55 protein-coding genes, 1 tRNA gene, 2 pseudogenes and 1 riboswitch (1 of these 59 only partly in view) are annotated in these 57120 nt (G+C 60.2%); of the genes and pseudogenes, 34 read left to right on the forward strand and 24 right to left on the reverse strand.

The features are described 5' to 3' along the window. Positions 1–115 precede the first annotated feature (115 nt). Both ACJD00_RS04340 and ACJD00_RS04345 read left to right on the forward strand, forming a co-directional pair. Positions 116–706: an isochorismatase family protein gene (locus ACJD00_RS04340; RefSeq protein WP_418908642.1), complete on the forward strand. Its 591-nt coding sequence runs from the start codon at positions 116–118 to the stop codon at positions 704–706. 9 nt (positions 707–715) lie between these two features. Continuing rightward, entirely contained in the window at positions 716–1612 is an 897-nt protein-coding gene (locus tag ACJD00_RS04345; protein ID WP_418908643.1) for an aminoglycoside phosphotransferase family protein, read from the forward strand. 118 nt (positions 1613–1730) lie between these two features. Here the strand turns inward: ACJD00_RS04345 and ACJD00_RS04350 are convergent, their stop codons facing one another. Further along, the gene (locus ACJD00_RS04350; protein ID WP_418908644.1) at positions 1731–2177 is read right to left on the reverse strand and encodes a MarR family winged helix-turn-helix transcriptional regulator; all 447 of its coding nucleotides are present in this window, start codon (positions 2175–2177) and stop codon (positions 1731–1733) included. Positions 2178–2290: 113 nt separating this feature from the next. Here ACJD00_RS04350 and ACJD00_RS04355 point away from each other — a divergent pair, with 113 nt between their 5' ends. Next, complete coding sequence (locus tag ACJD00_RS04355) at positions 2291–3475, forward strand: MFS transporter (RefSeq protein ID WP_418908645.1); 1185 nt, start codon at positions 2291–2293, stop codon at positions 3473–3475. A gap of 85 nt (positions 3476–3560) precedes the next feature. Beyond that, positions 3561–4388, forward strand: a complete 828-nt coding sequence (locus ACJD00_RS04360; protein WP_418908646.1) for an aldo/keto reductase — start codon at positions 3561–3563, stop codon at positions 4386–4388. A 109-nt stretch (positions 4389–4497) separates the two neighbouring features. Here ACJD00_RS04360 and ACJD00_RS04365 read toward each other — a convergent pair whose 3' ends face one another. The 3 genes from ACJD00_RS04365 to ACJD00_RS04375 all read right to left on the reverse strand — a co-directional run bounded on the left by ACJD00_RS04365 (position 4498) and on the right by ACJD00_RS04375 (position 7376). Next, positions 4498–5541: a hypothetical protein gene (locus ACJD00_RS04365; RefSeq protein ID WP_418908647.1), complete on the reverse strand. Its 1044-nt coding sequence runs from the start codon at positions 5539–5541 to the stop codon at positions 4498–4500. Between the two features lie 251 nt (positions 5542–5792). Next, on the reverse strand, positions 5793–6401 hold the full coding sequence (locus ACJD00_RS04370) for a GNAT family N-acetyltransferase (RefSeq protein WP_418908648.1): 609 nt from the start codon (positions 6399–6401) through the stop codon (positions 5793–5795). 9 nt (positions 6402–6410) lie between these two features. Continuing rightward, positions 6411–7376: a LysR family transcriptional regulator gene (locus tag ACJD00_RS04375; RefSeq protein WP_418908649.1), complete on the reverse strand. Its 966-nt coding sequence runs from the start codon at positions 7374–7376 to the stop codon at positions 6411–6413. A gap of 138 nt (positions 7377–7514) precedes the next feature. Between ACJD00_RS04375 and tdh the strand changes: the two genes are divergently transcribed. From tdh to ACJD00_RS04440, 13 genes are all read left to right on the forward strand, one after another. Continuing rightward, entirely contained in the window at positions 7515–8561 is a 1047-nt protein-coding gene (gene tdh / locus ACJD00_RS04380; RefSeq protein ID WP_418908650.1) for an L-threonine 3-dehydrogenase, read from the forward strand. 16 nt (positions 8562–8577) lie between these two features. Next, a complete protein-coding gene (locus ACJD00_RS04385) occupies positions 8578–9792 on the forward strand; it encodes a glycine C-acetyltransferase (protein WP_418908651.1) in 1215 nt (404 codons plus the stop codon). 954 nt (positions 9793–10746) lie between these two features. Then, positions 10747–11937, forward strand: a complete 1191-nt coding sequence (hutI, locus tag ACJD00_RS04390) for an imidazolonepropionase (RefSeq protein WP_418908652.1) — start codon at positions 10747–10749, stop codon at positions 11935–11937. A 74-nt stretch (positions 11938–12011) separates the two neighbouring features. Further along, positions 12012–12509: a thiol peroxidase gene (tpx, locus tag ACJD00_RS04395; protein WP_418908653.1), complete on the forward strand. Its 498-nt coding sequence runs from the start codon at positions 12012–12014 to the stop codon at positions 12507–12509. Between the two features lie 231 nt (positions 12510–12740). Continuing rightward, the gene (locus tag ACJD00_RS04400) at positions 12741–13613 is read left to right on the forward strand and encodes an SIS domain-containing protein (protein ID WP_418909302.1); all 873 of its coding nucleotides are present in this window, start codon (positions 12741–12743) and stop codon (positions 13611–13613) included. Positions 13614–13713: 100 nt separating this feature from the next. Continuing rightward, entirely contained in the window at positions 13714–14556 is an 843-nt protein-coding gene (locus ACJD00_RS04405) for an ROK family protein (RefSeq protein ID WP_418908654.1), read from the forward strand. After that, the gene (locus ACJD00_RS04410) at positions 14553–15482 is read left to right on the forward strand and encodes a 1-phosphofructokinase family hexose kinase (protein WP_418908655.1); all 930 of its coding nucleotides are present in this window, start codon (positions 14553–14555) and stop codon (positions 15480–15482) included. The genes ACJD00_RS04405 and ACJD00_RS04410 overlap by 4 nt, the downstream gene beginning before the upstream one ends. Before the next feature lie 16 nt (positions 15483–15498). Continuing rightward, positions 15499–16335, forward strand: coding sequence for a class II fructose-bisphosphate aldolase (locus ACJD00_RS04415; RefSeq protein ID WP_418908656.1), 837 nt, complete (start codon positions 15499–15501; stop codon positions 16333–16335). A 270-nt stretch (positions 16336–16605) separates the two neighbouring features. Beyond that, positions 16606–17859 (forward strand): extracellular solute-binding protein, encoded by a 1254-nt coding sequence (locus ACJD00_RS04420; protein WP_418908657.1) that lies wholly within the window; start codon positions 16606–16608, stop codon positions 17857–17859. A gap of 95 nt (positions 17860–17954) precedes the next feature. Further along, positions 17955–18878 carry a carbohydrate ABC transporter permease gene (locus tag ACJD00_RS04425; protein ID WP_418908658.1) on the forward strand — a complete coding sequence of 308 codons (924 nt, stop codon included), beginning with the start codon at positions 17955–17957 and terminating at the stop codon, positions 18876–18878. Positions 18879–18881: 3 nt separating this feature from the next. After that, positions 18882–19739 (forward strand): carbohydrate ABC transporter permease, encoded by an 858-nt coding sequence (locus ACJD00_RS04430; RefSeq protein ID WP_309408312.1) that lies wholly within the window; start codon positions 18882–18884, stop codon positions 19737–19739. 1 nt (position 19740) lies between these two features. Then, the gene (locus ACJD00_RS04435; RefSeq protein ID WP_418908659.1) at positions 19741–20478 is read left to right on the forward strand and encodes a copper homeostasis protein CutC; all 738 of its coding nucleotides are present in this window, start codon (positions 19741–19743) and stop codon (positions 20476–20478) included. Next, positions 20475–21260, forward strand: coding sequence for a DeoR/GlpR family DNA-binding transcription regulator (locus ACJD00_RS04440; RefSeq protein ID WP_418908660.1), 786 nt, complete (start codon positions 20475–20477; stop codon positions 21258–21260). The genes ACJD00_RS04435 and ACJD00_RS04440 overlap by 4 nt, the downstream gene beginning before the upstream one ends. Here the strand turns inward: ACJD00_RS04440 and ACJD00_RS04445 are convergent. Then, positions 21257–22096: an aminoglycoside phosphotransferase family protein gene (locus ACJD00_RS04445; RefSeq protein WP_418908661.1), complete on the reverse strand. Its 840-nt coding sequence runs from the start codon at positions 22094–22096 to the stop codon at positions 21257–21259. The two genes, ACJD00_RS04440 and ACJD00_RS04445, sit on opposite strands and share 4 nt — an antisense overlap. Positions 22097–22187: 91 nt before the next feature. Here ACJD00_RS04445 and ACJD00_RS04450 point away from each other — a divergent pair, with 91 nt between their 5' ends. Further along, the gene (locus tag ACJD00_RS04450; RefSeq protein WP_418908662.1) at positions 22188–22961 is read left to right on the forward strand and encodes a CPBP family intramembrane glutamic endopeptidase; all 774 of its coding nucleotides are present in this window, start codon (positions 22188–22190) and stop codon (positions 22959–22961) included. A gap of 10 nt (positions 22962–22971) precedes the next feature. Beyond that, positions 22972–23409 carry a GNAT family acetyltransferase gene (locus tag ACJD00_RS04455; RefSeq protein WP_418908663.1) on the forward strand — a complete coding sequence of 146 codons (438 nt, stop codon included), beginning with the start codon at positions 22972–22974 and terminating at the stop codon, positions 23407–23409. Positions 23410–23463: 54 nt separating this feature from the next. On the opposite strand, the gene ACJD00_RS04460 is transcribed toward ACJD00_RS04455, so the two are convergent. Continuing rightward, on the reverse strand, positions 23464–24108 hold the full coding sequence (locus ACJD00_RS04460) for a VOC family protein (RefSeq protein WP_418908664.1): 645 nt from the start codon (positions 24106–24108) through the stop codon (positions 23464–23466). A gap of 354 nt (positions 24109–24462) precedes the next feature. Continuing rightward, positions 24463–24582: riboswitch (SAM riboswitch) on the forward strand. Positions 24583–24674: 92 nt separating this feature from the next. Between ACJD00_RS04460 and ACJD00_RS04465 the strand changes: the two genes are divergently transcribed. Next, positions 24675–26018, forward strand: a complete 1344-nt coding sequence (locus ACJD00_RS04465; protein ID WP_418908665.1) for a bifunctional o-acetylhomoserine/o-acetylserine sulfhydrylase — start codon at positions 24675–24677, stop codon at positions 26016–26018. A 5-nt stretch (positions 26019–26023) separates the two neighbouring features. After that, entirely contained in the window at positions 26024–27175 is a 1152-nt protein-coding gene (metX, locus tag ACJD00_RS04470) for a homoserine O-acetyltransferase MetX (RefSeq protein ID WP_418908666.1), read from the forward strand. A 242-nt stretch (positions 27176–27417) separates the two neighbouring features. Here the strand turns inward: metX and ACJD00_RS04475 are convergent, their stop codons facing one another. Beyond that, entirely contained in the window at positions 27418–28155 is a 738-nt protein-coding gene (locus ACJD00_RS04475) for a class I SAM-dependent methyltransferase (protein ID WP_418908667.1), read from the reverse strand. A 15-nt stretch (positions 28156–28170) separates the two neighbouring features. Next, the gene (locus ACJD00_RS04480; protein ID WP_418908668.1) at positions 28171–29016 is read right to left on the reverse strand and encodes an SGNH/GDSL hydrolase family protein; all 846 of its coding nucleotides are present in this window, start codon (positions 29014–29016) and stop codon (positions 28171–28173) included. Positions 29017–29070: 54 nt separating this feature from the next. On the opposite strand from ACJD00_RS04480, the gene ACJD00_RS04485 reads away from it, so the two are divergent. Then, a complete protein-coding gene (locus ACJD00_RS04485; protein WP_418908669.1) occupies positions 29071–29730 on the forward strand; it encodes an alpha/beta hydrolase in 660 nt (219 codons plus the stop codon). On the opposite strand, the gene ACJD00_RS04490 is transcribed toward ACJD00_RS04485, so the two are convergent. Beyond that, entirely contained in the window at positions 29727–29951 is a 225-nt protein-coding gene (locus tag ACJD00_RS04490; RefSeq protein ID WP_418908670.1) for an RNA-binding S4 domain-containing protein, read from the reverse strand. The genes ACJD00_RS04485 and ACJD00_RS04490 overlap by 4 nt on opposite strands. Before the next feature lie 163 nt (positions 29952–30114). Between ACJD00_RS04490 and ACJD00_RS04495 the strand changes: the two genes are divergently transcribed. From ACJD00_RS04495 to ACJD00_RS04510, 4 genes are all read left to right on the forward strand, one after another. Further along, positions 30115–31500, forward strand: a complete 1386-nt coding sequence (locus ACJD00_RS04495) for a glycine--tRNA ligase (RefSeq protein ID WP_309408289.1) — start codon at positions 30115–30117, stop codon at positions 31498–31500. Between the two features lie 3 nt (positions 31501–31503). Beyond that, positions 31504–32424 (forward strand): GNAT family N-acetyltransferase, encoded by a 921-nt coding sequence (locus tag ACJD00_RS04500; RefSeq protein WP_418908671.1) that lies wholly within the window; start codon positions 31504–31506, stop codon positions 32422–32424. A gap of 94 nt (positions 32425–32518) precedes the next feature. After that, entirely contained in the window at positions 32519–32875 is a 357-nt protein-coding gene (locus tag ACJD00_RS04505; protein WP_418908672.1) for a DMT family transporter, read from the forward strand. Next, on the forward strand, positions 32812–33504 hold the full coding sequence (locus tag ACJD00_RS04510) for a DMT family transporter (protein ID WP_418908673.1): 693 nt from the start codon (positions 32812–32814) through the stop codon (positions 33502–33504). Before ACJD00_RS04505 ends, ACJD00_RS04510 begins: the two co-directional genes overlap by 64 nt. A 101-nt stretch (positions 33505–33605) precedes the next feature. Here the strand turns inward: ACJD00_RS04510 and ACJD00_RS04515 are convergent, their stop codons facing one another. From ACJD00_RS04515 to ACJD00_RS04530, 4 genes are all read right to left on the reverse strand, one after another. Next, positions 33606–33956 (reverse strand): hypothetical protein, encoded by a 351-nt coding sequence (locus tag ACJD00_RS04515; protein ID WP_418908674.1) that lies wholly within the window; start codon positions 33954–33956, stop codon positions 33606–33608. 347 nt (positions 33957–34303) lie between these two features. After that, the gene (locus tag ACJD00_RS04520) at positions 34304–36100 is read right to left on the reverse strand and encodes an ATP-binding cassette domain-containing protein (RefSeq protein ID WP_418908675.1); all 1797 of its coding nucleotides are present in this window, start codon (positions 36098–36100) and stop codon (positions 34304–34306) included. A 241-nt stretch (positions 36101–36341) separates the two neighbouring features. Next, positions 36342–36905 (reverse strand): dihydrofolate reductase family protein, encoded by a 564-nt coding sequence (locus ACJD00_RS04525; RefSeq protein WP_418908676.1) that lies wholly within the window; start codon positions 36903–36905, stop codon positions 36342–36344. A gap of 88 nt (positions 36906–36993) precedes the next feature. Then, positions 36994–38001 (reverse strand): LacI family DNA-binding transcriptional regulator, encoded by a 1008-nt coding sequence (locus ACJD00_RS04530; RefSeq protein ID WP_418908677.1) that lies wholly within the window; start codon positions 37999–38001, stop codon positions 36994–36996. A 131-nt stretch (positions 38002–38132) separates the two neighbouring features. Between ACJD00_RS04530 and ACJD00_RS04535 the strand changes: the two genes are divergently transcribed. Then, the gene (locus ACJD00_RS04535; protein WP_418908678.1) at positions 38133–39542 is read left to right on the forward strand and encodes an APC family permease; all 1410 of its coding nucleotides are present in this window, start codon (positions 38133–38135) and stop codon (positions 39540–39542) included. A 46-nt stretch (positions 39543–39588) separates the two neighbouring features. Then, positions 39589–41211 (forward strand): amidohydrolase, encoded by a 1623-nt coding sequence (locus ACJD00_RS04540; RefSeq protein ID WP_418908679.1) that lies wholly within the window; start codon positions 39589–39591, stop codon positions 41209–41211. Here ACJD00_RS04540 and ACJD00_RS04545 read toward each other — a convergent pair. The 4 genes from ACJD00_RS04545 to ACJD00_RS04560 form a co-directional block, all read right to left on the reverse strand. Continuing rightward, positions 41208–41636 (reverse strand): hypothetical protein, encoded by a 429-nt coding sequence (locus ACJD00_RS04545; RefSeq protein WP_418908680.1) that lies wholly within the window; start codon positions 41634–41636, stop codon positions 41208–41210. The genes ACJD00_RS04540 and ACJD00_RS04545 overlap by 4 nt on opposite strands. 413 nt (positions 41637–42049) lie before the next feature. Then, positions 42050–42493, reverse strand: a complete 444-nt coding sequence (locus tag ACJD00_RS04550; RefSeq protein ID WP_418908681.1) for a ribosomal protein L7/L12 — start codon at positions 42491–42493, stop codon at positions 42050–42052. 160 nt (positions 42494–42653) lie between these two features. Continuing rightward, a complete protein-coding gene (locus tag ACJD00_RS04555; protein WP_418908682.1) occupies positions 42654–44276 on the reverse strand; it encodes a DUF5671 domain-containing protein in 1623 nt (540 codons plus the stop codon). Next, on the reverse strand, positions 44276–44737 hold the full coding sequence (locus ACJD00_RS04560; RefSeq protein ID WP_418908683.1) for a hypothetical protein: 462 nt from the start codon (positions 44735–44737) through the stop codon (positions 44276–44278). The genes ACJD00_RS04555 and ACJD00_RS04560 overlap by 1 nt, the downstream gene beginning before the upstream one ends. 108 nt (positions 44738–44845) lie before the next feature. Between ACJD00_RS04560 and dusB the strand changes: the two genes are divergently transcribed. From dusB to ACJD00_RS04585, 5 genes and pseudogenes are all read left to right on the forward strand, one after another. Continuing rightward, positions 44846–46036 (forward strand): tRNA dihydrouridine synthase DusB, encoded by a 1191-nt coding sequence (dusB, locus tag ACJD00_RS04565; RefSeq protein ID WP_418909303.1) that lies wholly within the window; start codon positions 44846–44848, stop codon positions 46034–46036. 38 nt (positions 46037–46074) lie between these two features. Continuing rightward, positions 46075–47358, forward strand: a complete 1284-nt coding sequence (locus ACJD00_RS04570; RefSeq protein ID WP_418908684.1) for a deoxyguanosinetriphosphate triphosphohydrolase — start codon at positions 46075–46077, stop codon at positions 47356–47358. A gap of 83 nt (positions 47359–47441) precedes the next feature. Continuing rightward, positions 47442–49322, forward strand: a complete 1881-nt coding sequence (dnaG, locus tag ACJD00_RS04575; RefSeq protein ID WP_418908685.1) for a DNA primase — start codon at positions 47442–47444, stop codon at positions 49320–49322. A gap of 53 nt (positions 49323–49375) precedes the next feature. After that, a tRNA-Asn gene (locus tag ACJD00_RS04580) sits at positions 49376–49448 on the forward strand. Positions 49449–49655: 207 nt separating this feature from the next. Next, a pseudogene (locus tag ACJD00_RS04585) lies at positions 49656–51020 on the forward strand (DDE-type integrase/transposase/recombinase). 62 nt (positions 51021–51082) lie between these two features. Here ACJD00_RS04585 and ACJD00_RS04590 read toward each other — a convergent pair. From ACJD00_RS04590 to ACJD00_RS04610, 5 genes and pseudogenes are all read right to left on the reverse strand, one after another. Next, positions 51083–51358: pseudogene (locus ACJD00_RS04590) on the reverse strand (transposase); the annotation flags it as partial. 204 nt (positions 51359–51562) lie between these two features. Beyond that, entirely contained in the window at positions 51563–52327 is a 765-nt protein-coding gene (locus ACJD00_RS04595) for an ABC transporter permease (protein WP_418908686.1), read from the reverse strand. A gap of 2 nt (positions 52328–52329) precedes the next feature. Then, on the reverse strand, positions 52330–53115 hold the full coding sequence (locus ACJD00_RS04600) for an ABC transporter ATP-binding protein (RefSeq protein WP_418908687.1): 786 nt from the start codon (positions 53113–53115) through the stop codon (positions 52330–52332). Positions 53116–53117: 2 nt separating this feature from the next. Next, a complete protein-coding gene (locus tag ACJD00_RS04605; RefSeq protein WP_418908688.1) occupies positions 53118–53489 on the reverse strand; it encodes a DUF1048 domain-containing protein in 372 nt (123 codons plus the stop codon). Positions 53490–53491: 2 nt separating this feature from the next. Further along, entirely contained in the window at positions 53492–53836 is a 345-nt protein-coding gene (locus ACJD00_RS04610; protein WP_418908689.1) for a PadR family transcriptional regulator, read from the reverse strand. A 317-nt stretch (positions 53837–54153) separates the two neighbouring features. On the opposite strand from ACJD00_RS04610, the gene ACJD00_RS04615 reads away from it, so the two are divergent. Further along, positions 54154–55119 carry a squalene cyclase gene (locus tag ACJD00_RS04615; protein WP_418908690.1) on the forward strand — a complete coding sequence of 322 codons (966 nt, stop codon included), beginning with the start codon at positions 54154–54156 and terminating at the stop codon, positions 55117–55119. A 138-nt stretch (positions 55120–55257) separates the two neighbouring features. Here the strand turns inward: ACJD00_RS04615 and bioB are convergent, their stop codons facing one another. Next, a complete protein-coding gene (gene bioB, locus ACJD00_RS04620; RefSeq protein ID WP_418908691.1) occupies positions 55258–56445 on the reverse strand; it encodes a biotin synthase BioB in 1188 nt (395 codons plus the stop codon). Between the two features lie 217 nt (positions 56446–56662). Beyond that, positions 56663–57120: the 3' end of a GNAT family N-acetyltransferase gene (locus ACJD00_RS04625; RefSeq protein ID WP_418908692.1), read on the reverse strand. The gene runs 1894 nt beyond the window's last position; the window shows 458 of its 2352 coding nt (coding positions 1895–2352); the start codon falls outside the window, past its right edge — the gene reads right to left on this strand; the stop codon is at positions 56663–56665.

Consider the following 57120-nt stretch of genomic DNA (forward strand, 5'->3'; position numbering starts at 1 on the left):
TATGTCCTCGCGGGCCCAGGTGGTTTCCGGGGGAGAGCGTCAGCATCCGCCAGCGCCTTAGCGGGCGAGTAGATTGATAGGTGAACAGCAGGTCGTGGGCCGAAGGGACAAATGGATGAGAGTCACGGATACGGAGCACGAGGGATCGACGGTGTTGCTCGTCATCGATATGCAGCAAGGTGTGGTGCCCGGTTGCCTGGCCGAAGATGAAGTGACGATGCGTGTGGCCGCACTGGTGGAGCGGGCACGTGAACAAGGGGTACCGGTCGTGTGGGTGTTTCATGATCCGGTGGGTGTCGGCACACCGAAGTGGGAACTCGTGCATCCACTGGCCACTATGAGGGATGAGGCAGTGATCCGGAAGAGCTACCGTGATTCCTTCACGGACACCGCACTTAGCCAAACCCTGGAGAGATTGGGTGCCCGGCACCTTGTGATTAGTGGTGCCCAGAGTGATTTCTGCGTCCGAACCACCGTGCAACGGGCCGCGATTGAAGGTTATGACGTAACCCTGGTGGCCGATGCCCACACAACTTGCGACAGCACCTGGGGCGGAGTGGACATCAGCGCCGAGCAGATCATTGCGCACACCAACATGTATGTCTCCGGCCTTCGTTACCCGGGTCAGCGTTTTGCCGTCACCAACCACGACGCCATCGAGTTTCCCGGCGGCGTTGATAGCTTGGCGACCGGGTTCCTGACATAGCATGAGCAGATGAAGCCTACCCCGCCCGCCGTGACTCGGATGCCTGCCGCTACGGTCCAGATCGATCACCATCTGGCCAGCCGATTACTTCAAGAACAAGCAGCGCACTTTGCCGCCTACGAGCTCCGCTACGTCGCCACCGGCTGGGATAACGTGGTTTATCGCTTGGGCGAGCAATTTCTGCTTCGGTTACCGCGGCGGGAACTCGGGGAGGAGATCGGGCGCAAAGAACGGACGTGGTTGCCCGTTCTCGCACAAGACACCGGCCTGGCCGTGGGGGAGGTCTTGTTCGAAGGTCGCCCGACCGACTACTACCCCTTCACCATGAGCATCACCCGGTACGTTCCGGGTAGGAGTGCCGCCACGCTCAGCCGCGAGGAGCGGGATTGCTATGCCCCAGAGTTTTCATCGCAACTCTCCCGTCTGCATGTGCCGGCCTCACAAGGGCCGCGAAGTGCGTTTCGGGGTTGCGCCCTAGCGAGTCTCGACGAGCGCACCACTGAGCAGATCGCGCAGTTGAACGGACGTGAGCAGGCCAAGGCACGAGAAATCTGGGAGGCGGGCCGGGGCGCGGAACCCTTTGACGCGGCACCACGTTGGCTCCACGGCGATCCGCACCCACACAACACTATTGCCACCGTTGCGGCGCACGGCGGGCACTTCGTAGGACTGGTCGATTTCGGAGACCTATGCATCGGAGATCCTGCCTCAGATCTCGGGATGCTCTGGCTGCATTTCAGTCCGGCGGTGCGAGACGTAGCGCTCGCCGCATTGGGCTACGAGCACGGTGGAAATACATGGCTACGAGCACGAGCCTGGGCACTGCGGTACACCTTGCTGATTCGGGGCCTGCCCGCCGATGACCTGCTGGGTGCGGTGGGGCGTGAGAGCTTTTCGTTGCTCTGATCGATCGCTAGTCCATACACAGGCGACCGCGGGATGCATATTGAATTCCTGAGTGCATAGGCCGGTGTCTCTGAACTCCCGTGGCGACGCGGAGCGTCATCCGGCTAATCGTGAGGGTTCAAGCCGACGGAAGGCGCTGAAGCAGGTGAACGACAGGTGCTAATTCTTCACGTTGTTCCGCCTCGGAAAGTACCCGCTTGAGGGTTTCGTCGTGGACCGGGGTGGCGCGCTCATATAGCTCGCGTCCTGAGGCGGTCAATTCTGTGTAGATTCCGCGCCGATCATCGTCGCACAAGACCCGGGAGAGCAGCCCACGATCTTCCAGCCGGTTCACCAAGCGTGTGGTGGCGCTGGGACTTAGAGCGGTAGCTCGAGCTAGTTGGGCCATGCGCATGTGCCAACCGTCCTGACGGCTGAGGGCATCAAGCAATGTGTACTCCACCACAGAAAGTCCCACTTGGGCACCTAGGTCTTTTTCTAGAGCGGCCTCGATAATGCCATGTAAAGCCGCCAATGTTCGCCACCCTCGGGCGCGGATTTCGACGGCGTCGTCTGCAATTCCCATACCTACCTCCAAGGTTATTGCTTGCGCGCACTAATTGCGTGTGCAACTATTATCTGCATCGACGCAATAACACGCGTCTGCAACTATTCTTCAAGTTTAGCAGGAGTGATGATATGCCATTGGGTCTCATTGCCTTGGCCCTAGGGGCATTCGGCATCGGGTTGACCGAGTTCGTGATCATGGGGCTACTGCCTGAGGTGGCTGGCGACTTTGGTATTAGTGAAGCGACGGCCGGATCGTTGATTTCGGGGTACGCGCTTAGTGTTGTCTTTGGAGCACTCGGACTCACTGCAGCTTCAGTGCGTTTGCCGCGCAAGCCGGTGCTGTTGGGCCTCTTGGTTCTCTTTATTGTTGGCAATACCCTCACGGCTATTGCACCAAGCTACGGCGTGGCCATGCTCGGTCGCGTGGTGGCTGCCTTGTGCCACGGTGCATTCTTCGGCATCGGTTCGGTGGTGGCCGCCGATCTCGTGTCGGAGGACAAAAAGTCCCGTGCCATCGCCATAATGTTCACTGGCTTGACCGCGGCCAATGTGCTGGGCGTTCCCTTTGGTACGTTCCTCGGACAGCAGGCCGGGTGGCGGGCGACCTTCTGGGTAATTTCCGGAATCGGAATCATCTCACTGCTCGGCATCATGTGGCTCGTCCCCGTACTACGGCACGAACCTGAATCCGTCTCCCTGCGCAGGGAGCTTGGCGCATTTGCTTCGCTGCAGGTGTGGCTGTCGCTGAGTATGACGATTTTGGCCTATGGCGGGATGTTCGGGGCTTTCTCCTATATTGCTTACACGTTGACGGAGGTTTCGGGGTTTTCCTCGGAGATGGTGCCGTGGCTCTTGGTTCTGTTTGGCGTAGGACTCTTCGCAGGTAATTGGATCGGTGGTCGTTTGGCCGACCGCAGTATTGACCGCACTTTGTCGATCTTTACCGGTGCCTTGCTAATTGTCATGGTCGGCTTCGGTGCCTTAGCTTCCAGCCAGACCGCTACGGTGATCGCGCTCTTCCTCATGGGGGGCTTTGGTTTCGGTAACGTAGCAGGACTGCAAAGCCGAATCATGCAATATGCCGGCAACGCTCCGACGCTCGCCTCGGGCGCCAATATTGGGGCTTTCAACGTGGGTAATGCCCTCGGAGCTTGGGCTGGTGGGGTAGGCATTGCCCTAGGGCTTGGTTACGTCTCGCCGATTTGGATCGGTGCCGGGATCACCGGTCTTGCCTTGCTCGTGGTGCTCTTCGCGGCGACGCTAGCACGGCGCAACAAGCAAACGCGTCAATCAGGTTTGATGCCGGTAGGTTAGCTCGATTCAGCGAGTTTCCGTAAACCTGACTTTCTCTTTTCACTTTTCAATTAAGCGATCCATCCGATCTCTAGGAGCCTCACCAATGACAAACACACCACGAATCACACTGAACAACGGCGTCGAGATGCCGCAAGTAGGATTCGGCGTTTTCCAAGTGTCCGATGCAGAAACTACCGCCGCGGTGACTACTGCGCTCGACGCCGGTTATCGGAGCATTGACACCGCCTCAATCTACGGCAATGAATGCGGCGTGGGGAACGCGTTGGCCAGGTCTGGCATCCGCCGCGAGGAACTGTTCGTCACCTCGAAGCTTTGGATCGAAGATATGGGCTATGACCAAACCTTGAAGGCCTTCGAGCAGTCACTGCAACTATTGGGGCTTGAGTACTTGGATTTGTATTTGATCCACTGGCCCGCTCCAGCCAATGACCTTTATGCGGCTTCTTGGAAGGCCATGGAGACGCTGTATAGAGAGGGGAAAATCCGAGCCATCGGTGTTTCAAACTTCCAGCCTGTGCACTTGGAGGCTTTGATCGAACGTGCGGATGTAGTCCCGGCGATTAACCAGGTGGAACTACACCCGGCGTTACAAAATCGTTCAGTCATCGACGTGAACAGCCGCTATGGCGTAACTACCGAGGCGTGGAGTCCATTGGCTCAAGGGGCGATGCTAACGGAGCCAACGATTCTCCAGATCGCTCATAAGCATGGTGTAAGTGCTGCTCAGGTGATTTTACGTTGGCACGTGCAGCAGGGGCGGGTGGTCATCCCGAAATCGGTGACACCTACGCGCATTGCATCGAATTTGGACCTGTTTGGATTTGAACTGAGTCAAGGGGAGCTGGTGTCCATAGACATGCTAGATCGCGACGAGCGCACCGGACCACATCCGGATTTCTTCATGGGCTAACCCAGCGTTGGAGGTGAGTTGGACGTTGCGTGAATTCACGAAATTTTTGGGCAGCGCCCGACTCCCAACATGTGAGTTTTATCAGGCGCCGCCCGGTACCTGGGGCGGGTTAGGTTAGATCGCGATCCTTCGTGGCCAGGCGGCGTCCTGTTTTGACTAGCATCAGGATGAGTAGAGCGACCCCGACGTAGCCGTTGATGACATACACGACATTAACCATCTGGCTAAACGGTACGGCTAAACCGATCAGCGTACCGAGCGCCGCTAAGGCTACGGTGGCGGACTTGAACTGTCTGGTGCCTTCGGTGAAGAACCGCGAGGAGACTGTCCAAAGCAAGGGCACCGCCGTGGTGTAGATGCCCGTCAGGATCATGACCGAGATGCCCGAGGCTAGAAGCGGACTCACGTCCTGCGCCAGTACGAGCATGGGTATCTCAGTTCCTGCAACCCGCGTGATATTGGCCAGTAGGCTCAGTGCGACGATGATGCAGGCGGCCGAGAAGGCCAAGGCGCCGAGCGAACCGCCAGCGACGGCTTCGCGCTTAGAGCGTGCTGTTTTACCCAGGGCGGCAAGGAAGGCGGCGAGCCACAGCATGCAGAAACCTACGTACGATAACGCCGACATGAACCAGGTGCTCGAGGCCTGAGTTACTTCTAATGATGGCAAGAGAATGGCGCCTTCGGAGATCCCCTGCGGATTGCGTAGGATCCCCAGCACGCCCAGGCCCACTGCAATGATCACGATCAGCGGCCCGATTTTGCCGATAATGTCGACAAGTGACTTCAGGCCGAACCACACGCTGGCGGCCACCAGTAGCGCCAGGCCAATGCCGCCGATGTATTTTGAGAGTCCGTAGTGTTCCTCGAAGACGGCGCCAGCACCTGCCACCATAACGGTGAAGCTCAAGAAGACAAAGAGGATCGAGAAGTAGTCGAAAAAGGTGCCGCCAATCTTGCCGCAGTAATAGTGGTAGATCTGTGACGGCTTGTCGAATCGATAGCGCTGACCCGCCGTGAAGAATTCGACAATTACATACGTCATTAGTGCTGCGACCAGCAGGCCCGTACCAACAATGCCCTGATAGCCGTAGGAGGTGAAGTATTGCAGGATTTCCTGTCCGGTCGCGAAACCTGAACCGATGAGAAATGCCATGATCGCTCCGGCGTAGGTCAGAACCCGACCGAGACGAACCTTCCCCGCGGCACGTCGGGTGTGCGGGACTGAGCTTTGTTCTACCATTTGCGTACTGATTCTCCCTGAGACCTAACTAGGCCCATCATTGATCAACTATTGATATATCTGATGTGGCTCACATTAGATTTAATCAACTGTGCTGGTCAATGAATTGCGGGAATATTTAGCGGATCACGCCCGGGGGGTGAAACCGGGCATGATCCGCTAGGCTAGCGCCGCTTTTGGATTCGAAGATCCAGTCCACTACGCACTTGCGGCCACTCCGAAGCGAGGATCGAGAAGACGACGGTATCGCGTAATGAGCCGTCGGGCATCCGCCGATCCGCGCGTAGCACGCCATCTTGCTTGGCACCGAGCCGTGCAATGGCAGTTCGCGATTGCATGTTCATCCAGTGCGTGCGGAACTCAACTGCCACGCAACCTAGAGTTTCAAAGGCGTGTCCCAAGAGCAGTCGCTTGCTATCCGGGTTGCTGCCCGTGCCGTGACTACTAGCAGCATTCCAGGTATAGCCAATTTCCAGTCGCGGCAGTTCATGATTGATATCGCAATACGTAGTCATCCCGATGATTTTGCCTGGCTCGCCGGTGACTGGGTCATTTAGACGTGTCGTAAAGGGCACCATGCTGCCCTCTTCTTGCATCGCTAAGCGACGTTCGATCTCCGCGTGCATATGCTCTGGGCGCGGTACCGAGGTGTACCAGAGGTTCCAGAGCTCTCCATCGCTGGCGGCCGCGACGAGTCCGTCGTGGTGTTCAAGGCTCAGTGGTTCGAGCGTTACGTACTTTCCACGCAGGACGACGGGGGCAATATTTGTCATGGGAAAAGTCTAAGCGTCGGTCGGTGGCCCGGGAAACGCGTGGCTGGAGGCCGTGCCTTCGCGGGTGTGCTCGGTGCCCACCAAGCGCCGAACGGTACGGCGGATGGCATGAATGACTTCGTTGATAGGGCGTCGATGCAAGTGCTCGGCGCGAACCAGAAGATCGATTTGTCGACCAGAATTGAGTCCGTGAATTGGTCGTAAAGTCACCGAGTCGTCCAAGGACTTTCGGGCGGTGAAACGCGGCAAGATGCCCAAGCAGTTACTTGCTTGAACTAGCGCGCCGGCCGTGGCGTAGTCGTTGACCCGGTGTTCGACCTGCGGGGCGCTGCCAGCCAGCGCGGCGATAGTTTCAAGTACGTCAGCAGGGGAGTAGCCACCCTTCGAGACGACCCAGGGTTCATCGATGACCTGAGCCGGGGTGAGTTTCTCGAAGCGGGCAAGTGGATGGTCGCGATGCAGGGCGATGTCGAGCGGCTCAAAGGCCAACGGTACGACGCTCACGCGGTCCGAGGGCCATGGGGCGGTGTGCGGCATCCGGTGCGCCAGCACCAAATCGTAGCTCGAGGTGAGCGAGGGAAAGTCTTGCTGGGAAACATCTTCATCGAAGAACCGTAGCGGTGGAAGCTGGCCGTCGGAAGTAGTCAGTAGCGGGGCGAAGATCGTCTGACCGATCGAGTGGAATCCGGCGACGCGAATGGGGGTGTCCACCGCTTGCTCGTGGGCATGAATCTTCGAGGTGGCTTCGGCCAGAGTCGAGGCTACCGCGGCTGCCGCGGTAGCTAATAACTGCCCCTGCGTGGTTAAAACCAGCGAGCGGCCTTCTTTACGCGTCAACGGGGCATCGAATCCACGTTGTAGCGCGGCTAGATGTTGCGACACCGCGGAGGGCGAGACGTAGAGCGCCTTGGCTACGGCATTAACGCTCCCCAGGTCCCCAAGTTCCCGCAGTATCCGAAGCTGGTGCAGTTCCATGAAGTAAACACTAAATCATCAGATCAGAGATTCGCTGGCAAACTTAGGTGTTTTACGGGTTGGCCCGGTGTCAGACTGGAAGAAACCATGGCTTGGGACACGGCACCCTGTGCCACACACCGCAAAGGACGCGACGCAATGAAAGCACTATATAAATCTGGACCGCATGCCGGACTGGAACTTGTCGACCGCCCGGAACCGAGCACCGGTGCGTCGGAGGTCAAAATCAAGGTGATGACCGCCGGTATTTGCGGTACCGACCTGCACATTGAGGCCTATGATGACGCGGCCAAGGCGATGATCAACACTCCGCTTGTGCCTGGCCACGAATTCTACGGAGAGGTCGTCGAGGTCGGCGCCGATGTGCAGGGCGTCAAGGTGGGCGATCGTGTCTCCGGTGAAGGCCACGTGGTCTGCGGGCTGTGCCGAAACTGCCGTGCGGGGCGGAAGCAGATGTGCATCAACGTCAATTCCGTGGGTGTACAGCGTGACGGCGCCTTCGCCGAATTCGTGGTGATCCCGGAGGCCAATGTCTGGGTCCACCACGATGAACGTATCACCCCAATGCTCGGAGCGATTTTCGACCCCTTCGGCAATGCGGTGCATACCGCACTACAGTTCCCGATGGTGGGTGAAGACGTCCTGATCACCGGCGCCGGGCCCATTGGCTTGATGGCCGTGGCTATCGCCCGCCATGTCGGTGCACGCAAGGTAGCTATCACCGACGTCGCTGAGGAACGCCTAGCACTGGCTCGCGATATGGGCGCGGATCTAGCCATTAACGTGGCGAACTCGCGAATCCGCGACGCACAACGCGAACTGGGAATGCGCGAAGGCTTCGACTTCGGCATGGAAATGTCCGGGCACCGCACCGCGCTGCCGGAAATGATCGACAATATGAACCACGGCGGCAAGATCTGCATGCTCGGCTTGCCTAGTGAGTCCATCGATATCGACTGGGGCAAGGTGGTCACCCATATGCTCACCCTCAAGGGCATCTATGGCCGCGAAATGTTTGAAACCTGGTACGCCATGAGCGCCATGCTGACCTCCTCCGATGTGCTTCGCGAACGCGTGGCCTCGGTGGTCACCGACTTTATCCCGGCCACCGAATGGGAACAGGGATTTGCCGCGGCGCGCAACGGCGTCGGCGGCAAGGTTGTGCTCGACTGGACCGTCTTCTAAGCAAAGGGAGTTTTAGATGTATACCGATCTCAAGGATCAGCTCGCCAGCGAGCTGGCCGAACTGGAAACCGCAGGGCTCTACAAGCACGAGCGTCACATCGACTCGCCACAGTCGGCTGCCATCAAGGCCGGTGAGCTGGGTCAGCAGGCCGGCGATGTGCTGAACTTCTGTGCCAACAACTACCTCGGCCTGGCCGATGACGCCCGCATTATTGACGCGGCCAAGCAAGCGATGGATCAGCGTGGCTTCGGCATGGCCTCGGTGCGCTTTATCTGCGGCACCCAGGACCTGCACCTGGAGCTTGAGCGCAAGGTCTCCGAGTTCCTCGGTACAGAGGACACCATTTTGTTCTCCAGCTGCTTCGACGCAAACGGCGGAGTCTTTGAATCGCTCTTCGGCAAGGAAGATGCGATCATTTCCGACGCTCTCAATCACGCCTCAATTATCGATGGCATCCGGTTGTCCAAGGCGGCCCGATTCCGCTACGCCAACCGGGATATGCAGGACCTGGAGCGTCAGCTGCAGGCCGCTGCGCAACACAATGACGGTGCCGGGGCACGCCGCACCATCATCGTGACCGATGGTGTGTTCTCCATGGACGGTTACCTGGCGCCGCTGCAAGAGATCTGCGATTTGGCAGAACGCTACGGCGCGCTGGTGATGGTCGATGACTCGCACGCGGTGGGCTTCATGGGAGCTACCGGAGCCGGTACCCCAGAACACGCTGGCGTTTCGGACCGCGTAGATATCTACACCGGTACCTTCGGCAAGGCGCTGGGCGGCGCCTCGGGCGGTTACGTCTCGGGACGTGGCGAAATCGTTGCGATGTTGCGCCAGAAGGCCCGTCCTTACCTGTTCTCCAACTCGCTGGCCCCGGCCATCGTCGCGGCAACCTTGAAGGCCTTGGAACTTGTAGTTGGTTCGGGAGAACTGCGCGAAAGGTTGCAGGCCAACGCCGAGCTCTTCCGCAACAAGATGACCGACGCCGGGTTTGAACTGCTCGACGGGGAACACGCCATCGTGCCAGTGATGTTTGGCGATGCGGTGCTGGCCGGAAAGATCGCCGCCGCCATGCTTGAGCGCGGCGTCTACGTCACCGCGTTTTCATTCCCCGTGGTCCCGCGTGGTGAAGCTCGTATTCGCGTCCAGCTTTCGGCGGCGCATTCGCCCGAGGATATTGATGCATGTGTGCGCGCATTTAGCGAGGCACGCGCTGCCGTGAACGCATAGTTACCGGCACACTGTTCAGTGGGTGCTCCCGTCGATGACGGGGGCACCCACTCGTGTTAACGGGGTAATCTTGCCGGCGGGATGGGTAACGCGCGCAATTCATTCGATGGCGGTGTGCCTGAAACGGTCAACTCATCGAGCAGGCTATGGCTCTGGACTATCGAAATGGAGCGGTCGCCGTTGGCAAAGAACTTTCGCCAGCCATGTCCAACTCACCACCAGAACGCGCCGGGCGCTAAAGGCCAGGTATTAAGAGGCAGGATCTTTCGGTAGGTTCCACACCAAACGAGCGCCGCACTGATCTGTGGGATGAAGATTTCCCATGCCACGGTTGGGTGACCCTAGTTCCGTGACCGCTTGCCGGTGCACGCCACAGGAGCGGTCACGGAATCAGCCCAGGCCCGTCGCGAATAGGCGCGGCCCGTCCTAACGTGATGGTCCGTCGTGTCCAAGAACCCGAAAATAGTCCAACGCCGGTGTTGGCGAGGAAGTGCTTGCGCTCGCCCGGCTTCCTATTCCGGAAGTGCGGATCCTGCAGGGTATCGAGGAGCAAGTTCGCGGCATGTATAGGGACTCTCAGGCTGGGCAGAGTCAGCACACGTGGTAACGACGGTAGCTAGCTTGCTGGTTCCGTACCTGCCGACGTGGGGTGCCACTTCTACGCGCGCACGACGCGGCGGCAGCGCGTCCGGATCGATGGTTGCCGGTGGCGTCGCGGATCTGTGCCTCGCCCTTAGCCGGTGAATCAACTAGGAGTCGCTGGCCCGTGGTTGGCGACGGGTTCGTCGTCACGGGGTGCTGTTCAGGCCTTGCCCGTGCAATAACTGTCGCTGCTTCGTGGCATTGTCCGAAATCCCGGATTCAACGTGCCAAGGAGGCGCGCGACGCGATGGTGACAAGGCTAGGGTGGAGCGCAGATGCATCTGACTTCCCACTAACGCACTTGGAGGGGCCGTGGCCACCGAACTCTTAACTAATATCGCCCAATTGACCACCGTAGACGCCCAGGGCACTGTGCTCAGCGACGCGGCGGTGCTTATCGACGGTGAGACGATTGCATGGATCGGTGCGGCCACCGACGCCCCGAGTGCCGACATCGTCACCGATCTGGGTGGGCGTGCGGTGCTTCCTGGCTGGGTCGATTCGCACAGTCACCTGATCTTCGCGGGCGACCGATCCGAGGAGTTTGTCGCACGCATGTCTGGCCAAGCCTACGCGGCCGGCGGCATCGCGGTGACTACCGGTGCCACCCGCGAGGCCAGCGAACAACAACTACGCCAAATGGTCGCCGAACGTCGCGCCGCGGCCCTCGCCACCGGCACCACATGGATGGAAACGAAAACCGGATACGGGCTCTCGCTGACCGAAGAAGTGCGCCACGCAAAGCTCGGCCGCGATCTTGTGGATTCCCTGACCTTCCTCGGAGCTCACCTAGTGCCCGCTGGAAGCGACGCGGATGAATACACCGATCTGGTGGCTGGCCCGATGCTGGAGGCGGTGGCCGATCAGGTCGACTTCGTGGATATCTTCTGCGAGCGCGGTGCATTTGATGAGGCGCAGACCCGCCGAGTTCTGGATGCTGCGAAGGCTCGCGGGCTTGCCACCAAGGTACACGGCAATCAGCTCGGGGAGGGCCCGGGTGTGGCACTGGCTGTGGAGTATGGCAGCCACTCGGTGGACCACGTGAACTTCCTCAACGAGCACGATGTGGAGGCACTCGCCGGAAGCTGGACCGCGTGGGACGCCTCCTCACGCTCTGGCACCCCAGGTGTTGTGGCAACCTGCCTGCCAGCATGCGATCTATCCACGCGGATGCCGTTCGCGCCGGGAGCCGAGCTGCTCGAACGCGGCGTGCGCATTGCGCTGGCCAGTAACTGCAACCCCGGCACCAGCTACACCAGCAACATGAATTTCTGTGTGGCAACCGCCGTGCTGCAGATGAAGCTGAGTCTCGAGCAGGCCATCGAGGCAGCGACCTTTGGGGGCGCTTTGGCTCTGGGTGTGCAGGACCGCGTAGGTTCGCTCGAGGTGGGCAAACGCGCGGACCTGCACGTACTCGATGCCCCCAGTGCGGCCCATCTGGCGTACCGTCCGGGCATGGCGCTGACTCATGCCGTCTACCGGGCCGGGCGTCGCGAACTCTAGGGTCGGCCTCTCGATTCTGAGTGCCCGGTGTCACAGATGGAAGCGGCCGCGCAGTTCGTGATAGACAGTGGAGTATGGCAACTACTGCATTTCAAGGAACTCCTGTCTCCACCGTTGGCGAACTGCCGGCCGTAGGCACCAAGGCTCCCGAATTCACCCTGACCGGTGGCGACCTGTCCGACGTCACCAGCGCATCGCTGGCCGGCCGCCGCGTTGTTTTGAACATCTTCCCGTCGGTGGACACCGGCGTCTGCGCCGCCTCGGTGCGCCGCTTCAATGAATTGGCAGCCGGCCTGGAGAACACCACCGTGGTGTGCGCCTCCGCCGACCTGCCCTTCGCACTGGGCCGCTTCTGCGGTGCTGAAGGTCTGGAAAACGTGGTTCCGGCCTCGACTTTCCGCTCGAGCTTCGGGACCGACTTTGGTGTGGCTCAGGCCGACGGCCCGCTGCGTGGTCTGATGGCCCGCGCTGTTATCATCCTCGATGAGCAGGGCAAAGTGACCTACACCCAGGTGGTCCCGGAGATCACCACCGAACCAGATTACGATGCCGTGATGGCCGAGCTGAGCTAAGCTCCGCCAAAGGCGAAATGGCCGGGATGCCCCACTGGGGCATCCCGGCCATTGGTATTTAAGGCACCCGTTTCCTTTTCAACGTTCCCCGCCTATACTCGAGTATGGATTGATTGTGATCGTAACTTAGGCAAAACAATCACAAAGCATCATTTATGTGGATGGCTGTCAGGCTATTGGCAAGGCGAGAGGACAATAATCGTGAGCGAAGCGGCTGCACTGGGTAGCAAGATGGAAGCCGAGCTGCACTCGCAGCCGAGCATGTGGCAACGTGCTATCGCCCAGCAAGCGGAGGAAGAACTGCTGCCGGCCCCGGGGCAGAAGGTGGCTGTCGTCGGTTGTGGCACCTCATGGTTCATGGCGGAGTCATATGCCGCCGCCCGCGAGGCGGCTGGACATGGCCTCACCGATGCCTTCGCGGCTTCCGAGGCCCGCATCGCGGGCCGCGGGTACGATGCGGTGGTGGCGATTACTCGTTCGGGCACGACCTCCGAAGTTCTGGAACTGCTCGATGGATTGGAGCCCGGGCTACGTACCGTGGTCCTAGTCGGCGACACGTCCTCGCCGGTGCGCGAGAAGGTCGATGCGGTAATCGAGCTGCCTTATGCCGATGAACAGTCCGTGGTGCAGACACGCTTCGCCACCAGCGCACTGGCATACCTGCTCTCCAGCGTCGGCATGGATCTTAGCCCGGCCATCGCGCAGGCCAGCGAGCTACTCGCCGAGGAAACCGATCAGGCCCTCTTGCAGGCTGAGCAGTTCACCTTTCTGGGACGTGGTTACAGCGTAGGCTTGGCCCATGAAGCGGCCCTGAAAATGCGTGAAGCCGTCCAGGGATGGACCGAAGCCTACCCGGCCATGGACTATCGCCATGGACCAATTTCCATCGCCGCACCCAACCGAGTGACCTGGATGTTGGGCGAGGAGCCGGAAGGGCTGAGCCGCGATATGGCCGCGACCGGAGCGCTGTATCTGAACCGGGATCTGCACCCGTTGGCCGAATTAGCCCACATCCATAAGGTGACGTTGGATCGAGCCCGGGCCCGCGGGCTTGACCCGGACACCCCACGCAATTTGACCCGCTCCGTGATCCTGGAAGGCTAACCCTCGAGCATGGGTGAGTTTTACCTGCTCTTCGACGTTGGCGGAACCGACGTGAAGGCTGCACTGGCTACCGCAGACGGAGAACTGTTACATATTCTGCGTGAGCCGACCGCACGCCCGGAGCCGGGCGGCGACGGTGCTACGGCCGTGCTCGAACAGCTCAGCGACTTGGCGGACCGGCTGGGGGGCGCTGTCGGCACAACCGCCCATCGGGGTTGGGCTGCTCGTCTGTGGACTGGTCGATGCCGAGGCCGGAGTGGGGTTGTATTCGGTCAATCTCGGATGGCGTGATGTGCCGCTCCGCGCCATGGCCGAACAGCGTTTAGCTATGCCCGTGGGATTCGGTCACGATGTCACGTGCGCGGCTCGTGCCGAACTAGAGTTTGGCGCCGGTGCCCACGTGCCCGGTGGTGTACAGAATGCTGCCGTACTGATTATCGGGACCGGCATCGCCTCGGCACTGGTCGTCGATGGTCGTCTGGTGCTCTCCGGCGGCTACGCCGGAGAGTTGGGCCATGCCCAGGTCCCCGGCGGGTTAGCTTGCCCTTGCGGCGCCACCGGATGTTTGGAGACGTTGGGGTCGGCTGGGGCGATTGCGCGACGCTATCAAGAGGCTACAGGTGCAAGCGGTGGGGCCCGTGAGGTGTTCGTCGCCCGGGCGCAGGGGGATCACGTGGCGCAACGCATTATCGATGAAGCGCTCGATGCCCTGAGCTTCACGCTGGCGCAGCTGGCAGCGTCAGTAGCCCCCGAGGCGGTCATTATCGGCGGCGGACTTGCCCAAGCCGGGCCCTCATTCTTCGATGGTCTTCGGGCACGGCTGGCCGCGCGGCTGTCCTACCACCGCTTACCTCAGGTACTGCCCGCACGGCTTGGCGCCGACGCGGGGCTCAGGGGAGCTTGGCTAGCCATTCGAGATCGGATGCGGGAGGAAAGCTCGTGATTCTCTGCCTTACACCGAACCCCGCACTGGATTTGAGCTACACGCTACAACGCATCGATCTTGACGCCTCCCACCGGGTGGACACCGGGCACGCCCAGGCTGGCGGCAAGGGATTGAACGTGGCGCGGGTTTTACTTCACCAAGGCTATGCCACGCGTTCGGTACTGACCGCCGGCGGGAGCAGCGGCGCCGAGTTGTTGGAAGAGCTGGAGAGTGCGGGCCTGCCGTTTAGCGCCATTGCGGTCTCCGGCGCTACGCGCCGTTCGATGGCTTTTCACGCTCTCAGCCAGCAGCAGAGCACGATCTTTAATGAAGCGGGACATCCGCTGAGCTCGGACGAAGGCGAAGCGTTGTTAGAGTCCTTTAGCGCGGAGCTTGCCGCGGCGCAGGCGGTCGCCATCTGTGGTTCGTGGCCCCCTGAGACCACGCCGGAATTTTTTACACAGTTCGTACGTCGTGCGGTAAAAAGTGCGTGGACCGTGGTGGACACCAGCGGCGCGTTGCTTCTCGAGGCAGCGCGCGCTGGGGCTGTGCTCAAACCAAATCACCACGAGCTCCGCCAAGCCACTGGTACAACGGATGTGGCCCAGGGCGTTGCGCAACTGCTACGACTCGGTGCTCCCGAGGTTTACCTCAGTGCGGGGGAACAGGGGCTATTCCACTTCTCCGCTTCAGCCACCGGAATTGCTCATGCGGTCTTGCCAACAGTGCTTCCCGGGAATCCCACGGGGGCAGGTGATTCAGCCGTCGCAGCCTTGACGGCTAGTGCGTTAGATGGTGCGGACCGGGAGCAGAGCTTGCGGCGAGCGGTGTCGTGGTCGGCCTCGACGGTACTGATGCCCACCGCAGGGGCCACTCACCCGTCCCATACCGAACTTTTCGAGCAGGTCAACTACACCCTGCTCGAGAGCGTGCCCGACTTCTAAAGAAAGCTGGATATTCATGCCATTGGTACCAACCCGCGACATTATGACTCAGGCCGTCACCGGTGGTTACGGCCAGGGGGCTTTCAACGTTATTCATCTGGAGACCGCGCAGGCGCTGATTGCCGGCGCGGAACAGACCCAACGACCGGTGATTCTGCAGATCAGCGAAAATTGCGTGGCCTATCACGGGGCTCTGGAGCCGATCGCCCTTGCCACTATGGCTAGTGCGCGGGCAGCACAGGTGCCGGTGGCCGTCCATCTGGATCACGCCCAAGACGAGCATCTGGTGTATCAGGCGATCGAGCTTGGGTTCGGATCGGTGATGTATGACGGGGCGCACCTAGATTATGCACAGAACCTAGCAAGTACTCGCCGGGTGGTCGAGGCTGCGGCACGCCAGAACATTTACGTGGAAGCCGAATTGGGCGAGATCGGTGGGAAAGATGGGGCACACGCGCCGGGGGTTCGAACCGACCCGGAACAAGCTCTGGAGTTCGTGGCCCGTACCGGAATCGATGCTCTCGCTGTGGCAGTGGGATCGTCGCACGCGATGCTTGAACGGCGCGCCGAACTCGATACCGAGCTGATCTCGCGCCTTGCGCAGAGGCTCGACGTTCCGTTAGTTCTACACGGTTCCTCCGGAGTTTCCGACGAGAACCTACGCGCGGGTATTGCCGCAGGCATGCGCAAGATTAATGTCTCCACGCACCTGAATGGATTCTTCACCCGCGCGGTCCGTGACTGGCTCGCAGCACATCCCGAGGCGGTGGATTCGCGTAATTATGTGGCGGCCGGGCGCACCGCAATGGCCGCGGAGACGGCTCGCTTATTGCAGCTGTTCACGACAACCTAGGCCTGCATCCCTGCGTCGGCGTGCCGCCGATGGCACTCCTGCATGTTGCGCTCACCAACGAGGCAAGATGTTAGGACTCCTTTAGATTGATTTTGATTGATTCTTGATTGTTTCGCTGAAAAAAGATCGAAAATCTCTTGACGAGTGATTCAGGGCACACCATAATCGTAGAGAAGTGATCGTTTGGTGAATGCAAAGTGCTAAAAACAAGCACAAACGTTCACCTGCGATTCCATCACCGGCACGCACGACATTCCATGGGGAGCAATAATGAAACGCACGGCACGCACATCCATCCTGGCCCTCTCGGCCGCCTCAGCACTGCTGCTGACCTCCTGCGGTTTCTCCGGCGGTGGTGGCTCTCAGGGTGGTGAAGACGGTGTCACCACGTTGAACATGCTGGTTCCGACCTATTCGCCCGGGACCAAGGCCCTGTGGGAAGGCGTGATCAAGGACTTCGAAGCCGAGCACGAAGATATCGACATCAACCTCGAGGTGCAGTCTTGGGACAATCTCGAAGGCGTGCTGAAAACGAAGTTGCAAGGCAACCAGGCTCCGGATATCTACAACGGTGGTGCCTTCGCCGAGTACGCCGCCGAAGGATTGCTCGCCCCGGCCTCTGACATTGCTTCGGCCGAAACCTTCGCCGACTTTCAACAGTCTTTCGCCGACGCGGAGACCTATGAGGGCACCCAGTACGCCCTGCCGTTGATCGCTTCGGCTCGTGCACTGTTCTACAACGAGACGCTCATGAAAGAAGCCGGCGTTGAACAGGTGCCAACCACGTGGGACGAACTCTACGAGGCCTCGAAAAAGATCAGCGAGAAGACCAAGGCCGCGGGTTACGGAATGCCATTGGCCAGTGAAGAAGCCCAGGGCGAATCGCTGATCTGGTTCGCCGGTAATGGGGGTAACTTCGGGGACGCGGAGAAGATCAGCGTGGACACTCCGGCCAATATCGAGGCGGCGAAGTTCATGCAGAAGATGATCGAGGACGGCGTCACGCAAAACGATCCCGGCGCCACCCAGCGAACCCCGATGCTCAATACTTTCATTCAGGGTAAGGTCGGCTTTGCTTACGGCTTGCCGCAGACCGCGGTGCAGATTGAGAAGGAAAACCCGGACTTGAAGTACGGCATTGCGCCGGTTGCTACCAAGGACGGCTCCGCAGCCACCCTCGGTGTGGCCGATCGCTTGATGTCCTTCAAGAACGACGGTTCGAAGAGCGAGGCAGTGAAGGAGTTTATGGACTACTTCTACTCCGCACCGGTCTACACCAAATGGGTGAGTGCCGAGGGCTTCCTGCCGACCACCAAGTCCGGCTCCGAGCAGTTGGACGGAGACGAGACCCTGAAGCCATTCCTAGATTTGCTGCCGAATGCCGTTTTCTACCCAACGACCAACCCGGCATGGAACGCGACCGACGGTGCTTTCAAGTCGATGATGGGTGAAATCGCCACCGGTAAGTCCGCTGAGGATGTACTGGGCGGCATTCAAGCCAAGGCCGACGCCGCGAGCAACTAGTCGGCAACCACCCACCCAGGTCAACGGGCCCGGCGAAAGCCTTCGCCGGGCCCGTGCCATGAGTAGGTTTCCGGCATCATGAAAGAGAGAACATCATGAGTACCGCAGTGCGCGACGCAACCGCCCCGAAATACCGGGTTCGCAAACATGATCAAAGCTGGTGGGCCTCACTGCCTTGGATCGGCCCCGCGCTGGCCCTGATTCTAGCCATCGTCGTTTTCCCGGCCGGCTACATGATCTATAACTCCACCCGGAAGATTTCGCAGGTGGGCACCGATCTCGAATCGGTAGGGTTCAAGAATTTCGCGACCGTCTTCGCCGACCCAGCCCTACCTCGTATCTTGATCAACACCTTTTTCTGGGTGATCATCGTGGTACTGCTGACCGTGGTGATTTCGCTGGCCCTAGCGCAATTCTTGAACAAGCCCTTTCCCGGACGCACCTTGGTGCGCATGGCCGTCATCGTGCCGTGGGCAGCCAGCGTGGTGATGACCACGACCCTGTTTTACTACGCCATGGATCCCAACTACGGGCTGTTTAACAAGTTCCTCGTTGACCTAGGCGTGTTGGAGGAGGGGTTCGGGTGGACCAAGAACGCGGTACCGGCCATTGCGGTGTCCATCGTGGTGGCGGTCTTCGTATCCATTCCCTTCACGACCTATACGATCCTAGCCGGGCTCCAGGCCGTGCCGGACGAGACCCTTGAAGCGGCCAAAATGGATGGGGCAGGACGGTGGCGCACCTACTTCTCCGTGATCCTGCCGCAACTGCGAAGTGCGTTGGCGGTGTCGGTCCTCATCAACATCATCAACGTATTCAACAACCTGCCGATTCTCCGTGTGATGACCGGTTCAATTCCGGGCAACGACGCCGACACCCTCATGACCTACATTTTCAAGGTGCTGCAGTTCGATCGCCGGCTCGACTTGTCTTCGGCACTGTCCGTGGTCAACTTCGCCATCGTTCTCGTGATCGTCGCGATCTACGTGAAAACCGTCAAGCCGATGCAGGAGGTCTAAGCCATGGCGCTGCTAACTACTGAGGACCGGGCCCCGCGTAAGGTCGTCATCTCCCGAATGGCCGTCGGACTGATTGTGGCCGCCGTTTTCTTGATTCCCTATGTCACGATGTTCATCGGGTCGCTGAAAACCCAGTCTGAGATCCTCTCGATTCCGCCGTCCTATATGCCTCGCGACGGATTTCAATTCTCGAACTATGCCAGCATGTGGGATACACCGGAAACGCCTGTCCCATATAACCTGATCTCCACGATCGTCATCTCCGTCTGCGCCACACTACTCGTGTTGTTGGTCGCGACCCCGGCTGCGTACTTCACCGCACGCTTCCGCTTCCCCGGCAAGATGGTCTTCATGTTCTTGGTGATCGTCACGCAGATGCTACAGCCTGCGGTACTGACCGCCGGTCTGTTCAAACAGATGTTGGCCTGGAACCTGCATGACACCTGGGTGGCCATGATCCTGATTAACGCCGCCTTCAATCTAGCCTTTGCGGTCTGGATCATGCATTCATTCTTTGCCGGTGTACCCAAGTCGATCGACGAGGCCGCGCAAATCGACGGTGCAGGTAAGCTACGAGTGCTGTTTACGATCAACCTGCCACTAGTCTGGCCGGGCATCGTGACTGCGGTGATCTTCACCTTCGTCACCTGCTGGAACGAATTTGCCGCCTCGCTGGTGATCCTCTCCACCGCCGAGAACCAGCCGCTTTCGGTCGCGCTAACGAAGTTCGTGGGACAGTACGCCACTGCGTGGCAGTACGTGTTTGGTGTCTCCATCGTGGCGATCGTCCCGGTGATTATCCTCTTCGCCCTGATCGAGAAGCGTCTGATCGGCGGTCTGTCGGCCGGTGCGGTGAAGTAGCGTGGCTCCGCTTTGCTTGGAGATCGTTGCGACCAGCGGCCGTTGCGCAGAACGTGCAACGGCCGCCGGGGCCGATCGGGTTGAGGCTTGCCAAGCTCTGGAACTGGGCGGACTGACGCCCAGCCTTGAAGTTCTTGAATTGATCTTGGAGCACGCGCCAGCGCGCGGCGTTCACGCTCTGTTACGGCACCGGCCTGGTAATTTTCACTACGACGCCGAGGACCGCGCTGTGTTAGTCGCTCAGGCCCGATCCTTGGCGCGCTCCGGTGTGCACGGCTTGGTGCTCGGCGCCCTGGACGCTTCGGGAGCAGTGGATTCGCACTGCCTGCAGGAAGTGACCGCGGCCGCTTTTGAGGTAAACCCCGAACTGGAGATTACCTTCCATCGGGCCATCGATGAGGCCACCGACCCACTTGCGATTTTGGACTCATTGTTTGCTCTGCCCGTCGATCGCGTGTTGACTAGTGGAGGGAAAGAATCCGCGGTTGATGGCCTGGCGATGATTGGGCGGCTGGCCACGCGATCCGCGGGACAGATCCAGATTATGGCTGGAGGCGGGATGACCGCCGAAGCCATTGCCCAGGCCGCGGCCTATGGAGCTAGTGCGGTGCATTTTTCGGCCAAACAACCTTGGGCCGGAACCATCGGTGTCGATGCTGAGATGGTCGGCTTACTACGACAAAGTGTGGATCGGACCATGTCCGCTGCGGCTCAACTAACGAGCGAGGAAACATCATGAAGCGCGAGGAACGTCTCAACCAGATCTTGGATCTTTTGGGAGCCCGAGGACAACTCGATGTTGACGAAATCGTGCAACGGCTCGAAGTATCTCCAGCCACTGCCCGCCGCGATTTGGATTCGCTGGCCGCAGCGTCCTTGCTGACTCGCACCCATGGCGGTGCTGTCTCCAATACGGTGGCCTATGAATTGCCGGCTCGATTTCAAAAAGACACCAACGATGGGCTAAAGGCGCAGATCGCCAAGCGCGCAAGCTCGATGGTGCGACAAGACATGGTGGTCGGGCTTTCCGGCGGCACGACTACCAAGGCAATTGCCACCGAACTTGGGATGCGCGAGGATCTGGTGGGCGAACCGGGGCGAACTACCTTGACCGTGGTAACCAATGCGGTGAATATTGCTGCGCTACTGGCGGTGCGACCTCATATTCGTGTGATGGTTACCGGAGGGGTGCTCAACGCCCGTTCCTACGAATTGGTCGGCCCGTTGGCCCAGAGCGCTTTAGCGAAGATCACTCTGGATCTGGCTTTCGTGGGAGTCAATGGGCTCGATCCGACGATCGGACCCATGGTTGGCGATGAGATGGAGGCAGCCATTAACGAACAGATGATTCAGCAAGCCGAACACAGCTACCTAGTGGTTGATTCCACGAAAATTGGGTCCCGGTCGTTCATTATCTTGGACCGTGAAGAAGTTGACGGCGTCATCACCGATGATCAGCTCAGCGGACCGCAGCGCGCCGAGCTTGAAGCCTCCGGGTTACCGGTGATCAACGCGGACTAAAGTACCGCCGCGGCGTCCATTACGCGCGGGGCGACCTTGGCCAGGAGCTTATCCATCCGTGGGTTGTCGTCGCGCGAGAGCGTATCGCTTACCCGTTCGAGGGCCATGAGTCCCAACCAGATTTTGGCGCGGTGGGCGGTGGCCGGATCGGGTGCAATCTTTTCGATCAACTCGCGCCCATGCCATAACCCAAGGTACGCGCTGTTGAGCGCCGGATCCCATCCGGCGGCTAAGTCCCAGTCGAGTAGCCCAACGAGTTCTCCATCGACCCAATGCATGTTATGACCCGCTAGATCGCCGTGAACGAGGCCCGCGGGAACCTGAGCCAGCAGCGGAAGCTGGGCCCACAACGCTTGGGCGGGGGCGCGGAGCTCAACGGGCAACCCGTTGTAGGTTTCGGCGATCCGTGTTTCGGTCCATGGACCTCGGAATGCGAAAGGTTCGGCTAGTAATCCCTCAAGCTCACCGAGGGGAATCCGAGCCAGCTCGGTCACCACGCGGCGTAATACCTGAGGATCGCCTTGATGCGGCGGGTGAGCGGTACCCGGAACATAACTCATCACGACCGCGTTGAGATCTTGAAACCGTCCAACGCCACTCAACGGCCGAGGGACTTGATAGTCCAGTAGTTCATTCATGCGTGCGTGCAACTGCACCGACCGCGGCATGTCGTCACTTGCCTGCTTAGTACGGGCCATTCGGATCACGGCCTGCCCTTCGGCAATGAGCACCCGGTGAAATTGCCCGCCGGTATTGATAGTGGCCTGCTCCCAGTCGACGGACGGATAAAAGTCGCGGGCAAATTCTCGTTCGGCAGTTAAAGCTAACGACGTCATCAGGATCCTCGGATTGACATGTGGGTTCAGAACCAACCTTAGCCGCTACTCGCTCAGTGCAAACACAGCAGTCACTGCCTATGATCATGGGGTGAGACCTCAACTGCCTGTCGTTACGTCCCGCGCCGATCGTTCACCACGTCTCGAAGTGCTACTGGTACTGGCCCTATCACTGGGACAAAGCGCCGTGTATTCGCTGGTCAGTTTCCTCGACAAGCTCACGCGTGCGCCGCTGGGGGAGCAAACCACGTCGCTGAATAACTCGCTAAGTACGCGGCCCTACCTAGACCTGACTTACCAGCTCCTCGACATACTTTTTGCGCTCGTCCCGGTGGTGCTCAGTCTGTACTTCCTGCGCCTGACCCTCGGTCGTACCGTCCATGACATTGGTTTCGACCTGCGGCGTCCATTCCGGGACCTGCTGATGGGTGCGGCACTTTTCCTCGCCATGGGATTAGGCACCCTGGGCCTCTACGCGGCAGGCCGGGCCCTAGGGATCACCACAGCGCTGCACGCAGCAAACTTAGCCGAATACTGGTGGAGCATTCCGGTGCTACTGCTATCCGCAGCGCGCCATGCAATTCTCGAAGAAGTCATCATGCTGGCCTTTCTCGGTGCCTACCGGAGGTTCTTCGGGCTCTCGACCATGGCGGTCATTGTGGTCTCAGCGCTCGTGCGCGGTAGCTATCACCTCTATCAGGGCGTCGGACCGTTCCTCGGCAACTTCGTCATGGGACTGGTCTTCGGCTGGATCTATCAGCGTTATGGCCGGGTAATGCCACTAGTGATAGCCCATTTCCTCTTAGACGCGGTGGGCTTTGTCGGGTTTATGCTCATTGGCCCGGCCATCGGCATCGGAAACTAGGAGACGGATCATGGACATCAGAATTGTTGCCGCCACCGAAGAGCACGGTACCGCCCTGATTTCTTTGTGGGAGGAGGCCGAGCTACTGCGACCCTGGAATGATGCTCGGGCAGATATCCGCCGCGCTATCACGGGGCCCTCGTCGGATCTGCTCCTCGGGATGGTCGACGGGCAGCTGGTCGCTTCGGTGATGGTAGGCCACGACGGGCACCGTGGGTGGCTTTATTATCTTGCGGTAGCTCAGGAGGCGCGGCGTCGAGGCTTCGGGCGTGCAATGGTGCAGGCGGGGACGAGTTGGCTTGAACAGCGAGGAGTACCCAAGGTCCAATTGATGGTGCGCGATGGCAATGAGCAGGCCCGTGACTTCTATCGCGCCTTGGGTTTTGAAAGACAACGCGTCGAGGTGCTGGGAATGGTTCTTCCACAGACGCTGGATGCATCGCCTTAAAACGTGGAGGTCGGCACGCCCCAAGGGCGTATGCCGACCTCACACTGCAAAGTTCTAAAGAACCACGGTGCCATTCGGAGTTTCGAAGGTTACCGACATGATGCCAGGAGTCCCGTTCGGCGCCTGGTAATTCATGATGACGTCGCCTAGGACTACCTCACGCGGTTGTCCAAGCCATTCGAGTACCCGATCACGTGATCCGGCGATCGAGATCTGCGAAATCGAACCGCGCGGTTCTAGCGCGCGTGAGGGGTGCAATTCCTCGGTGCCCTCGTCCCAGCGAATTAGGTAGGGGACCTGCGGATCGGCGATGAGTCCCTTGATGCCGATCTGGCGCCAAGTCAGCTCACGGCCATCTGGGAACTTGCGGTTACCCGGCACGGATTCACGACCCAGCCGTTGCTCGGCGTCCGAGAGGTCATCGAGTGAGACAACCCAGCCCATCCAGCCGCCGCCGGCCTCGGAGCGGGCCCGCACCGCTTGGCCGAAGGGGGCCTTGTCGCTGGCCGGGTGATTCAGTACCTCGACAACTTCGAGGTACTGATTGTTCGTTAGCGGAAAAATTACGTTGCGAGTTCCGAATCGTGGATGCACGCCACCTTTGACGAAATCCAATCCCAAGGTCTTGGATACCCGCTCGGCAGTAGGCATCAGCCCATCTGGGCCACAAGCGTACGAAACGTGATCTAGCCTCATCATGGCTACATCATTGCACCATGTGATTCAAGTCTCGACTTAGGGTTACCTTAGTTGAGTTTGGGCCCGTCATTGAGCCTATTTGCTGGAGTAAACCGCAGGTCGCATCCAAAGTGTTGCCCTCGAGCTGGTTTGGTCGATCACTATGCAGTGCTGCCAGAAGTGGGGCGACGGTGGTGTCTAGGTAAGCGCGCTGCGTTCTGAAGTCGCGCGGTTTTCTGTCCAGGGTTTCCCGCTTCAGGGTGCTGGTCGAATATTCTTTGATCTGATTCCCTGATTACGTGATTGTGACCCACTGCGTCACGTCAATATGTCACAGATTGCAAAATTCTTCGACAGTCGGCAGACTTATAGCTAGGTCATGAGTTCCAGCGACAAGCCCCGGCTCGCTGGACGGCAACCCTCCAACCGCGGTGGGGTGCCCCGGGTGAAGACCTGGCCCTGCACGCAGATGCGTGCTCAGGACAAGCGCGGGTTACTCCCTGGAAGGCGCCACCGTGTGGTCTTCCATGCAGGTGTGTTTTCAGTGGTGTACCCCTAACTAGTTATGAACTAATTGGAGGAAAACCATGAGCCAGAATTGGTCCTTTGAAACTCGTCAGATCCACGCAGGACAGACACCTGACCCGGTGACCGGTGCACGTGCGCTACCGATCTACCAGACCACGTCGTTCGTCTTCCCGAGTGCCGAGAGCGCCGCGGCGCGATTTGCACTTCAAGAACTTGAGCCGATCTATACCCGTATCGGCAATCCCACGCAGGAAGCCGTCGAAAACCGCATCGCAGATCTCGAAGGCGGCGTGGGCGCACTGCTACTGTCCTCCGGGCAGGCAGCAACCAGTTTCGCCATTCTGAATCTCGCCGAAGCCGGCGATCACATCGTGGCCAGCCCCAGCCTTTACGGTGGTACGCAGAACCTGCTCAAGCACACCCTGAAGCGTCTGGGCATTGAGGTTACCTTCGTGGCCGACCCGGACAATCTCGAGGCATGGCGCGAGGCCGTGCGTCCAAACACCAAGGCCTTCTTCGGTGAGGTAGTCTCCAACCCGCGCCAGGACGTGCTGGACATCGAAGGTGTGGCCGCCGTGGCCCACGAAGCCGGCGTGCCGTTGCTCGTGGACAACACCCTAGCGACGCCGTACCTGGTCCGTCCGATCGAGTGGGGCGCCGATATTGTCATTCATTCGGCCACCAAGTACCTCGGCGGACATGGCACCGCCATCGCTGGCGTAATCGTTGACTCGGGGAATTTCGACTTCGCTAAGGACCCGGAACGATTCCCGGGCTTCAACACCCCGGACGAGTCCTACAACGGCCTGGTCTTCGCCCGTGACCTTGGCGTCAACGGCATTTTCGGGGCCAACTTGGCCTACATCCTCAAGGCCCGGGTCCAGCTCCTGCGTGACCTCGGATCCGCGGTGGCACCTTTCAACGCGTTCCTGATCGCACAGGGACTTGAGACGTTGTCGTTGCGCGTGGAGCGCCACGTGGCCAATGCCAAGGCCGTGGCGGAATTCCTTGAACAGCACGAACTGGTCGAATCCGTCAGCTACGCGGGGCTTCCTTCGTCGCCATGGTACGAGCGTGGGCAGAAGTACGCTCCGCAGGGTGTTGGGGCCATCGTGGCCTTCGAAGTGGCCGGTGGCACCGCCGCCGGGCAAGCCTTTGTCGATGGACTCAAGCTTCACTCCAACCTTGCCAACATCGGCGACGTGCGCTCGCTGGTGGTGCACCCCGACTCCACCACGCACGCGCAGCTCTCCGCCGAGGAACGTCTGGCCGCCGGTGTGCGTCCGGGCCTCGTGCGGTTGAGCGTTGGCATCGAAAATATCCAGGATATTCTGGCCGATCTCGAGCTCGGCTTCGCCGCCGTAGGTGAGCTCGGCTCGAAGGAATTGCAAGAGACACGCTAAGGCATATGAGCATACCCGTGACTACCGAGCCGACGTATTCGGATCACCCGACCATCGACGGACAGGACGGCATTGTGCGCCGCCTGTCCGTGGGTGAGCACCATTTTGAAACCGGAGGGTACCTGCCCGAGGTGGAGCTGGCCTACGAAACCTTTGGCACGCTCAATGCCGAGGGCAGCAACGCGGTGCTGGTGCTGCATGCGCTGACCGGAGATGCACATGTGGCAACCGGGCATGCCGCACAGCCCGGCTGGTGGGCTGACTTCGTAGGTCCGGGGCTCACCGTGGACACGGATAAATATTTCGTGCTCAGCGTCAATATGCTCGGTGGGTGCAACGGTTCCACCGGACCATCGAGCCACGACGCGCATGGCCGTCCCTATGGGTCGCGCTTCCCGTTCACCACAATTCGCGATGCGGTGCACGTCGAGGCGAAACTCGCCGATGTCCTAGGGATCGACGTGTTTCATGCGGTGATGGGTGGTTCCATGGGTGGAGCGCGCGCTCTGGAATGGGCCGTGCAGTATCCGGATCGGGTGAGGAATCTGGTGGTTATGGCTGCCACCGGTCAGTCCACTGCCGAACAGATCGCCTTCGCTCAGGTGCAAATCGAATCGATTCGGCAGGACCCATACTTCGCTCAAGGGGACTACTACGCAAATGCCGTAGGCCCCGATGCGGGTTTGGGTATCGCCCGCAAATTGGCCCACATTACGTACCGTTCCGAGGCGGAACTGGAACACCGCTTCGGGCGGACGGCGCAGGGCCAAGAACAACCACTGGGATCTGCAACCTGGCCACGCGGTCGCTACCAGGTGGAGAGCTACCTCGACCACCAGGCCGGCAAGCTGGTCAACCGTTTCGATGCGAACAGCTATGTGGTGCTCACCGAGGCGCTGATGAGCCACGATATCGCGCGTGGTTTCGATTCCTTCGAGGCGGCATTGGCCCGGCTCGCGGAGGTCAACGTGGTAATTGCGGCAGTGCGTAGCGATCGACTGTACTTCCCGGAACAGTCCGAACGGCTGGCCGCGGCACTGCCTGTGCCGAAGCCGGTGTACTACATCGACTCACCCATTGGCCACGATGGTTTCCTGACGGACGCCAAACAGCTGCACGGGGTGCTCAGCCATCTGGTTTTCGAGCAAGAGCCCTAAATATGGAAATGCGCTACGGCCCGTAATCCGACTCCTCAGTATGCGATGGAGCTTCGCGGTTGCGGGCCGTAGTTCGTTGGCGGGAGCGCCAGAGGCACACGCCCACCCAGAGCACGGCCATAGCGCCACAGCCTATAGCTGCCCGGTCGTTCCCTGTGCCCAGAGACCAGAAGCTCAGCATGGCAAAGAGGGCGCTGATCAGCGCCGCCATGCGGACGGAGATCGACGACCGGCGCATCTGATCAGCTCCGCCGCGTCCCGGCAGTAGCCACGAAGATCATCAGCGGCTCGGTACCGGTAAAAGCGGAGTGCTGCCAGTCGCTATACACGGCCCTGAGGGTAAATCCAGCGTGTACTAGCTGTTCCGTGATGCGCTGCCGCGTGCGGAAGACTAGGTCCAGGTCCTCAACGATTTGCTGCCCCGTAGTTAGTCGCTGGGTTTCGAAACGCAGCGAAACCACCTCACCGGTTATGCCACGCAGCTGCGTGGATTCACGAAGCGGGCCGAGGGCCGCGGTGTGCCTGGTCGTACTACCTTCGCCGACCCAGGATTCCCAAGCGCGCGCCTGCGGATTACGTGATTCGAAGGCGATCATCCCGCCCGGCCTGAGCCGTTCGTGCAGGTCGTTCAGCGTGCGTTGCCACTGCGGATCGGGGATATGCTGCGCCACATTGCCGCTGAGCACCGCATAGTCTGCCCGCAACGCAGGTAGTGAAGTGCTATCTCCCTCAATCCACTGCACGCGCTCAGCGCCGGGGCGTTGCCGTGCCTGTTCGAGCATCACCGCGGCCGGATCTAGTCCTACAACCGTTCGTCCTTCGGCGGCCAAGCTCACCGTCAGCAGGCCGGTGCCACAGCCCACATCCACAATTACCTCGGCCTGAATCTCTTCGGCTAAGGCTCGATAAAAATCATGATCCGGCCCGTCGGGATTATCCTCATCGTAGAGCGTTGCCAATTGTGGGTGGGTGTAAGCCATGGCCGGTCCTTTGCGCTAGAGCTGGTCGCTTTCGGCACCGGCGCCGAGCGAATCGTTTGCCCGTTGCGTTGAAAACGGTACCGCTTCGGGACGCTTGGGGGTGATTCCGTCGCCGGAGGACTGGTGCCGCAGACGGCGTAGCACCCACGGGGCGAGATGCTCACGGGCCCATTGCAGGTCATCGATGCGAGCCTCGCGCCAAGAACGCAGATCCGGGTCGACGGCGATGTCCAGGTCGAGTTCATGCGAGACGTTCAGCGAATCTAAGGCCATGGCTGCGATCTGCTGGTGTCCTAGCGGCGAGAAATGTAACCGGTCTTCTGACCACATGACCGGCTGATGCAGCTGCCGCATGGCCCACAAGTCCGCCACAATCGCGTCGTGGCGTGCGGCGACCGTGCGCACGTTCTCGTTATAGATGGCAACCTTGCCGCGAATTCCGCCCAATACTGGGGTATCTCGGATATCCGGACCGGTGAACAGCAGGATGCTGGCGCCGGTACTGGCCAAATCCGCGATGAAACCATCGAGAAGTTCGGCGATGCTATCCGGGTCCCCGCCGGGGCGCAGCACATCGTTGCCGCCTGCACAGACGCTGATCAGATCGGGGCGCAGGGCCTTGGCCGGCTCGGTTTGCTCATCGATGATCTGCCGGATGAGGCGTCCACGGATGGCGAGGTTGGCATAGGAGAAGCCCGGATTTTGCCGGGCTAGCTCCTCCGCTACCCGATCGGCCCAGCCACGGTGCCGTCCGGGGTTATGCGGATCGGGATCGCCGATGCCCTCGGTGAAAGAGTCTCCCAATGCGACGTAGCGGTGCCAGGGATGCTGCGGTGCTTCGTGGTCAATATTTTGGGTCACAGTAGTTATGTTACTCATCAGTCATAAAAGGTACATAGGTAGGCTTGGGGCATTATGGGAATTGAAAACACCGCTCCGGTCGCCCTGATTTCGCGAACCGACGATGAACGACTTGGTACCCCGTTGCTCGTGCTCCTGCACGGATACGGTTCAAATGAAGAAGACCTCATGTCCTTGGCCCGCTACTTGCCCGAGGACTTCACCTACCTCTCGGTCCGCGCGCCCTTGTCCGCCGGCCCCGGTTTTAGCTGGTTCCCGCTGACCAGCGAGATCGACTACTCGGTCGACGCAGTGCAGTATGCGGTGCGCGGCCTCTGGGAACTGCTCGAGCCACTGTGCGCCGAACATTCATCGGTGACCCTGTTGGGATTCTCGCAGGGCATGGCCATGGCCACGTCGCTGGCGCGCCACCGCCCCGAGGCCATTGATGCGGTGGTCGGACTGTCCGGTTTCGCGGTACAGATGCCCGAGGATGGTTTCTTTGACGATGAGGCGCTGCGGGCCCGCCCGCTACCGATGTTCTGGGGGCGTGACACCGCCGACCCGGTAATTACCGCGGATAAGATCGCCTATACCTTGCAGTGGGTGCCGGAACATACCGTGCTGACCAGCGAGCAGTATCAGGGGATCGCGCACTCCGTGTGTGCCGAAGAGATTAGCGACGTGGCCCGCTTCCTCGCCGACCACGTCCTGGCTCAGGCCGAGCAAGCTTAGTTGCTGCGGACCCGTACGCATTCGCCGTTAACGCAGACCACGTCGCCGGGCTGAATCTGTGCGCCACGGCGCGTGTCGACCTGACCGTTGACGGTCACCTCTCCGGCCTGGATCAGTTCCTTGGCGTGAATGCCATCCTCGGCGAGGGAGGCGAGTTTTAGTAGCTGCCCGAGGCGAATGGACTCGTCACGGATTTCCAGGTCAAAGATTTCGGTGCTCATACCCCCATTGTTCCGCATCCAGCGGTGAGCCGGTGCGGGCAGGGATGTAAAAGATGCCACATGGCACACACTTCGTCCATCCCTGCCCGGGGCGCTAGGCTTAACGGGTATGTGTTTCCTACGGACCGCAACCAGCGGCCTCGTAATGTCCTTTGGAGTTGATATGGCGCCACAGTCCAAGCTTGATCAGGTAATCTCTCTGGCAAAACGCCGGGGTTTCGTGTTCCAGGCCGGTGAGATCTACGGCGGTTCCCGCTCCGCATGGGATTACGGACCGCTGGGAACCGAGCTGAAAGAAAACATCAAGCGCGAATGGTGGCAGCACTTCGTGCGCAGCCGCGAAGACATGGTGGGTCTGGATTCCTCGATCATCCTGCCCAAGGCTGTGTGGGAAGCCTCCGGCCACGTCGCAACCTTCACCGACCCGTTGGTGGAGTGCACCCAGTGCCACAAGCGTCACCGTCAGGACCACCTGATCGAGGCCTACGAGGCAAAGAAGGGTCGCGCCCCGGAGAACGGCATGGCCGATATCGCCTGCCCGGATTGCGGCACCAAGGGACAGTTCACCGAGCCGCAGCTCTTCTCCGGTCTGGTGAAGACCTACCTGGGGCCCGTGGATAGCGAAACCGGCCTGCACTACATGCGACCGGAGACCGCTCAGGGCATCTTCGTGAACTTCAACAACGTGCTCACCGCTAGCCGCAAGAAGCCACCGTTCGGCATTGGCCAGATCGGTAAGGCCTTCCGTAACGAAATCACTCCGGGAAACTTCATCTTCCGCACCCGTGAATTCGAGCAGATGGAAATCGAGTTCTTCACCGCACCAGACGAGGCAGCACAGCACTTCGACGAGTGGGTCAAGTACTGCTGGGACTGGTTCATCGACCTGGGCATGAACCCGGAGAATCTGCGCCAGTTCGACGTCCCCGAGGACGAGCGTGCGCACTACTCGGCCGGAACCATCGACTTCGAGTACCGTTTCGGCTTCCAGGGCTCCGAGTGGGGCGAGCTGATGGGTGTGGCCAACCGCACCGACTACGACCTCTCGAGCCACTCCAAGGCCTCGGGCACCGAGCTGTCCTTCTTCAACCAGGCCACCGGCGAACGCTTTATCCCCTACGTGATCGAGCCGTCCTTCGGCCTGACCCGTTCGATGATGGCCTTCTTGGTGGATGCCTACACCGAAGACGAGGCACCGAACACCAAGGGCGGGGTGGATAAGCGCACCGTGCTGAAGCTCGATCCGCGCCTGGCGCCGGTCAAGGCCGCCGTGTTGCCGCTGAGCCGCAACGAGAACCTGTCGCCGAAGGCGAAGGACCTGGCCGCCGAACTACGCAAGCGCTGGAATATCGACTTTGACGACGCCGGAGCCATCGGGCGCCGTTACCGTCGCCAGGATGAGATCGGTACCCCGTTCTGCATCACGGTGGACTTCGACACCCTTGAGGACCAGGCGGTGACCATCCGCGAGCGTGACACCATGGCGCAGGAACGCGTCGCGCTGGACCAGGTGTCGGCGTACCTCTCCGAGCGTCTGAACGGAGCCTAGGGTTTGGGCGAGCTGACCTTCCGACCCTGGCGCTCCGGCGATGACCTGGAACTACTTCAGGTCCTCGGAGACCCGCGCTCGCCGCAGGCGCATCAAGACCGCACGATGCTGCGTGCCGACAGCGATGCACCGTTTTCCCGCACCCTGGTAGCCACCGAAGACTCGGTGGCCATCGCCGCGGGCGTGGTCTTTGCCTCGTCGCTGCACCCGCAACGCCTGTGGCTCTATGTTGAGGTGGCCCCGGCGCACCGCCGGCAGGGTGTGGGCCGAACCCTTGTGGCCAAGCTCCGCGAGCTCATCCCGTCCACCGAGACCAGTGAGCTCAAGGCGCGGTACACCGTGACCGCAGGAGATGACGCGGCCGCGGCCGCCGGGTTCTGTGCCGCGTTGGGGCTCAAGGAAATTCAGATCTCACGCGATGTGATCTTGGAACCGGGTGCCCTGGCCGAACCGCGTTTCGACGACACCGAGGCGGTCATCGAAGATATCGCCACCGGTAGCGTGGAACTGACCCAGGTGGTCATGGACTTCTACAACGCCACCCATCAGTGGGATCCGGCGCAGATGACCGTTGGTTCGGCGCAGCGCATGCTGTTGGACGTGAATACCGGAGCGCAGGGCGCCCTGGTGCTACGCGACCGTCCCAAGATCCACGGCGGTAAGATTCTGGCCTTCGCCATAAGCTACATTCCGGCCCGCGAACAGGCACCCAGCGATGTGCTGGTTGGCTTCAACCCGGAATTCAGTGATGACGAGGTGGCCGAACCACTGCGTGACCTTGTATCGATGCTGATTCACCAGTACCCGATCAAGCTCGAAGTCGACTCGTCGATGTTCGTGCTGTCCTCGCTGGTTGATGCCTTGGCCAGCGTTGAGCAGGCCACGGTCATTTCGACCACGCATATTCTCGCTTCGGACGGCTAATCCCGCCACCGAAGCTTGGGCCCGGGTGGAACCTCATGGTTCCGCCCGGGCCCTTGCCGACCCACCGCTTTTAACCCACTGGAGCCAGCCGATAATGGCCTCACCCACCCGCCCGCCGAAAAACCTCGGCTTCTTGCTACTGATTGTGGCCCTGCTTGGCGGTTCCCTGTTACCGATCCAAAGCCGGATCAACGGAGCGCTGAGCACCACGTTGGGCGACCCGGTGACCGCCTCCACCATTAGTTTCTGTATGGGATTGGTGGCGCTCAGTTTGCTGGCCGTCGTGTTACCGAAAGCCCGCCGGGCGGTGGTGGGAATCCCGCGAGTGTTGAAACGTCGTGAATTTCCTGGTGGTTCCTGCTGGCCGGTGTGGTGGGAACCTTTACCGTGGCCAGCCAATCGGTCGTCGTTCCCGCGCTTGGCGTCGCCCTGTTTACCGTTGCCTTGGTGACCGGTCAAAGTATCGGATCGCTGGTTATCGATCGGATCGGGTTCGGTCCCGGTGGGCCCCGCCGCATTAGTGCCACGCGACTGATTGGCGCACTCTTGACCGTTGGCGGGGTGCTCTGGGCCGTGAGCCCACGCTTGGAGCTTGCGAATCACCTGGGACTGATTGTGTTGCCGGTGGTCTGCACGCTCACCGTCGGTGTGCTTCTCGGGTTCCAGTCTGCCGCGGTAGGTGTGCAGGCCAACGCCTATGGCTCTGCCCTGGCCGCGACCTTTATGAACTTCCTGGTCGGCACCCTGATCTTGGGATTGGTCCTTGCCCTGCGCTGGTCGGCCAATGGCATGCCGCAAAGTTTTCCAAGTATCTGGTGGTACTACTCAGGGGGCCTTCTGGGTTGTATTTTCGTGGGGGTAGCCGCCTTCCTGGTGCGCCGACTCGGGGTGCTGGTTACCGGGTTGAGCATGATCTGTGGGCAGCTACTTGGTTCGTTGTTATTGGATCTGCTGGTGCCAACGGCCGGTACCGTCCTGTCACTGGCTACCGTGGCCGGAACCGTGCTGACCATGCTCGCCGCGGCTATCGCCGCCTTGCCGAGCCGCTCGGCACCGGCCGAGGCCCGGCGCACGGTGTAGTGGGCCGGGCCTCGGAGCGTGCAATACTTCGCGGGCAAGCTGCGCGGTGAACGAGCTCCTGAGGACAGAGAGCCAGCCGGCGTTCCGGAGAGCGAACCAGCTCAGATGTCACTGGTCCGTGCAACAACCCCGCGGCCACCATTCGATCTGCGGCGTTCGAGACAGATGCCGGCGCCCACGGCCAGGCTGAAGAATGCCCAGCCGTTCATGGTCTCACCCGTCGACTTGACTGCAATCACGCCCATGACAATCGCCGTCAAACAGAGTGCCCCGGCCAAAGCCAACGTGGGCATCGTCGGCGCCTTCGGCAGGAACCAGGCGAGGGCTGCGAGGCACAGCGCCCCAGCGACGAAGACGACGCTGAGCGCGAATGGGACCTGCTGCCATAGCGCCCAGGAAACGAGCGGAATTGCTGCCGTGATGGCAAGCGCCCACCATTGGTTCGACGTCATGTGGTTCACTCCTAGCACGTGTGTGAGGTTCGAATGGTGCACTCTTCGCGAATGCGGTAGTCCCCAGACCGCGATGCGCAGAGCGGGCAAAGCACTCCAACGCAAGCGGCGCGGGACCAAACCGCCCCGCATGCGCGCGCCTTGCGCGCACCATTTCACCCGGTTTTTGACGATGTACTCGGTGTACTGGCTACACTAACACCGACGGTTGGCCGGTAGCAGTAGTTCGATCCGCTTCCGCGCCTCGTCTGTGAGCGCTCCGAGTCCAAGTAAGGCATCGGGTTAACGGAAGAACCCGGTGACTTAAAGCGGGTTCACCGAACCATCAACTGACGTACCGGACACCCCTAGGCCTCGGGCACTAGGTTCAGCACCTGGCCCTTCCAACGGGAGCGCAGCCAACGGTCATGCGTGGCGATGAGCAAGGTTCCGGCATACTGGTTCAACGCCGTTTCAAGCTCCTCCACCAGCGCTAACGAAAGATGGTTGGTGGGCTCATCGAGCAACAACAGCTCCGGGGGATCGGCCACGAGGGTTGCCAGCGCCAATCGGCGGCGTTGACCCACGCTCAGCTCGCCCACCGGACGGTGCAGGTCGCGTTCGGCCAACAAACCACTTAGTGCCAAGGGCGTGGCCTCGGCGCGATCGAACCCCACCACAGAGCGGTAATACTCGGCCGCAGACTGCCTCGGGTGCTCAAAGCTCACCTCCTGGGGCAGATAGCCGACCCGGTGACGGCTCTCGTCGGTGCCGATCTGTAGCGTGTCTTCCGGAGCGTCGAGCACGCCGGCAAGCACCGAGAGCAACGTGGATTTACCTGCACCATTCGGACCGCTGAGCAACAGCCTGGCACCGGGCTCGAGGGTGAAGGACACCTCAGCCAAGCGCCCGGGTATGCGCAGCGAGTTCACCCTAAGCTCCGGGGCTGAATCGTGGAATTGTTCACCGAAACCGGCGAATTCCAGAGGTTGTGGTGGGCGGCGTACCCGGTCGCGCTCGAGCGCTTCGAGCCGCATCCGCGCATTGCGGGCCCGCCGGGCCGTGACCCGGGCGTCCTTGTCGGCATAGAACTTCTGGCTAATCTTCGACTCGGATTTGGACTCTTGCTTACGGTTTACCTCACGCGAGCCCACCGCGACTTCATGGTGCAGGGCGTTGCGTTGCTCGAGTTCCCGGGCGTAGCGCTCCCGCCAGCGCCGCAATTCCTCGCGACGTTCCTGACGGGCCTGCGAATAGCCCAGTCCCCAGAACCGCGCGCCGTACCCGGCGCCGGTGTCGCTGGTTTCCTCCGAATCCGCGGCAATCGCGTCGGCGGCAGAGCTTTCGCCGTCCGCTGCGGCAGCGTCGGCGAGTTCACTGGCCGGCACCGGCAACGGGTCGAGATCCAGAATCCCGGTGCTGACCGCATCCAGTAGCGCGCGGTCGTGGCTGGCAAGAATCACGATCCCCGGCCAGCGGCTAAGCACCTGTTCCAAATAGGCGCTGGAGGCGTCGTCGAGGTGGTTGGATGGCTCATCAAGCAACAGCAGATAGGGCGCCCGCAACAGCAGGCAGGCCAGCGACAACCGCACGATTTGACCACCGGAGAGCTCGCCCAGTCGTCGACGTTCGTCTATGCCGCCGAGTCCGAGGCCGCGAAGCATTTCGGCACGCCGGGCCTCGGCGGCGAAGGCTTGGCTACGTTCGGCCTCGTCGAGCGCGGCCGCGAAGGCGTCGGCGATCTGCGGATCGTGCGGATGTGCCGCCAGCTGATCGCCCAGTGATTCCATGGTCGCCAGCGACGTCAGCGCATGGTGCTGCGCGTCGTCAAGGATCTGCACCAGTGGGGTATCGGGCGGGTAGGGCAACTCCTGCTCGAGTAGTCCCACGTGTTGCGGGCGCAGTATCGATCCGCTTTCGGGCGTGAGCTTGCCGGCGAGCAGCGCCAGCAGTGTGGATTTACCGGTGCCGTTTTCACCCACGAGGCCAATGCGTTGGCCAGCAGAGGCGGCGAAACTAATTTTGCTCAGTACCCGCCGATCCGGGTAGCTAAAGCTCAGCGAATCCACGGTGAGTTGCTGTTGTCCACCACCGGTATCGGTGCGTGTGCCGGCACGCTGTGAGGCGGTTAGGGAAGGAGACGTAGAGGTCTGGGAAGCGGGCATGGGCCACCGCCTTTCGGAATGAAGGTGACATTCCGCCGGGCTACACGGACAACCGCGGTCTGGGGCCTGAACAGGGAGGGGTCCCCGCTAGATCAAAAGCAAAGGGGGAGAGGAAAACCTAGATGCAGAGCCAACCGGACGCCTCGGGCGCGGAATGAGGGGCTAGCTGCAAGTCTTCATGAGCACGAATGTACGCCATGAATCGTTCGTGGACAAGTGCCCGGGCCGGCTGAGGCGGTGGTTAGCGGTTCACGTAGTGCAGATAAACGGTACCGTTGCCGAAGATTCGATGTTCGGCCAGGCGCAGATCTAGCGACACTTGGGCAGGTAGCGCGGCGAGGCCGCCCCCGAGGGTTTTCGGGACGATCAAGAAGCGATAGTTGTCGACCATTCCGGCCTTGATCGCCGGTGCCGCGGTGGTGGGCCCAAAGATTTCGACCTCGCCCGGAGCCTGCTGGACAATCTCTCGCAATGACTCCAGCGGTAGGTGCGGACGAAGCTCCGTACCCGGATGACTCAGGTCGTGGTCAGTGAGCGTGGAAGAGATCACCATACGCTGCAAATTGCGCCACCGGCGTGAGAATTCAGCCTCGTCGGCCCTCCACTGTTCACCTTCGGGTGCTTGTTCCCAGTAGGTCATGAGCTGGTAGGTTTTGCGCCCTAAGATTTCGGTGGAAATATGCTCCATGCGTTGAACGTGGAAAGCGAAAACCTCTGCATCGGGAGCCCCGAACTGGAAGTCTCCATCCGGGCCGGCCGCAAAGCCATCGAGCGAAATGGTCGCGGTATAGCTCAAGCTGCCCATGGAACGCCTCCGGTGTCATCTCGCTGTCCTAGGCCGTGCACGCCCAGCCTAGGACCGGGTGCGCGGTAGCGCAATGGCTACCCACGCTCTAGCCGCCGGTCGAGTCTCGGAAGACGACCCTCGTGGGCACGAGTTCGGTGAGCGGGCCTTGGTCTTCGGCCTGCTCCGAGTCCAGAACGCGTTCGAGCATGTTCATGCACCGCTGCCCGAAATCGCGGGGGTTGAGATCAACGGCGGTTACGCTGGGGTTCATGTAACCGAGCACCGGGGAGTCCACGGCGGCGGCGATGAACAGGTCCTTGCCGATGCGTCGGCCAGATTCGGCGGCGTATCCGGCGACCGTAAGCACCGAACCGTCCGTGAGGGCCAAGATGGCGTCGGTGGTTCCGTCATCGAGCAACTTTCGCGTGGCCCGTCGGGTGTCCTCGACGATCAGGTCCATGGCGGAGACCTCGATGCGGGCATCCAGCCCGCGTTCGGCACACCAATCCCGGTAGCACTGCTCGATGCTCATCGACCACGACATGCGTTCCTTGGTGGTGATAATGGCCGGTGCCCGGGATCCGGCCGCGGCGAAGCGGTCCAGGATGGCGCGGGTGGAGCTGGCGTGATCGGCAATGACGGCACCGGACACCCGATGGTTTGGATCGGGCATCTCTTCACCGGTAACCACCGGTAGGCCCAGATCAAGCAGCTTATCGACATGGGGGTCTTCGAGAGTGGGGTCGATGATGATCAGCCCGTCGGCGTTCAGCCGGGTGGCGTGGGGTGCCCCGTTCGTGTGTGGCACCAAGGTGACGGTGCGTCCGGAGAGTTCCGCGGCGTCGATGATGCCGAAGGTCGCCTCCATGTAATACCCCAGGGCGGACACATTTTCGGGCAGGTAGACCGCGACGATCCCGGTGCGTGACGAGCGCAGATTCTGTGCGGTTTGGTTTGGACTATAGCCAAGTTCGGTGGCAATTTTGAGCACTCGGTTGCGGGTATCTTCCGAAACCCCGGGACGCCCGGAAAGTGCGAAGGAAGCGGCGGCGCGCGAAACCTGGGCGGTTTCGGCGACCTGCTTGAGGGTGACGGGGCGAAACTTCGGGGCCATGCATTGAACGTAACAGATGTTCAGCCTGCGGGACGGCTATTGCGCAGCTCACTTAATCGATTTAGTGTTAACCTCACTGGCGCCGCTCGCGCCCCAATCATCACCGCGCTGACCGTCTCAAAGGAGAGTTCATGGAACAGCAAACGACCCCACAGCTACGCCGGGCCCTAGGGCTGATCGGGCTGACCCTCTTCGGGCTCTCGTATATGGCCGTTGGCACGGTCTTTACCACCTATGGCATCGTCAACCAGATCACCGAGGGGCGCTTGCCACTGGCCTACGTGGTTGCCCTGATCACCATGCTGTTCACCGCTTTGAGCTACGCGGCGATGGTGCGCAAATTCCCTGTCGCCGGTTCCGCCTACACCTATGTGCAGCAGTCCTACGGGGGAGCGGCCGGATTCATTACCGGTTGGGTGCTGCTACTGGACTACCTGTTCATTCCGATGTTGAACTTCCTGATCCTGGGACTCTACGTCAGCAGCCAATTTCCCAGTATCCCCATGCAGATCCCCGCCTTCGGGGCGGTGTTGCTCGTCTACCTGTTCAACGTCTTGGGCATTAAACTGGCCAGCCGGTTCAATATTGCGACGGTGGCCATCTCCACCGCCGTCGTCGTGGCCTTCGGAATACTCGCGCTGAAACTGGCCGTCAACGATCCCAACGCACCGGGACTGCTCGAGCCCTTCCTCCCCGGCGCCGCGGGCTTTAGCCCGATTCTCACCGGCGCGGGCATCCTTGCGCTGTCCTTCCTTGGTTTCGATGCGGTCTCCACGCTCTCCGAGGAGGCGCGCCGTCCAAACCGCGATATTCCCCGGGCAATTATTCTCACCACGCTGATCGGCGGCGGTATCTTCATCGTGGTCTCGTGGATTGGTGCCCTGGCCTACCGTCCGGAGAACTGGGCGACCGTGCCACAGGACCTGCTGGACTCCGCCGGTGTGGTGCTGGCCAACTTCGTCGGCGGCCCGGTCTTTGGCATCGCCATGGTGATCGCCACCATCGCCGGTTGCCTCGGTTCGGGACTGGCCGGTCAGGTCTCCGTCTCTCGCATCCTTTACTCCATGGGCCGTGACGGGATTCTTCCGCGCCGATTCGGCACCCTCTCGGCACGCTACAAGACCCCGGTCTTCTCCACCACGATCGTCTCGCTCATTGCACTGTCTTGCCTGTTTCTCTCGCTGGACCAGGTCGCCTTCATGATCAGCTTTGGAGCCCTGGCCGCCTTCAGCATGGTGAACCTTTCGGTCATCCGCAGTTACCTGTTCCCGCGCGACGGAGAGCCCGCACGAGGTGTGCTCTCGCTGATTCGCTACGGCCTGTTGCCCGGCATCGGCTTCGCCCTGAGCATCTGGTTGTGGACCTCGCTGGATCCGGTCACTTGGGTCGTTGGTGGCATCTGGGCGCTATTGGGCGTGGGCATTCTCGCCGCCAAAACCGGATTCTTCCGCCGCCCGGTCCCGACCATGGACTTTACCGAGGTCGAGACCGAGGCCAGCGGAGAACCGGTCTCCACGGCCACCGGCCCGCAACACAACTGACCTGACCCTACCCATCGCCTACCTCACCGAACGGAATCGTGAATCTATGACCGCCACACCCCAGGCCGCACCGGATCTGATCGTTGTCTCCCGTCGCATACACCCACTGACGGAGCAGAAGACGCAAGAGCTGAACGCCATTGCCGTAACCGACGGCATTATCAGCGCGCTCGGAAATGCCTCCGATGTCGTGCCCTTGGCCGGCGAACACACGCAGCTCATTGAATTGCCCGGCACGCTGGTTCCTGCCTTTACCGACGCGCACGCCCACCCGATCATGAGCTTGAGCATGGCTCGCGGAGCCGACTTGTCCGGGTGCTGTTCGCTGGATGAGGTCGTCGTGGCGTTGCGTGCGGAGGCAGAGCAGCAGGGACCGGATGACTGGGTTCTGGGGTGGGGGCTGGATCCGAACCTCTTCGTGACCGGAGGAATCAGTAATCAGGTGCTGGTAGACGCTTTGGGCGAGGAACGGAAGGCATATGTCACGCTGTTCGACGCGCATTCGGCAATCGTCTCGCCGGCTGCCCTGGCGGTGGCAGGCATCGACTCCGCCAGAACTTGGCCCAGCGGTTCGAGTGTTGTGGTCGATGCACAGGGGCGTCCGACCGGGCACCTGATTGAGTTCGAAGCCATGAGTCAGGCGCAGGCTCACCTGCCCGAGCAAGGCCTGGACGAGGAGGTCGCTGCCTTGCACGAATTGCTTGCGGCGATGGCGGCGCAGGGCATTGCTGAGGTGCATGTGATGGACATGAACCATCCGCGGACCCACGAGCTGCTCACCGCCGCCGAGGCGCAGGGGCCGCTACCGGTGAAGTTGCGCATTTCGCCCTGGTGCACCCCGGCGCTCAGCGATGAACAGTGCGCCGAGCTAATCACGATCCAGGGTGATGGCGGGGCCCGATGGCGCGTGGAAGGGGTGAAGTTCTTCATCGACGGAACCGTGGAGGGCGGAACCGCGTGGCTTGAGACCCCGGATACCAAGGGGGAGTCGACCGCCTCGGCGTGGGGCGAAATCGGTGCCTACGCACGGCGCGTCGCCCAGTTGCACGCCGCCTCGGTGCCCACCGCCACCCATGCCATCGGTGAACGCGGGATTCGCGAGGTAGTTCAAACGTTGGCTGCCCTGCCGAGCAATGGCGTGCAGCACCGCATCGAACATATCGAATCGGTGCCTCGTCCGGTCATCGACCAACTGGCGGCAGCCGGCATCGCCGCCAGCATGCAACCAACGCATTGCACGCATTACACCAAGGCCGACGGCAGCGATGACTGGTCCACGCGTCTGGGCCGGGACCGGGCGGCTCGTGCGTGGTGTACGCGTGATGTGCTGGACGCTGGGGCAATTTTGGCCCTGGGGTCCGATTTCCCGGTCGCCCCCTATCCGGTGTTGCCGATTATGGCCGATGCGCAGCTACGTCGTCCGGTTCATGACTCGAGCGCCGCACCCATTCTGCCCGAGCAAGCGATTACTGCCGCCGAAGCGTTGGCTGGATTCACCACCGGCCCGCAACGGGCCATCGGTCGCAGCGGAGGAACGCTCGCCGTCGGCGCCGCAGCATCCTTTACGGTGTTAGACGTAGACCCGCTACGTGTCGCCCCCGAAGAACTTGCCGAGGGACAGGTGCTGTTGACCGTATCCGATGGACTGATTACCTATCGGGCCCACTAGTCCGCCTGGGAAGTCCAACGATCGATTCGTTCCTTCGCCTCGAGCAAGTTCAGGTCGGTGTGGCGTCGAAGGCGCTTGATGGCCTTCACCCTTTGCCCGTTGGCTAGTAAGAGCTCTATTTCGGACCTAGCCGCCGGGCTCAGAGCGCTGGTGGCGCGCTGGTTCGGATCGATGATGAGGCGTTCTCCTGCGGGTGGCCAGTGGTCAATCAACTCTTTGGCCGCCCGCAGGCCGAGCTGCGGCACCGCCGCACGTAGTGCCTTGATGGCCGCAATCTGGTGGCCCTCGGTCAGGAGCCGACTGATTCTTTCCTGCTCATGGGCGGAGAGCTCAACTGGTTCCGCTCTGCCACGCTTTGTTGTCGTCCGATCGAGCACTAGATACAAAAGTACGGCTGCTGCCAGAGCAAAAAATGTCCACTCCATGGTTTCGAGTCTAGGTGATCGGGTGGCATGGAACTCCATGCGCTCAATCGGCGGCATAGAACGGGCCTGCACGTAGCTACTAGGCGCCGCAGGCTTCCCGCATCGCCGAGACGATCAGGGCTCGCGCCGCGCGGGCTTCTGGCACCGGCAGGAGCGGATACACATGAATCTGGCCAGCGCCTTCAAAATAATCCACCTGCACGCCGGACGCTCGGGCTGACCGGACGAAAAGTCGGGTGTCTGGATTGAGGATGCCGAACGTTCCGCTAATCCGCAGATGGACCTGCAGGATGGGAACCGGTCGGTGCGTCGAGGATTTGCTGATCGATATTCATGATCGGGGTACAACACTGCCCTGCGATGGAACGAGAAGCGTTGGCTCAGGTTCTGTTGTGCCACGCGGGGAGCGTTAGCTAGTTACGTCCCGGAACCCAGCGGTCAATGCGGGCTTTGGCCTCGCGTAGGCCGAGGCCGGTGTGTTCGCGAAGGACCTTGATGGCCCGGATCTTGTTATCGGCCGCCACCAGCTGATCGATTTCAACAATTACATGCGGAGGCAACGGATTGCTGTCCGGCTGTTGTTGGGCCCCGGGCGCGACGGAGTACGGCTTGGTTTCCGGTTGCCAACGGTCAATGCGCGCCTTAGCCTCACGCAGGCTCAGCGTTGGATCGGTTGCGCGCAGCTTCTTCACGGCCGCGACCTTTTGGCCATTGGCCACAAGTTGATCGATTTCGTGAATCGTCCCGGGACGTGTCGCCGGGGAATCATAGGGATCACTCTCGACCCGCGGTCTCGCGAGCCTGATCACGATAACGAGCAGGGCAAGAACGATCAGTGCGAGGATGATCCACTTCATTATTCCACCCTACGAGATCCGTTCCCTCCTACGAAAGAGGAGGAGCCGGCGTTGCGCGAACGCTCAGGTTTGAGGCTATTGGCCGACAGCAGTGGCTATGAACGTAGTTGCTTGAACGAGCCAGTTGGCGGCACATATCTTTGGTGAGCTCCAGCTCTGCCTACCAAGGCGCCGAGCGTAACTCCACCAGGCGCCACTCGTGCTCCGAGTCGGCGAGCAACACTAGGTCCGTCTCAGCGAGCTGCACCGATTGACGTACCTCGTGAATTCTGTCTTCTGAAAAGGCGAGTTCTGATCGCGAGCCCTCGCTTTGGAGCCAACGTACCCGTACATTGGGCAACGCCTGAAGATCACGCCACAAGGGCTCGGCGCTCGCCGGGGCGATCAGAAGCACACGACGTGGAACTAAGTTGCCCGAAGCTGGAGCCAGTGCTCGATCGTGACGCCACAACACAAAGTGATAGGCAGCGACCAGCACCGTGGCTAGCAACCAACCCAGTGGCGCGCGAACCAGACCCAGTAGAGACTGTTCGGCAGCGTCTGGCGCCAATATATGGTCAAACACTCGATAGCCGACGACGAGCAAGGCACTGAGCGCGACAACCGCGCTAATCCCAAAGACCAAGACGAGGTAGATACGCCGTTCGGCCGCAACTGGCTGTTGCAATGGCCGGAAAGAGCGCACCCACACGGCCGCGCCCACCACGACCAAGGCGAGCCCCGAACGTACGAGCCCCGCCGGACCTTCACCGATCAGCGGTGGTGCCCAACCGGCTAGCAGAGCATTGATGAGGATCCCTACGCCCGTAGCGGTCATCGTGAGGCTGATCCCGCTGAGAGCCTGTTCTCCAATGGTGCGGACCTTCGGTGGGCGTAGCGCCGCGGCATTCCAGTGAAAGCCCCAGAAGAACAGGCCGATCACGGTACCGGCAATCGCCAGCGGTGCACCGTCGACGACTCGGAGCCACCATGTCGCACCGTCCGGTGGCAGCGGCAACACAAGCGAGATCACCGTTGCGAGCGAAAGCAGCGCCGTCAAAGCCGGAAGAACCAGTCCCGCCAAAAGCAGTAGGACCGTCGCGAAGCCGCGCCGATTCTCATTGGCGCGCAGGGTGCGCCAGTGCCACCACCAGATCAGCGCCCCGCCTAGGGCGAACACCGCGGCGCTACGCAGCGCAGAGGAGTAAGAGCCCACCAATAAGGGCTCCTCGAGTCCTCCGAAGAGGATTTCAAGGCTATGCCGCAGCAACGACAGGCTAGCCCCAGCGGTTAGCACCATCGCATAGGTATTGCCCAGCACCCAGGACAAGGCTTCGGGGCGATCCGGCTGAAAGCCCGGGCGCATTAACACGCGATACTGCCAAAACCACAGCGCACCATAGCCGAGGGTGATCCCGAGCCCGCGCGGCCACTGTGCGTTGTCACCGCCGAGGACGTCGGAGACCAATCCAAACAGGGTCACCGAACTGGTAATGAGTGCAATGAGATAAATGGCCGCGGACTGTAATGCCCAAATGACTCCATCGGCACCCCGCGCCCCGGGCAGTGAGCGGCGAAGCCAGCGCCAGAGCAACCAAGCCAAGGGGGTCGCGATAATTGCTTGTGCTAGACCCACGGGCAAGGGCTCCACGTCCGGACGACCACTAAGCAGTGTCAGTGCCGAGGTTGCCAGCTTGCTCAGGCCGCTGGCCGCAAGCAAGAGGAGAGTTAGTAAAAGGCCATGGGCAACGAGCCGACGCACCACGCCTAAACCGCTAGAAGTTGCGGTCGCCTGCCCGTCCATTAGTCAAACTCCGGTTCGCCGGGTTGGCACGTTCCCACCGGCCAAGGCGCCGTGGATATGAGCCAAGACCCGCGATTGACCAATTCGAAGCGGTCCTCATAGCCGGTGTCGGAGCCGAATAGCGGCGCCCGTTCGCCGGCATAACTGATGCGCACCACCAGCGTGGCACGCTCGCCCTCGACCGTGGAGGACTTCAGCTGAATCTGCAAGTCATGAGGAACTTCGTACAGGTACCGTTCACAGTCATCAGTACGATTGGCCAGATATCCAGCGGCAACATCGCGCTCGCCGTGCAGCAGGGCGGTGACATAGCGTTGCACGGTTCCCTCGGGAGTTTGCGCGGGATATTGCACAGTCAGTGGTCGTGCGGCCTGCACGATGAGTGCCGCCAGCACGATTAACACCACGACCGCCGTCAAGGCCCACAGCGTGCGGCGCCCCGGAACGGATTGCTCGCTCATGCACCAATTCTCCGCCTAATCGGCCGCAGTTAACAGCACAATTTGGCCACAAGATGAGGCGTAGCTCATGGCCGATTTGCTCCCATTTGAGATAATGAATCGGTGAGCATTCTTTCCCCCGTTAATTCCCAGTCGTCGCAGCGCCCCGGCACCGTGCAGTTGCCTCCGCTGAAGCTGGGCAAGCACACCATCGATACTCCGGTGGTCCTTGCCCCCATGGCAGGTATTACCAACCGTGCCTTCCGACGGTTGTGCCGTGAATACGGTGGGGGAGTGTACGTGACCGAGATGGTCACCGCCCGGGCCCTTGTGGAACGCAATACCGAGTCCATGCGCATCATCTCCCACGATGACGACGAGGATCTGCGCTCAATTCAGATTTACGGTGTCGACCCGAATACCGTGCGCGCCGCCGTGCGCATGGTCGTCGAGGAAGACCGGGCCGATCATATTGACCTCAATTTCGGCTGCCCCGTGCCGAAGGTGACCCGTAAGGGCGGCGGTTCGGCCCTGCCGTGGAAGACCGACCTGTTCACTTCCATCATCGCTGCGGCCACGGAGGAAGCAGCCAAGGGCGATGTGCCACTGACCATTAAGATGCGCAAGGGCATCGACGAGGATCACCTGACGTACTTGGAGTCGGCCAAGATTGCGCGCGATCACGGTGCGGCAGCAGTAACCCTTCACGGGCGTACCGCCCGCCAGTATTACTCGGGCAAGGCAGACTGGTCTTCCATTGCTACCTTGCGTGAGGCTCTGCCGGACATCCCCGTACTCGGCAACGGAGATATTTTCAGCGCCGAAGATGCCCTTGAAATGGTCAAGCAGACCGGAATTGACGGAGTGGTGGTTGGCCGTGGTTGCCAGGGCCGCCCGTGGCTTTTCGGTGACCTGCAGGCAGCCTTCGAAGGACGCGAGGAACGTTTCCGCCCTGGCGTGCGCAAGGTCGCCGAAACCGTTTACCGTCACGGTGAACTGTTGACCGAATTCTTTGAAGATGAGGGCAAGGGTATGCGTGATATTCGCAAGCACATTGCCTGGTACTTCAAGGGATACCCGGTGGGCGGCGAAATTCGTGCCCAGCTGGCACAGGTTCCTTCCCTCGAACGGTTACGCGAACTGCTCAACGAACTTGATCTCGATTTGCCGTATCCTGGTGCGGCTGCCGAAGGCACTCGTGGTCGAGCCGGAACTCCGAAGAAGACCCACCTTCCCGATGGCTGGTTGAACTCCCGAGAGATGGCCGAGGAACACAAAGCCATGATCAAGGCCGCCGAACTGGACATCTCCGGTGGATAACGGTCACCGGCAGCTAGCGGGCTGACTAGACTTGAAACATGCCCGAGCTTAACGGTTATACCGAGGCCGATCAGGAACGTTGGGTTCCGGAACCGGCCAAGAAGTCCTACCGCACCGCCTTCGAACGCGACCGCGCCCGTGTCCTGCACTCCTCGGCGCTTCGACGCCTTGGCGCCAAGACCCAGGTGGTGGCCCCGTACTCGGATGACTTTGTCCGCACCCGGCTAACCCATTCCCTCGAGGTGGCTCAGGTGGGCCGCGAACTAGGTGCCGCCCTGGGCTGCGATCCGGACGTGGTGGACACGGCCTGTCTCTCGCACGATCTGGGCCATCCTCCCTTCGGCCATAACGGGGAAAAGGCGTTGAACGAGCTGGCCCGTGACATCGGTGGTTTTGAGGGCAATGCTCAGACCCTACGCTTGCTGACCCGCCTCGAAACTAAAACGTTCCGTCATAACGGGCGGTCGGCCGGACTCAATCTTTCTCGTGCTTCGTTGGATGCCGCCTGCAAGTACCCCTGGCTGCGCGAAGATGCGCCGGTGGTCAACGGCAAACAGAGCAAAAAGTTCGGCGTCTACACCGACGATCATCCGGTCTTTGCCTGGTTGCGCTCGGTGCCGGAAGCAACGGACGGCCGCGTGTGCATGGAGGGGCAGGTGATGGACCTCGCCGACGATATTTCCTACTCGGTTCATGACGTCGAGGACGCCATCGTCGGTGGCCGGCTTCAGCTACGCTGGCTACGAGACGAGGCCCAGCGAAGCAGGGCCATTAGCGTGACTCGCGATTGGTACCTGCGCGAGACCAGCGAGGATGATATCGACCGCGCCATGCGGCGGCTTGAAGACTTCGCCGAGTGGGTGCCTCATGCCGACGGGTCGCGTCGTTCCATGGCGGCGTTGAAGGATATGACTAGCCAATTCATTGGTCGGTTCTGTCAGGCCGCTCTGGATGCAACCCGCGCCCAGTACGGCCAGGGTGAGCTGACGCGCTATAACGCGGAACTAATCATCCCCGAGGAAACGATGCAGGAAATCGCGGTCATGAAGGGCATCGCCGCGACCTATGTGATGACCAACGAGGAGCGCCAGCCGCTGTACCAGGGGCAACGGGTGTTACTAGCCGAACTGGTTGAGCTCTTGGTTGGAACGCACGATAAGTACCTCGAGCCGATCTTCGCCGCCGACTGGCGTGACGCTGCCGATGACGCTGCGCGGCTTCGCGTGGTGATCGATCAAGTCGCTTCACTCACCGATGCGTCGGCCAAAGAATGGCATGCGACCCTGGTCAAGGGAGAGAGCTTCACCGAGAAGCTCTTTTAGGTGGTCCGCGCCCGATCAGGATGCGGTACACATCTCGTATCCGCGCCCGTTGGTGCGGAGCGTAAGTTTTTAGAATGGGGAGTATGGCCGGGCTGATTAAACGAGAAGATATCGACGAGGTGCGTAACCGCACCGATCTTCGTGAAGTCGTCGAATCCTATGTCACGCTCAAATCTGCGGGCATTGGGTCCTTTAAGGGCCTCTGCCCCTTCCATGATGAGCGCAGCCCGTCCTTTCATATTCGCCCGCAACTTGGGACGTTCCACTGTTTTGGCTGTGGCGAGTCCGGTGATGTCATCGCCTTCGTGCAAAAGATGGATCACTCGACCTTTAGCGAGACCGTGGAGATGCTCGCCTCCCGCATCGGCTACGAATTGCGCTATGAAGATGGCGGTAGCGGGCCGAATAAGGAGGAATACGGCAAGCGTCAGCGTCTGCTGGACGCGCACAAGGTCGCCGAAGAATTCTTCCGCTTCAACCTCAACAGCGAGGAAGCCGCCACAGCACGGGAGTTCCTTAGCGGCCGTGGCTTTGACGCGGCGGCAGCCACACAGTTCTCCGTGGGCTACGCGCCGAAGGGTTGGGACTCACTACACAAGCACCTACGTTCCAAGGGCTTCATCGACGATGAGTTGAAACTTACCGGGATGTTCTCCGAAGGAAATCGCGGAATCTATGACCGTTTCCGTGGTCGCCTCGTGTGGCCAATTAAGGATCTCTCCGGAGCCACGATCGGTTTCGGTGCGCGCAAACTCTACGAGGATGATCAGGGGCCCAAGTACCTCAATACCCCTGAAACCTCCCTGTACAAGAAGTCGCAGGTGCTCTACGGCATCGATCTAGCCAAAAAGCAGATCTCCAAGAACCGGCAGATCGTGGTGGTCGAAGGCTACACCGATGTGATGGCGTGCCACCTAGCCGGCATTACCACGGCGGTCGCTACCTGTGGCACGGCCTTCGGTACCGACCACATCAAGATTGCCCGTCGCTTGCTCCAGGACGACGGGACCGGCGGCGAGGTGATCTTTACCTTCGACGGCGATGCGGCCGGTCAGAAGGCGGCGCTACGTGCGTTCTCCGAAGACCAGCGCTTCATCGCCCAGACCTATGTGTGTGTCGAACCGACCGGTGCGGACCCATGTGATTTGCGCCAGCATCGCGGTGATGAAGCGGTACGAGAGCTCATCGAACTCAAACGACCGCTCTTCGAATTCGCCATTCGCGCCGAGCTGAAGAAGTTCAATCTCAACACCGTCGAGGGTCGAGTTCAGGCACTGCGGCAGACCGCGCCGATCGTGGCTGAAATACGTGACTCGGCAATCCGCCCTGCCTATAGCCGTGAGTTGGCTGGCTGGTTGGGTATGGCCAACGAGGACGTGAACCGTGCGGTGGGCGCGGCCATCAAACGTGCCAAACTGCCCAAGGCCGCGCCGCAGCACCAGCACCCGGCGCCGGAGAGCCCGGAGGTAGCTGCCCCGGCTGGGCCCGTTTTCGAACGGCCCGACTTCCGAGATCCCGTCATGCGTCTTGAACGCCAAGCTCTAGAAGTGGTGATTCAGCAACCGCAACGTTTGGGGAACGAGCAGTGGCAAGCATTCTATGAAGCGCGATTCATGGCGCCTGCGCATTCGGCGATTCACGACGGAATCGTCTCTGCCAGCGCGGCCGGGGCCTCGGCCGCCTCATGGGTGGAAGTAATCCGTGACGAGGTCCCGGAGCAACTACGTCCCTTTGTTTCAGAACTAGCCGTCTCCGTAATTCCTGCCCCCGATGAGGACACGCTCGCCCGCTACTGTGCGGATATCATCAACGGGCTCATTGAGTTGCAGATCACACACCGCAAGGCGGAGCTAATCGGGCGTTTGCAGCGCGCCGAGATGGACCCGACGAGCGAAGAATACGTGCAGATCAACCGCGAATTGATGGAACTCGAGACGCGTCGCAGGGTGCTCCGGGGGACCTAACCGTTGGATTTTGGAATCCACCAAGGTTCGTGTAAAGTATTATCTCGTTGTGATCCTCCATAGCTCAATTGGCAGAGCATTCGACTGTTAATCGAAGGGTTACTGGTTCAAGTCCAGTTGGAGGAGCTTACTAAGGCCCCGATCCTCATCTGAGGATCGGGGTTTCTGCATTTAATCTGTATTCTCTGGGGACATCGGTGACAGTTCTACCTCAAGACATCAGTGACACATCCAAGATTTAAGTGGTGACACTTCCCAAGGATATTTAACGCTTTCAACCACACAGCCCACCAGCATGCCTAAGCATGCAGGTGGGCTGGTGAACTGGAAAGTGTGAATAAAAATGATCCAGTCAATTCGACGATACGCCTAGCCATCGCGCAATGGCCAGATGACGCACCTCGCGGTGCCGTCACATTGTTCTGCCAAGAACACTCAATCACCAGGAACACGTTCTACAAGATCCTCAAAAGGGCATGAACCCAGGGAATCGATAGCGCGCTGGAACCATTGTCTCGTCGTCCAAGAACCTCGCCCAACGCAACAACTGAAACCGTCAAAGACCAAGCCGTCGCGGTACGCAGAGCCTTGGAAGAAGCAGGCTGGGACCACGGGCCGATCAGTGTGCATGACCGCATGCACCGACTGGGTATGAATCCGCCTTCCATCGCCACACTCGCCAAAATTTTCCAGGAACGCGGACTTGTGGTTCCAGCACCTGAGAAACGGCCGCGGTCATCATACAAACGCTTCCGATACCCCATGCCCAACGCGTGCTGGCAACTCGACGCCACAGAATACAGGCTGGAATACGGGCGAAAAATCGTGGTGTTTCAACTCGAAGATGACTACTCCCGGCTGATGATCGCATCCCTAGCAGCCAGGAGTGAGAACAGCGATGACGCCTTGAAAGTCTTCAAGAACGGCGTCGCTAAGCACGGAATACCTCAACGGCTACTAACAGATAATGGGGATGCGCTGAATCCGATTCGTAAAGGTATCACCAGTCAACTGGTCGCCTACGCCAAAAGTTTGGGCGTTGCAACGATCACCAGCCGTCCGGCTCGGCCCACCACGCAGGGAAAGAACGAGCGGGTGCATGGCACGTTATTCAAGCGGCTGAACAAGCTTCAGTACGCCAATAACCTCACCATGCTGCAGGAACAACTCGACGAGTTTGACCAGTACTACAACCACGAACGAACGCACCAAGCTTTGGAAGGGCGCTGCACCCCTTATCAGGCTTACACTTCCATGCCGGTTGCCGCCCCACCAGACCTAGAAAACGCGCAGAAGCACAGCACGAAACCACGTGCTCATTTCTCTGAAAGAGAGCAGACTGCGCAAGAGGATACCGTCGGAGAAGCTACTGCTGTTCCCGTATCAGAAGTGTCCGCACCTACCGCACCGCCGCGGCTGCATTCAACTTTGCATGCTGCGCAAATCGGGGAATCTGGGGAGCAACAGATGAAGATGAACAAGAACAATTGCTTGGTCATCGACGGGACCATGCTCTACTTCAGCAAAATAATGCGCAACGCCATCGTCTGGGTGCGTTGGGGTAATGATGAATTACTGGTGGTATCGCAGCAGGGTGAACTTGTTGCTAAGTATGTGTATCCCTTTGAGACGCAACGGAAATATATGGGTTTGAAGGACGCGTTGGTGAAATTCCAGAACGGTTCCCTCGACGAGTAGTGTCACCGATGTCTAGAGACATCGAGTGTCACGGATGTCTTCATACGGTTTTGTCACCGATGTCTCCAGACATGACAGACATCTTTTAAAAATTCGTTCTCCCGTTTCACCTCCGCGAGTTCTTTGCGTAGCTGCTCGTACTGGGCCCAATCCACCGGTCCGTGGTCCTCGTGCTCAGTTTCGGGGTGTTCGGCCCGGCAGGCCCTAACCCAGCTCCCGAGGGTCCTTTCGTTGATGCCCAGGGAGTTGGCGACCTCGATCAGGCTTTTGCCTGAGCTGATGACCAGCTCGACTGCTTCGGCACGGAACTCCGGGGTGAACTTCTGTCGTTTGGACATGCACTCATTTTCCTACGAACGCGTGTTTCACAACATCATGACAGCTCAAACTTGTTGCAACCGCCTTGGTAACTTGTTGTTGATGCTGAAGTGCTACTGAAGCTAAGCAAAATCGGGCGTCCCACCCGTGGTGGAACGCCCGATTGGTCTGATGTGCTAGTAGTGGATGAAACTTGCTCGCCCCCTCTGTTTGGAACGTGCGATCTAGTTAGCTTTGCGCCGGTACAGTGCGGTGGCTGCAAGATACGCGACGAGTAGGATTCCTATGAGCCAGACGATGGCATAGCCAAGTTCCTGGCCCACCGGTTGCTGATCGAAAAGTGAGCGAATCGAATTCACGATGGCTGTGACCGGTTGATGATCGGCAAACCAGGCCACGGGCTCAGGCATTGAACTCGTGGGGACGAACGCCGAACTGATAAATGGCAGGAATATTAGTGGATAACTAAACGCGCTAGCTCCGTCCACCGTTTTCGCGGTGAGCCCAGCAATAACCGCGACCCACGTAAGAGCCAACGTGACCAAAACTAGCAGGGCGAGCACGGCCGACCAGGCGCCGAACGAGGCACCGGTCCGGAATCCCATGAGCAGGGCCACACCAATGACCAAAGCAACCGAGATCATATTCGACACCAAGGAAGTCAGCACATGTCCCCAGAGCACGCTGGATCTTGAAATAGGCATGGACCTGAAACGTTCCAGTACACCACCTTGCATGTCGAGGAAAAGCCGGTAGGACGTGTAGGCGATACCGGACGCGATGGTGATCAGGAGAATTCCGGGCAAGAGATAGTCAACGTAACTACCGTCGGTGCCGGTGTTGATGGCACCGCCGAAAACATACACGAACAGCAACATCATCGCGATCGGCGTGATCGCTGTGGTGATGATCGTGTCCGGGCTACGCAGGATATGACGCAGCGAGCGGCCCGTAAGCACTCGAGTGTCGGACAAGGCTATGGTGCTCATGATTAGTTTCCTCCTGTCGAAGAGTTGGTACCGACGAGAGCCAGAAAGACCTCTTCGAGACTTGGTTCCTTCTCGACATACTCCACCGTGCTTGGAGGCAGGAGCGCCTTGAGCTCGGCGAGGGTACCGTTCTGGATGATGACCCCCTGATGCAAGATGGCGATGCGATCCGCCAACTGTTCTGCCTCATCGAGATATTGAGTGGTCAGCAAGATTGTCGTCCCGGCGGCCGCCAACTCCCGCACGGTATCCCAGACCTCACTTCGAGCCTGCGGATCAAGACCGGTGGTTGGTTCGTCGAGGACGATGACACTGGGATTGCCAATGAGGCTCATCGCAATGTCGAGCCGCCGTCGCATGCCACCTGAATAGGTTCCAGCGCGACGGGCTCCGGCCTCGGTCAAGGAAAAGCGCTCCAGCAGCTCGTCAGCCAGCGCACCAGGATTTGGCATGCGGCGCAGTTTGGCGATGAGGACCAAATTCTCGCGCCCGGTCAGTACCTCATCAACGGCCGCGAATTGCCCGGTGAGACTCAGCGATTCGCGCACCTTGGCCGGGGCAGACTGGGTGTCGAAACCATTGACCTGAGCTGTGCCCTCATCGGGCCGGAGTAATGTGCTTAGGATGCGGACGAGGGTTGTCTTGCCTGCGCCGTTTGACCCTAGCAAAGCGAAGATGCTGCCGGGTTCGACGCGAAAGTCCACTCCGCGGAGTACTTGAAGATCCTTGAAGGATTTTTCGATCCCAGCGACTTCAATCGAGCCGGCGGTCAAAGTTGGTGACTTCATGACTATTCCTTTTTCGTTTCGTCCGCGGCCGCGTCGATGCTCTTGGTCAGCCGTGCGCGTTCCTTATCGATCCAGCGCTGACCGCCGTAGGCCTGAGTAAACTCTTCGGCGAATTCCACCGGGTCGTCTCCCACGATGTCGCGGATTGGTGTGTTGTCGGCGGCTGCAGCCTCGAGCAGGTCGGCGAGGTCAGAAAGCATTGTGCAGAGGGTGTCCGAGTCGGTGATTCCACCTTGGTACATGAAGTACCGCTGCAGCGCCTTACCTGAATTCGCATAAGGCGCAGGCAGAGCCTCGATGCGAGCGACGTTTTGCTTGTACTGCTTCTTCTGTTCGAGCGATCCGGTGAGCGCTTCGATCCATTTTGCGGCCATGATTAGTTCTCCTTGAGTTGGTTGGTGGTGTGTGGAAGTTGTTCAATGCGTGTGACTAGCTGGTTCCAGGTTTCCCAGAAATCGGCCAGCTGTTGGCGGCCCACGTCATTGAGCGTGAAGACTTTGCGCGGAGGTCCCTTTTCGGAGGGAACCTTCTCCACGGCGACGAGCCCTTTTTGCTCGATTCTTACCAGCAGGGCGTAGATCGTTCCTTCGGCGATGTCGGTGAACCCGCGTTCACGTAGTTCGGCGGTGATCTCGTACCCGTAGGCTGATTTCTTGGCGAGAATCGCCAAGACAATGCCTTCGAGCGTGCCCTTGAGCATCTCAGTCATTTGAGTTCCCACGGGTCGGCTCCCTTCTACTTAGTGTTGCTGACTACAAGTAGATAGTAGAACTAAGTAGCGGTAGTTAGCAATACTGAATACTAAAAATTTTTCCAGCAGGTTCGGGGACCGCTGTGTGCAAGCAGGTTGCGCCCATGTCAGTTAGCAGTATGTGAGTTCGAGTTTTTGCAATCGATGAAGCGGCCTGGCCAGATGCGCTGGCGTGGCGACACGCGGTTCGCTCTCGGCCTCAATCTTGAGCGTGGTGCGCAATCGCTTCGGCGGAGGCGGTACTTGGATCGGGGGTGGGGGACGAAGGCGGGGTATATGCTTCGTGCATGGCGCATAGCGAGGTTATCGACTGGTTGCTCGATTCTGACCCGGCTATTCGATGGCAGGTTGAGCGTGACTTACTTGGCGCGAGTGAATCGGTGTGGAAGAAAACTCGAGCGGCCGTGTCGACGTCGGGTATGGGTGCGCGCCTGCTTGCTCAGCGGGGCGATGACGGCCTTTGGGCCGGTGGCCCGTTCTTCCCTGCCGGGTGGGACATGGAGGGCGGGGGGCCGCAACCGTGGACTGCGACAACTTGGGTGCTGAAAGATCTTCGCGAGTGGGGTGTCGCGGCCAGCGCCTTAGGTGACACCGCGCACAAACTCGAATCGGTCACGTGGGAGTATGACGATCTGCCCTATTGGGGCGGGGAGGTGGATGTCTGCATCAACTCGTGGACCTTGTCCAACGGTTTGTGGTTAGGGGCCGACGTCGACGGAATCGTGGAGTGGTTCCTCGAGCATCAGCTCGACGACGGTGGATGGAACTGTGAGTGGGTGGACGGTGCGAGGGTCGGGTCTTTCCACTCGACACTAAACGCTCTGATCGCATTGCTGGACTATCAACTGACAAGCGGCGATACCAAGCGCGTGGGTGGCGCTCGCCGTGCTGGTGAAGAATACCTGCTGCAGCGTGAACTGTTCCGGCGCCGATCAACTGGCGACACGGTGGGGGACTGGGCCTTGAGCCTCGCGCACCCTCGCAGGGCCTACTACAACGTACTTGCCGCGGCCGATTACTTCCGTGCGGCCGCTGGGGCGGATAAGAGTGCTCCGGATCCACGTATGCGCCGGGCCATAGCTCATATTCGCTCGCTACAACAGCCTGACGGTCGATGGTTGCAAGGGCATCGGCTGGCCGGCGATGTGTGGTTTCACCAGGATATTGGGAAGGGTGAGCCCTCGAAGTTCGTCACTTTGCAGGCATTGCGGGTGCTTGGCTGGTGGGATGCTCAAACTCCCGCTCACGGGTAGAGCTAGGTACAGGTAAGTCGTGTGACTTTATGCCATGTACGTCTATCGGTTCTTAGGTCAACGCTCGAGTCTTTGTGCCGTGGTGCTACGAAGCCCCAGAGGTGAGATGAGGCTCCGTAGCGTAGCGATGTTAGCCCTCTAGCAATTTGGGGCTACCTGCGTTCCTGCTCCTCGGGTGCGCAGGGTGAGGTCGGTGGATCCGCTGACGGGGCACTGGCTTGGTGCGCAGGCCGACCCACCGCAACCGGTCGCGCAGCCCGCGGCTTCGGGTGCCGATGTGCTAGGAATATTCTCCGGAGTGACGAGCTCACGCCCCTCGCTGCCAAGTACGGTGTAGCCGGCGTCACGGATCATTTCGAGATCGCGACGCGCCTCTTGCCCTTCGCTCGTCAGATAGTCGCCCAGAAAGAGCGAATTGGCGACCTGTAACGCGGTTGACTGCAGGGAACGCAAATGCATTTCACGTCCTCCGGCCATGCGAAGTTCGGTGGAAGGGCAGGCTAGGCGTACCAAGGATAGAATTCGTAGACAGGCCAAAGGCGTCAGTTCCCACTGCCCTTCAAGTGGAGTCCCGTCAAAAGGCATGAGGAAGTTGACCGGGATGGAGTCGACCTGCATTTCGCGCAGGGCCAGAACGGCTTCGACGAGTTGTTCGTTGCTTTCGCCGAGCCCTGCAATGAGGCCCGAGCAGGGGGAGAGTTCGGCCTGTTTGGCCTTGGCAACGGTGGCTACGCGCTCGCTGTACTCGTGGGTGCTGCAGATCGACGGATACATCGATTCAGAGGTGTTGATGTTGTGGTTATAGGCGTCGGCACCTGCCTGGTGCAGGCGCTGGGCCTGGCCTTCCTTCAAAATGCCAAGGCAAGCACAAACCTCGACTTGAGGGTGTTCCTCTTTGAGGTTGCTAATCATGGTGGCCACCCGATCCACGTCGCGGTCCGAAGGCCCCTTGCCGGAGGCGACCATGCATACGCGCGAGGCGCCGGCTGCAATTCCCAGGCCGGCTTGATGGACTGCCTCGTCGGTCTTGAGCCAACTGTACTTGAGGACCTCGGCCTTGGAACCTAGGCGTTGGGAGCAATAGGTGCAATCCTCCGGGCAGAGCCCCGACTTGAGGTTGACCAAGTAATTGACCTTGACGGTATAGCCGAAGTGCTTATGGCGTAGCCGGGCGGCCGCATGCACGAGCTCAAGAGTTTGTGCATCCGGTGTCTGCAGAATCTGTAGTGCTTCCTCGGTGGTGAGCTGATGGCCTGCGTCGATTCGTTGCGCAAGTTGCCACGGGTCAAGAGTCTGCGCGGGTGAGTTGTCGGCTGCAAGGTGCATCTCGGAAGGCGCCTTTCGTCGGGTCGGTTGCTGCGCTGTTAGGTGACTTGAACGCTGTTCAAGTCACGGCCTGTTGTCACTCTACACAGAATGCCGCCCCAAGGTGAACACTGTTCAATGATATTGCAATGTGTTTTGACGCCTGCACGAGACAAAAATGCCCCCGCCCACCGAACTGAAGATCAGTTCGCCATGGGCGGGGGCATCAGCCGACGGGCTAGACGACGAGAGATTCGCGAAGAATCAGCGGATTTTCCAGATCACCGGCGTAAAGCAGGCCTCCGGACTGATCGGTCAGGTCCAGCATCTGCTGGTTATTGCGTAGCTGCAGCCGGTTCAGGCAGGAGAGTGGGAAGGTCTCGGCGAACAAGCCCAGTGCGTCAAAGTGCTCGGCAAACTGTGGATTGTCGCGTCGGTAGCTCAAAAGTCGATCCGACACGATGCTCCAGAAGGTCTCCTCCGCTAGCAAGCCCTCGGCATCCAGCAACGGAGCAAGGAACCTGAAGAAAGAATCGAAAACATCGGTGAAAATTGAGAGCACCGGGTCTCCGCCGGTACGTACCCGGCGAATTTCCTCGGGCAGGTGCACCCGGTCGGAAAGCACCGCGATCTCTTCGCCAAGGTCCTTCATCAGTGCCTTGCTGATGGCACCATCGCGCAGAACGAGGATGACGT

It is taken from the genome of Glutamicibacter endophyticus, assembly GCF_048457885.1.
Lineage (GTDB): Bacteria > Actinomycetota > Actinomycetes > Actinomycetales > Micrococcaceae > Glutamicibacter > Glutamicibacter endophyticus.

Coding starts and splice junctions, on each gene's coding strand:
- ACJD00_RS04340 (WP_418908642.1), top strand. CDS start 116: ATGAGAGTCACGGATACGGAGCACGAGGGATCGACGGTGTTGCTCGTC.
- ACJD00_RS04345 (WP_418908643.1), top strand. CDS start 716: ATGAAGCCTACCCCGCCCGCCGTGACTCGGATGCCTGCCGCTACGGTC.
- ACJD00_RS04350 (WP_418908644.1), bottom strand. CDS start 2,177: ATGGGAATTGCAGACGACGCCGTCGAAATCCGCGCCCGAGGGTGGCGA.
- ACJD00_RS04355 (WP_418908645.1), top strand. CDS start 2,291: ATGCCATTGGGTCTCATTGCCTTGGCCCTAGGGGCATTCGGCATCGGG.
- ACJD00_RS04360 (WP_418908646.1), top strand. CDS start 3,561: ATGACAAACACACCACGAATCACACTGAACAACGGCGTCGAGATGCCG.
- ACJD00_RS04365 (WP_418908647.1), bottom strand. CDS start 5,541: ATGGCATTTCTCATCGGTTCAGGTTTCGCGACCGGACAGGAAATCCTG.
- ACJD00_RS04370 (WP_418908648.1), bottom strand. CDS start 6,401: ATGACAAATATTGCCCCCGTCGTCCTGCGTGGAAAGTACGTAACGCTC.
- ACJD00_RS04375 (WP_418908649.1), bottom strand. CDS start 7,376: ATGGAACTGCACCAGCTTCGGATACTGCGGGAACTTGGGGACCTGGGG.
- tdh (WP_418908650.1), top strand. CDS start 7,515: ATGAAAGCACTATATAAATCTGGACCGCATGCCGGACTGGAACTTGTC.
- ACJD00_RS04385 (WP_418908651.1), top strand. CDS start 8,578: ATGTATACCGATCTCAAGGATCAGCTCGCCAGCGAGCTGGCCGAACTG.
- tpx (WP_418908653.1), top strand. CDS start 12,012: ATGGCAACTACTGCATTTCAAGGAACTCCTGTCTCCACCGTTGGCGAA.
- ACJD00_RS04400 (WP_418909302.1), top strand. CDS start 12,741: ATGGAAGCCGAGCTGCACTCGCAGCCGAGCATGTGGCAACGTGCTATC.
- ACJD00_RS04415 (WP_418908656.1), top strand. CDS start 15,499: ATGCCATTGGTACCAACCCGCGACATTATGACTCAGGCCGTCACCGGT.
- ACJD00_RS04420 (WP_418908657.1), top strand. CDS start 16,606: ATGAAACGCACGGCACGCACATCCATCCTGGCCCTCTCGGCCGCCTCA.
- ACJD00_RS04425 (WP_418908658.1), top strand. CDS start 17,955: ATGAGTACCGCAGTGCGCGACGCAACCGCCCCGAAATACCGGGTTCGC.
- ACJD00_RS04430 (WP_309408312.1), top strand. CDS start 18,882: ATGGCGCTGCTAACTACTGAGGACCGGGCCCCGCGTAAGGTCGTCATC.
- ACJD00_RS04440 (WP_418908660.1), top strand. CDS start 20,475: ATGAAGCGCGAGGAACGTCTCAACCAGATCTTGGATCTTTTGGGAGCC.
- ACJD00_RS04445 (WP_418908661.1), bottom strand. CDS start 22,096: ATGACGTCGTTAGCTTTAACTGCCGAACGAGAATTTGCCCGCGACTTT.
- ACJD00_RS04455 (WP_418908663.1), top strand. CDS start 22,972: ATGGACATCAGAATTGTTGCCGCCACCGAAGAGCACGGTACCGCCCTG.
- ACJD00_RS04460 (WP_418908664.1), bottom strand. CDS start 24,108: ATGATGAGGCTAGATCACGTTTCGTACGCTTGTGGCCCAGATGGGCTG.
- ACJD00_RS04465 (WP_418908665.1), top strand. CDS start 24,675: ATGAGCCAGAATTGGTCCTTTGAAACTCGTCAGATCCACGCAGGACAG.
- metX (WP_418908666.1), top strand. CDS start 26,024: ATGAGCATACCCGTGACTACCGAGCCGACGTATTCGGATCACCCGACC.
- ACJD00_RS04475 (WP_418908667.1), bottom strand. CDS start 28,155: ATGGCTTACACCCACCCACAATTGGCAACGCTCTACGATGAGGATAAT.
- ACJD00_RS04485 (WP_418908669.1), top strand. CDS start 29,071: ATGGGAATTGAAAACACCGCTCCGGTCGCCCTGATTTCGCGAACCGAC.
- ACJD00_RS04490 (WP_418908670.1), bottom strand. CDS start 29,951: ATGAGCACCGAAATCTTTGACCTGGAAATCCGTGACGAGTCCATTCGC.
- ACJD00_RS04495 (WP_309408289.1), top strand. CDS start 30,115: ATGGCGCCACAGTCCAAGCTTGATCAGGTAATCTCTCTGGCAAAACGC.
- ACJD00_RS04505 (WP_418908672.1), top strand. CDS start 32,519: ATGGCCTCACCCACCCGCCCGCCGAAAAACCTCGGCTTCTTGCTACTG.
- ACJD00_RS04515 (WP_418908674.1), bottom strand. CDS start 33,956: ATGACGTCGAACCAATGGTGGGCGCTTGCCATCACGGCAGCAATTCCG.
- ACJD00_RS04520 (WP_418908675.1), bottom strand. CDS start 36,100: ATGCCCGCTTCCCAGACCTCTACGTCTCCTTCCCTAACCGCCTCACAG.
- ACJD00_RS04525 (WP_418908676.1), bottom strand. CDS start 36,905: ATGGGCAGCTTGAGCTATACCGCGACCATTTCGCTCGATGGCTTTGCG.
- ACJD00_RS04530 (WP_418908677.1), bottom strand. CDS start 38,001: ATGGCCCCGAAGTTTCGCCCCGTCACCCTCAAGCAGGTCGCCGAAACC.
- ACJD00_RS04535 (WP_418908678.1), top strand. CDS start 38,133: ATGGAACAGCAAACGACCCCACAGCTACGCCGGGCCCTAGGGCTGATC.
- ACJD00_RS04540 (WP_418908679.1), top strand. CDS start 39,589: ATGACCGCCACACCCCAGGCCGCACCGGATCTGATCGTTGTCTCCCGT.
- ACJD00_RS04545 (WP_418908680.1), bottom strand. CDS start 41,636: ATGGAGTGGACATTTTTTGCTCTGGCAGCAGCCGTACTTTTGTATCTA.
- ACJD00_RS04550 (WP_418908681.1), bottom strand. CDS start 42,493: ATGAAGTGGATCATCCTCGCACTGATCGTTCTTGCCCTGCTCGTTATC.
- ACJD00_RS04555 (WP_418908682.1), bottom strand. CDS start 44,276: ATGGACGGGCAGGCGACCGCAACTTCTAGCGGTTTAGGCGTGGTGCGT.
- ACJD00_RS04560 (WP_418908683.1), bottom strand. CDS start 44,737: ATGAGCGAGCAATCCGTTCCGGGGCGCCGCACGCTGTGGGCCTTGACG.
- ACJD00_RS04570 (WP_418908684.1), top strand. CDS start 46,075: ATGCCCGAGCTTAACGGTTATACCGAGGCCGATCAGGAACGTTGGGTT.
- dnaG (WP_418908685.1), top strand. CDS start 47,442: ATGGCCGGGCTGATTAAACGAGAAGATATCGACGAGGTGCGTAACCGC.
- ACJD00_RS04595 (WP_418908686.1), bottom strand. CDS start 52,327: ATGAGCACCATAGCCTTGTCCGACACTCGAGTGCTTACGGGCCGCTCG.
- ACJD00_RS04600 (WP_418908687.1), bottom strand. CDS start 53,115: ATGAAGTCACCAACTTTGACCGCCGGCTCGATTGAAGTCGCTGGGATC.
- ACJD00_RS04605 (WP_418908688.1), bottom strand. CDS start 53,489: ATGGCCGCAAAATGGATCGAAGCGCTCACCGGATCGCTCGAACAGAAG.
- ACJD00_RS04615 (WP_418908690.1), top strand. CDS start 54,154: ATGGCGCATAGCGAGGTTATCGACTGGTTGCTCGATTCTGACCCGGCT.
- bioB (WP_418908691.1), bottom strand. CDS start 56,445: ATGCACCTTGCAGCCGACAACTCACCCGCGCAGACTCTTGACCCGTGG.